This window comes from Devosia faecipullorum, from assembly GCF_015158295.1.
Lineage (GTDB): Bacteria > Pseudomonadota > Alphaproteobacteria > Rhizobiales > Devosiaceae > Devosia > Devosia faecipullorum.
Map to the genome: position 1 here is coordinate 1 of NZ_JACDXV010000010.1, position 57,355 is coordinate 57,355.

Here is a 57,355-nt window from a genome sequence, read left to right on the forward strand (position 1 = left end):
GCTCGGCAGGCTTTTTGGTGCTCGGGGATTTAGCAGTCATCTTGGTTCCTTCGTCAGACGACGAGACCAAAACACTCCTTAAAGCTCAACCCTCAATCTGTGCCATGGGCGCTGACGGGGAACAGGGGAAAAGATTGCACCATCAAAACCCGGGATCAAACAGCTAGCGGCTTTCATGACCAAGCGCACCCACATGCTTCTGTCCGTCCTCTATCCCGACCATGTGTTCGGGTAACACCATCTGGAGGGTTGTTTATAACAGTCGTGTCGGTTATTTATAAGGCGTGCGCCACGGTATCGCCGGGCACGGAAACCCGGAACGACTATCATGCCTATACAAGAACCCAGCCCGTTGGGGGGCGAACGACAAAAAGCACTGCCTGCGCCAACCTTGGCGCTGAACCTCATGGCCGACGAGTTCGATGCGTTGAACGCGAGCAGCGGGCCGCAAATCGCTTATCGCGACCTGTTCTGCCCACACATGGACCTGCCGCGCGCCTTGCGGAACTGGTCAGAGGCTCGGGGCGTCCAGTTGCGGAGCCTTCGCAAAATCACGCATGAGCGCGGCGGTCGGTCGCAGAAGGTGCTTTTCGGCCTTCATGACGGTTATGCCGTTGAAAGCGTTCTGATCCGTCGTCACGACGGACACACCGCCTGTATTTCGTCACAGGTTGGATGTGCCTTCGCCTGCCAGTTCTGCGCTTCCGGCCAAGCCGGCCTCAAGCGCAACCTTTCGGCGGGCGAGATTGTCGAACAGGTCGTTCAACTCGGGCCGAAGGTCAACCGGATCGTGTTCATGGGCATCGGCGAGCCTTTGAACAACTACGAGCAGGTGATGAAGGCGATTCGTATCCTGCGCGACCGGCGAGGGATGAATTTTCCCACCACGGGAATCACGCTTTCGACCATCGGCATACCGAAGGCTCTAGCGCAATTGCGAGAAGAGCATCTGGCGATCAATCTGACTATATCGCTGCATGCGACGACGCAGGAAGTTCGCGACCGTCTCATCCCCGGATCGCGTAAGCACGACATCAAGGAAGTCATCGCGCGCGCTTCGTCATGGGCGGAACGGCACAACCGGATCGTCACCTTTGTCTATCTGGTCCTCCCCGGCATCAACGACACGCTTGCTGATGCGAAACGGCTTGCCGGTCTCATGAACAAGCGAAGGGCGCGTGTGAACCTTATGCGCTGGAATCCTGTCGATGGCATCGCGCTTGATCGAACCGGCGACCGCAGCCTCGGACTTTTCCGTGAAGTGCTGGATCGCGCCGGTGTGCCGGTCGTGGTGCGGGATACACAGGGGCGGGATATTTCGGCGGCATGCGGTCAGCTCTGGTTGCGCGATCTGCGCGGAATCCCGGTCGAAAAACGCGGAGCCACAAAAAAGGCCGCCTAGCGGGAGCTTAGGATGCGGCGTTCGAAAAGACATGCGAACGATGCCTTCCGATCAAGTGAAACGCTGCTCGGGTCGCGCATACCTCTCTTGTCGCTGATCCAGACGCTTGCGGTCGCTGAATATCTCAACTTCCGCCACGCAGCGAACGCACTCGGGGTTGCACAATCCAGCGTCAGCGCCCGCGTGAAGGCGCTGGAAGAAGACCTTGGCATCCTCCTGTTCGAGCGTCGTGCGCGTGGCGTTCGGTTGACCGAAGCCGGACGCCACTTCGTCGAGCGGATCGCAGCCGGCGTCGATCAACTCGACCATGCGGTGAAGACCGCAGGCATGGCGGCGACGGGGGAATGGGGCCGCCTGCGCATCGGCGTCCATGCCTTGATTCCGCGCAGCTTCCTCGCCGATCTGATCGGGCAGTATCGGGAAAACCATCCCGGCATCGAGGTCGAAATCACCGAAGGCACGGCCCGCGATGCGGTCATGCAGCTTCGTGCCGACCGGCTGGACGTGGCGTTCGTCGCTGGCACACCAGAGCTGCCCGACTGCCATACACGGCCGGTCTGGACTGAATCGCTGGTAGCGGTGCTACCGGATAGGCATCGTCTTGCCGGGCAGCCGGCAATCACTTGGGCCGATCTGGTCGGCGAAACCTTCCTTGTCCGCTATGGTGGCACTGGCCCGCAGGTTCATGACCATATCGTGCTGCGCCTTGCCGGGCGCTGGCCCGCGCCTTCGATACTGCGCTTCGACGTAGGACGTGGCACGCTACTATCCATGGTCGGACAGGGATTCGGCATTACCATCGTCGGGGCAGCGACGGCACTGCTGCCGACTGCCGGCATCACCTTCCTGCCTTTCGCCGATGAGCCAGAGCCGGTTGCCTTTACCGCCGTCTGGTCGCCGTTCAATCGAAGCGCCGCGCTCCGTGATCTGCTCTCTCTCGCAAAAGAAATGGGTCGGCTGATCCGCGTCGACTGAACCTCTGCCCGTTCCAGCCAACCGCCAAAGCAAGGCATAGGGGTTTCATACGGCCAAGAATGACGGGAACGTCAACAGCGGGGGATTGGGTGGCTACGAGCCAGCGATACGGCATTGCGAGGCAACAGCTGATCGTATAAGTGATAGCTAGTCAAATTTGTGATCGTGGAGTGGTCAGCATGGGAAATCCAAAGTCAGCAGACAAGTAAGCCGCAACAGCAAAATTGTTGTTGCGGCGCTCTGTGAGACCAATCCCATGTGATTGCTGATGTGCAGACGCCGCCCGAGATTTCTTAATCGAGCGGTTGACTTATCATGACCATCACACGCCCTGCATGGGCCTATACGCTGCCGGCAGCCCTACTGCTGATGGCTCCCTTCGACATCCTCGCTTCACTGGCGATGGATATTTATCTCCCCGTCGTTCCAGCGATGCCCGGCATCCTGAACACGACGCCCGCCATGATCCAACTCACGTTGAGCCTCTATATTGTGATGCTCGGTGTGGGCCAGGTGATTTTTGGTCCGCTCTCAGACCGCATCGGGCGACGGCCAATTCTACTTGCGGGCGCAACGGCTTTCGTCATTGCGTCTCTGGGAGCAGCTTGGTCTTCAACTGCACCAGCCTTTGTCGCTTTCCGTCTGCTTCAAGCAGTCGGCGCGTCGGCCATGCTGGTGGCGACGTTCGCGACGGTTCGCGACGTTTATGCCAGTCGTCCTGAGGGTGTCGTCATCTACGGCCTTTTCAGTTCGATGCTGGCGTTCGTACCTGCGCTCGGCCCTATCGCCGGAGCGTTGATCGGCGAGTTCTTGGGATGGCAGGCGATATTCATTGCTTTGGCTATACTGGCGATGCTCGCACTCCTAAATGCGGGTTTCAGGTGGCACGAAACCCGCCCTCTGGATCAAGCGAAGACGCGCCGATCTGTTTTGCCGATCTTCGCGAGTCCGGCTTTTTGGGTTTACACCATCGGCTTTAGCGCCGGTATGGGCACCTTCTTCGTCTTCTTCTCGACGGCTCCCCGTGTGCTCATAGGCCAAGCGGAATATTCCGAGATCGGATTCAGCTTTGCCTTCGCCACTGTCGCGCTTGTAATGATCGTGACAACTCGTTTCGCGAAGTCCTTTGTCACCAGATGGGGCATCGCGGGATGCGTAGCGCGTGGAATGGCGTTGCTCGTTTTCGGGGCGGTCCTGTTGGGGATCGGCGAACTCTTCGGTTCGCCGTCATTCCTCACCTTCATCGTGCCGATGTGGGTCATGGCGGTCGCCATTGTCTTCACTGTGTCCGTTACCGCGAACGGCGCTTTGGCAGAGTTCGACGACATCGCAGGATCAGCGGTCGCGTTCTACTTCTGCGTTCAAAGCCTGATAGTCAGCATTGTCGGGACATTGGCGGTGACGCTGTTAAACGGTGACACAGCGTGGCCGGTGATCTGTTACGCCACGGCGATGGCAGTGCTGGTGTCGTTGGGGCTGGCGCTCCTTCGGCTCCGTGGGACTGCCACCGAGAAGTCGCCAGTCGTCTAACCGACGACTGGTGGCAGGCCCGCTCCGATGCGGCGCACTAACCATCGAAACCTCGTGAATGGCGGTATCCTGTCTGGCAGGATACCGCTCATTTCCCTTGTTCAGTTCATCGCCGTCGCCGAGCATCTGAATTTTCGGCATGCGGCCAAGGCACTCGGCGTCAGCCAGTCGAGCGTCAGCGCGCGTGTGAAAGCGCTGGAGGATAACCTTGGTATCCTGCTGTTTGAGCGCCATGCGCGGGGCGTTCGGCTAACAGACGCAGGCAGGCACTTCATGGAGCGTGTCACGGCGGGTGTCGATCAACTCGATCACGCGGTGAAGACCGCCGGCATGACAGCTCAAGGAGAATGTGGCCGGCTTCGCATCGGCATCCATGCCTTGATCCCACGCAGCTTTCTCACGGAGCTGATCCGTCATTATCGGGAAGCCCATACCGGCATTGAGGTCGAGATAACCGAAGGCACGGCCCGCGATGCGGTGATGCAGCTTCGTGCTGACCAGCTCGACGTGGCGTTCGTCGCGGGCAAGCCCGAGATGCCCGACTGCCATACCCGACCGATCTGGACCGAACCGCTGGTGGTGGTGCTATCGGATGGGCATCGCCTCGCCGGGCAGTCCGCAATCACTTGGTCCGATCTGGTCGGCGAGACTTTCATTGTTCGCTATGGTGGCACCGGCCCGCAGGTCCATGACCATATCGTGCTGCGCCTTGCCGGGCGTTGGCCCGCACCGTCGATCCTGCGCTTTGATGTGGGGCGCGGCACGCTGCTATCTATGGTCGGACAAGGCTTCGGCATCACTATCGTCGGCGAGGCCACGTCATTATTGCCGACGACCGGCATCGTCTTCCTGCCCTTCCTCGATGAACCGGAGCCGGTTGCCTTTACAGCCGTCTGGTCGCCGTTCAATCGCAGCTCCGCACTGAAAAATCTACTCAACCTCGCAGGCAAAATGAAGCGTGACGGCGATTCGCCCAATCGTTTCCTCGATGGCACTCGACCGGCACGATAACGGCAAAGGCGACCCGTCCTATTTGCCGCCGATAGTATCCGGCAGCCCTCCGGCATCCTCTTTCCTGTTGCCCGTCCCGATTTTGCCTACTCTCTGATCGGCTCCGTCTTTTTTTGCCGACTGGAGCCTGTATGCGCGGAGGCCGAATCCTTTGGGGGCAGATTGGTGCCGTCTTCACCATCGTTCTGGTGATGGTGTGGGCAGCGACGCAATGGACGGCGTTCCGCCTCGGCTTCCAGCCGCAGCTTGGAGCACCATGGTTCGAGCTGGCGGGCCTGCCGGTCTATTATCCGCCCGCCTTCTTCTGGTGGTGGTTTTCGTTCGACGCCTACGCGCCCGCGATCTTCGTCGAGGGCGGCATCATCGCGGTATCGGGCGGCTTCCTCGCCATCGCCGCCGCCATCTTCATGTCGATCATCCGGGCGCGGGAGGCGCGCAACGTCGCCACCTACGGATCGGCGCGATGGGCTGAGGACCGGGAAATCCGTGCGGCCGGATTGCTCGGCCCCGATGGCGTCTTGCTCGGCCGATACGACCGGGACTATCTGCGCCATGACGGTCCCGAGCATGTCCTATGCTTTGCCCCGACGCGTAGCGGCAAAGGCGTCGGGCTGGTGGTGCCGACGCTGCTGACATGGCCGGCATCCGCCATCGTTCACGACATAAAAGGCGAGAACTGGACGCTGACAGCGGGCTTCCGCGCGAAGCATGGCCGCGTGCTGCTGTTCGATCCGACCAACGCCAGATCGTCGGCCTACAACCCGCTGCTGGAGGTCCGGCAAGGGGAATGGGAAGTCCGCGACGTGCAGAATATCGCGGATATTCTGGTCGATCCCGAAGGCAGTCTCGACAAGCGCAACCATTGGGAAAAGACCAGCCATAGCTTGCTGGTCGGCGCGATCCTGCATGTTCTCTATGCGGAGAAGGACAAGACCTTGGCGGGCGTCGCCAACTTCCTGTCCGATCCCCGCCGCCCGGTCGAGGCAACCTTGCGCGCGATGATGGACACGCCGCATCTCGGCGAAGCAGGCGCTCATCCCGTCATCGCGTCGTCCGCCCGCGAACTGTTGAACAAATCCGAGAACGAGCGGTCGGGCGTGCTCTCCACCGCCATGTCGTTTCTCGGCCTCTACCGCGATCCCGTGGTGGCGCGGGTGACGGCGCGGTGCGACTGGCGCATTGCCGACCTGGTCGGCAGCCGCCAGCCCGTCACGCTCTATCTGGTCGTGCCGCCATCCGACATAAACCGCACCAAGCCGCTCATTCGCCTGATCCTCAACCAGATCGGCAGGCGGTTGACCGAGGAACTGACCACCTCCGGCAAGCGCCATCGGCTGCTGTTGATGCTGGACGAGTTTCCGGCGCTCGGCCGGCTCGACTTCTTTGAATCGGCGCTCGCCTTCATGGCGGGGTATGGAATCAAAGGCTTCCTGATCGCGCAGAGCCTCAACCAGATCGAGCGCGCCTATGGCCCGAACAACGCGATCCTCGACAACTGCCATGTGCGCGTCAGCTTCGCCACGAACGACGAAAGGACGGCCAAGCGGGTGAGCGACGCACTCGGCACCGCGACCGAACTGCGCGACTCCACCAACTACGCCGGGCACAGATTGGCCCCGTGGCTTGGGCATCTCATGGTTTCACGGCAGGAGACGGCCCGCCCGCTACTCACGCCGGGCGAAATCATGCAGCTTCCGCCCACCGATGAAATCGTGATGGTCGCGGGCACACCGCCGATCCGCGCGACCAAGGCCCGCTATTTCGAGGACGCGCGGTTGCAGGAACGCATCCTGACCCCGCCCGATCTGGTCGCCGCTCCGCTGGCGCCCAGTCCATCCGCCGATGATTGGTCCGGCCGTGTGGTCGCGGCGGAAAGCCATTCCGCGACCGACGCCGCACACGGGGCCGAGGGCGATCCGGCCAATGCTGGCATCCGCCGCGAGCCGGAGCTGCCTGAGCATGAGGAAATCGTCGCCCCGCCGCCATCACCCGAACAGGAGTTCGAGTTTGTGGACGACGAGCCGGACGTTGACGCGGCCAAGGCCCGCGCCATGCGCCAACGTATGAGGATGGTCGCGCGGCAGGTCGCATTGAACCCCGATGACGGAATCGACCTTTGAGGACACGACCATGGCAACCAGAACCCGCCTGAATCTCTATTTCGACCCCGCGCTCATTCCGCAGATCGAAGCGATGGCGCTGCGCCGCTCGGTGGCGCTGCGCCGTAATGTCTCAAAATCCGCCATCGTGGAGGCGGCGGTCATATCTTACCTGTCCGGCGATGCCGACGACCAGCTTGAAGCCGCCATGTCGCGCCGCATGGACAAGCTCGGCCGCCAGATCGACACGCTCGACCTGGATCTCGCCGTCCTCGGCGAGACGGTCGCGCAGTTCATCCATTTCTGGATGACCATCACACCGCCGCTTACGGGAGCCGCACAATCCGCTGCCCGAGCGAAAGGCGCGGAGCGGTTCGAGGGCTTCATGCAAAATCTCGGCCGGCGTCTGGCGACGGGCGACAGGTTCCTCAAGGAGCTGTCGCGTGACCTCGACTCACTTCCCGACGATCAGTTGCCGGACGAGTCCGAGAGCAACGGCGATCAAGAATGAGTATTCGGACCCATCCTATTTACCGCCGTTCGCCGCCGATCACCGCCGCCTCATAGATACTTGTTGAACCGGCCGCATTTCGGTCTCTCTTAATCGACCCCGATCTGGGGATTGCCTGTCGCGCCCCATGAAGAAACGGGGCCGACATGACCACCAACCACCAAAAACCGGAATCCATCGCGCGCGGCGCGCGCATGTTGCGCACCGCGCTCGGCCCCGCCATTGCCCGGCTGCTCGAAGACCCGGCCGTCGTCGAGGTGATGCTGAACCCGGATGGTCGCCTTTGGGTGGACCGGCTATCCGAAGGGCTTTCCGACACGGGCGAGCGACTGTCCGCCGCCGATGGCGAACGCATCGTTCGGCTAGTCGCGCATCATGTCGGCGCGGAGGTTCATGCCCGCAGCCCCCGCGTCTCGGCCGAACTGCCCGAGAGCGGGGAGCGGTTTGAAGGGCTATTGCCGCCCGTGGTCGCTGCCCCGACCTTCGCCATCCGCAAGCCCGCCGTCGCGGTGTTCACGCTCGACGACTATGTGGCGGCGGGCATCATGTCCACCGATCAGGCGGAAACGCTGCGCGAAGCCGTCGCATCCCGCGCCAATATCTTGGTAGCGGGCGGCACCAGCACCGGCAAAACCACGCTGACCAATGCGCTGCTCGCCGAGGTGGCGAAGACGGCGGATCGCGTCGTCATCATCGAGGACACGCGCGAGCTGCAATGCGCCGCGCCCAACCTTGTCGCCATGCGGACGAAAGACGGCGTGGCGACGCTTTCCGATCTGGTCCGGTCCTCGCTGCGCCTGCGCCCCGACCGCATCCCTATCGGCGAGGTGCGCGGATCGGAAGCCCTCGACCTGCTCAAAGCATGGGGCACGGGCCATCCGGGCGGGATCGGCACCATTCATGCAGGCACCGGCATCGGCGCGCTGCGCCGCCTTGAACAGCTCATCCAAGAGGCTGTCGTCACCGTCCCGCGCGCCCTGATCGCCGAGACAATCGACCTCGTTGCCGTCCTTTCCGGGCGCGGTTCCGCGCGCCGGCTGGCCGAACTCGCCCGCGTCGAAGGGCTGGGACCGGACGGCGACTACCGCATCACGCATCCCATCCCTTTGGCAATCCCCACCAGCACAGGAGAATCTTCATGATCCGCACGATTTCGCGCGGCTATCGCTTCGCCGCGACCGCCGCATCCACCCTTGTCATCAGCTTCATGCTCGCCCCGGCCGCCCATGCGTCCGGTTCGTCGATGCCGTGGGAAGCACCGCTCCAAAGCATCCTCCAGTCCATCGAAGGGCCGGTCGCCAAGATCATCGCCGTCATCATCATCATCGTGACCGGCCTGACTTTGGCCTTCGGCGATACGGGCGGCGGCTTTCGCAAGCTGATCCAGATCGTGTTCGGCCTGTCCATCGCCTTCGCGGCGTCGAGCTTCTTCCTGTCGTTCTTCTCGTTCGGCGGCGGGGCGCTCATCTGATGGCGGGCGGCCTCGAACAGCTCGACGCGGTGCCGGGGTTCACGGTCCCGGTCCATCGGGCGCTGACCGAGCATATTTTGCTCGGCGGCGCACCGCGCTCCATCGCGATTCTGAACGGCACGCTGGCCGGGGCCGTGGGCCTCGGCCTGCGCCTCTGGCTGGTCGGCATCGCCATCTGGGCCATCGGTCATTTCGCGGCCGTGTGGGCGGCAAAGCGCGATCCCCTCTTTGTCGAGGTCGGGCGGCGGCATCTGCGCATCCCCGGCCATCTGGCGGTGTGAGGGAGGCGCGTCGATGATGAACCTTGCCGAATACCGCAGCACCGCCACCCGACTCGCCGACTATCTGCCATGGGCGGCACTGGTCGGCTCCGGCGTCGTCTTGAACAAGGATGGGAGTTTTCAGAGGACCGCGAAGTTTCGCGGCCCCGATCTGGATTCCGCCGTCGCGGCCGAGCTGGTCGCCGTCGCCGGCCGCATCAACAACGCCGTGCGCCGTCTCGGCTCCGGCTGGAGCATCTTCGTCGAGGCACAGCGCAGCGAGGCGGCGACCTATCCCGATAGTCGCTTTCCCGATGCCGCGTCGGCGCTGGTCGATGCGGAACGGAAGGCTGGTTTCGAGGAAGCGGACGCGCATTTCGTGTCCGGCTACTTCCTCACCTTCCTCTGGCTGCCCCCGGCCGAGGAAGCCGCCCGCACTGAGGCATGGCTCTATGAGGGCCGCGAGAAAACCGGCGTGGACCCGTGGGAGCTGATGCGCGGCTTCATCGACCGCACCGACCGCGTGCTGGCGCTGCTCGACGGCTTCATGCCCGAGTGCCGTTGGATGGATGACGGCGCAACGCTGACCTACCTCCATTCCACCATCTCAACCAACCGCCATCGCGTGCGCGTGCCCGAGGTGCCGATGCACCTCGACGCGCTGCTCGCCGACCAGCCGTTGACTGGCGGGCTGGAGCCGCGCCTTGGCGACACACATCTGCGCGTCCTGACCATCGTGGGATTCCCGACCGCAACGATGCCGGGCCTGCTCGACGAGATGAACCGGCTGCCGTTCCCCTACAGGTGGGGCACGCGCGCGATCCTGCTCGACAAGACCGATGCGACCCGGTTGCTGACCCGCATCCGTCGCCAATGGTTCGCTAAGCGCAAGAGCATCGCGGCGATCTTGAAAGAGGTGATGACCAACGAGGCGTCCGCCCTTGTGGACACCGACGCGGCGAACAAGGCGCTCGACGCCGACATGGCGTTGCAGGAGCTTGGGGCAGACGTGGCGGGCATGGCCTACGTCACGGCGACCGTCACCGTATGGGATGCCGACCCGCGCGTGGCGCAAGAGAAGCTGCGCCTGGTCGAGAAGATCGTTCAGGGCCGTGACTTCACCGTCATGCCCGAGAGCGTCAACGCGGTTGACGCATGGCTCGGCAGTCTGCCCGGACACGCCTACGCCAATGTCCGCCAGCCGCCCATCAGCACTTTGAATCTCGCCCACATGATCCCGCTTTCAGCGGTGTGGGCGGGGCCGGAACGGGACGAGCATTTCGGTGCACCCCCTTTGCTCTTTGGAAAGACTGAAGGCTCAACCCCGTTCCGGCTAAGTCTCCATGTCGGCGACGTAGGACACACCCTTGTCGTTGGCCCGACCGGCGCGGGCAAATCCGTGCTGCTGGCGCTCATGGCCTTGCAGTTCCGGCGCTATGCGGGATCGCAGGTTTTCGCCTTCGACTTCGGCGGCAGCATCCGCGCCGCCGCGCTCGCCATGGGCGGGGATTGGCACGATTTGGGCGGTGGCCTCACGGAAGGAGATGAGGCGTCCGTTTCGCTCCAGCCACTTGCCCGCATCCACGACACCTATGAACGCGCATGGGCGGCGGACTGGATTGCGGCCATCCTCATGCGCGAGGGGCTGGCGATCACGCCCGAGGTCAAGGAACACCTTTGGACGGCGCTGACTTCGCTCGCTTCCGCGCCGGTCGAGGAACGGACCATCACCGGCCTTGCGGTGCTGTTGCAATCCAACGATCTGAAACAGGCGCTCCGTCCGTTCTGCGTCGGCGGTGCCTATGGCCGGCTGCTCGACGCCGAGACAGAGCATTTGGGATCGGCGGACGTGCAAGCCTTCGAGATCGAGGGCCTTGTCGGGACCGGCGCGGCCCCTGCCGTGCTTGCTTATCTGTTCCATCGTATCGGCGACCGGCTCGATGGCCGCCCCACGCTGCTCATCATAGATGAAGGCTGGCTTGCCCTGGACGACGAGGGTTTCGCCGGCCAGCTCCGTGAGTGGCTGAAAACGCTGCGCAAGAAGAACGCCAGCGTCATCTTCGCCACACAAAGCCTGTCCGACATTGACGGCAGCAACATCGCGCCCGCGATTATCGAGAGCTGCCCGACGCGACTCTTGCTGCCGAACGAGCGCGCCATCGAGCCGCAGATCACGGCCATCTATCGCCGCTTCGGCCTCAATGACAGGCAGATCGAAATCCTCGCACGGGCCACGCCCAAGCGGGATTATTACTGCCAGTCACGGCGCGGCAATCGCCTGTTCGAGCTTGGCCTGTCCGAAGTCGGCCTCGCCCTCTGCGCCGCATCCGCCAAATCCGACCAGACCCTCATTGCGCAGATCGTCGCCGAACGCGGCCGCGACGGCTTCCTCGCCGCATGGCTGCGCGAGCGCGGCGTCGATTGGGCGGCCGACCTGATCCCGAACCTCACCAATCTTGCCGACCGGCCGGAATCCGCCGCGCCGGCCCCGCTCGATAGCCACCCCACACAGGAGATTCTTCCATGACCTATCCCAAGATCGTTGGGGCCTCGGCCCTCGCGCTGGCGCTCGCCATGCCCGTCGCGCTTTCGCCCATGCTGGCAAGCCCGGCCCATGCACAATTCGGCTTCGGCCGGATCGTCTATGACCCGACCAACTATGCGCAAAACCTGCTTACCGCCGCGCGCACGCTGGAGCAGATCAACAACCAGATTCAGAGCCTCCAGAACGAGGCGCAGATGCTCATCAATCAGGCCCGCAATCTGGCGAGCCTGCCATATTCCTCGCTCCAGCAGCTCCAGCAGAGCGTCCAGCGCACGCAGCAGCTTCTCGGGCAGGCACAGAACATCGCCTTCGAGGTCGGCCAGATCGACCAAGCGTTCCAGAAGCAATATGGCAATGTCTCGCTTTCGGCGACCGACGCCCAGCTTGTCGCCGATGCGCGCAGCCGGTGGGAGAACACGGTCGGCAGCTTGCAGGACGCCATGCGCGTGCAGGCGGGAGCGGTCGGCAATATCGACAGCAACCGCGCCGAAATGGCCGCGCTGGTCGGCCAGAGCCAAGGCGCGACCGGCGCGCTGCAAGCCACGCAGGCCGGCAACCAGCTTCTCGCCCTCCAGTCGCAGCAGCTTTCCGACCTGATCGCGGTCATCTCGGCCAATGGCCGGGCCGACGCGCTGACCGAGGCCGAGCGCGCGACCGCTGCTGAACAGGGCCGCATCCAGCGCGAGCGGTTCCTGACACCCGGCACCGGCTACCTGCCGGGCAACGCGCAGATGTTCAACAACGGCAACAACTGACCGGGAGGCTCGCCATGGACGGCAAGATGCTGGCCCGGCTCGGGGCCGTGGTGTTCGTTGCGATTGCCTTGACAGTGACCGCAATCGACATGGCGCGGAAGGATGAACCTTCCGCGCCGCTCCCGGCCTCGGCCCTCCAGCCGCCGCCCGATCCCCTGCGCGCCAGCCTGCGCCGTTGCCAGCAGCTCGGCGAGGCCGCCGCAAGCGATGCCGACTGCCTCGCCGCTTGGGCTGAATCCCGCGACCGCTTCCTCGGCCGTGACCGCAGCGAGGCGCGCTGACCATGGGCAACACGGGCGTCATCGACAATTTCCTCGGAGTCTTCACCTCCTACATCGACAGTGGTTTTGGGCTGCTCGGCGGCGAGGTCGCCTTCATCGCCACAACGCTGATCGTCATCGACGTGACGCTCGCCGCGCTCTTTTGGGCATGGGGCGCGGATGACGACATTATCGCGCGGCTGGTCAAAAAGACGCTGTTCATCGGCGTCTTCGCCTACATCATCGGCAATTGGAACAACCTCGCCCGCATCGTCTTCGAGAGTTTCGCCGGCCTCGGCCTCATGGCCTCGGGCACCGGCTTTTCCGTCACCGATCTGATGCGGCCGGGCCGCGTGGCGCAGACCGGCCTCGACGCCGGCCGTCCGCTTCTCGATTCCATTTCCGACCTGATGGGCTGGATCAGCTTCTTCGAGAACTTCATCCAGATCGCGTGCCTGCTGTTTGCATGGGCGCTGGTGGTGCTGGCCTTCTTCATCCTCGCCATCCAGCTTTTCGTGACGCTGATCGAGTTCAAGCTGACCACGCTCGCCGGCTTCGTCCTGATCCCCTTCGGCCTGTTCGGCAAGACCGCCTTCATGGCCGAGAAGGTCTTGGGCAATGTGGTGTCGTCCGGCATCAAGGTCTTGGTGCTCGCCGTCATCATCGGCATCGGCAGCACCTTATTTTCGCAATTCACGGCCGGTTTCGGCGGGGCAACCCCGACCATCGACGACGCCATGGCGATTGTGCTGGCAGCCCTGTCGCTGCTCGGCCTCGGCATCTTCGGCCCCGGCATCGCCAACGGCATCGTCTCTGGCGGCCCGCAGCTCGGCGCGGGCGCGGCCGTGGGAACCGGCCTTGCGGTCGCAGGTGCAGGTGTCGCCGCTGGCGGCGGGGCTATGCTTGCGGCCAAGGGCGGTGCTGCCGCCCTCTCCGGTGGGGCCGCGGCCGTCCGCGGCGGTGCGACCGCCGCGGGCGCGGCAACCGCAGCCTATAGCGTCGGCGCGCTCGGCCAGTCCGGCGCGGTCGGTGTTGCTTCCGGCCTTGGTGGTGTTGCCCGCGCCGCAGGCTCGGCCGCCGTCTCTCCCTTGAAGCGCGCCGTCTCGAAAGCCACCGAGAGCGTCAAGTCCAGCTTTTCCGGTGGCGCACGCGCCGCCTTCGGTGTGACCGGCGGCTCATCCACCGCAGGCACGGTCGGCGGCGCGAGCGCCGATCCCACCGCAGCAGCATCCGGCCCGGCCGGCAGCCCGCCCGCATGGGCGCAACGGATGCGGCGCTCGCAGGCCATGAACCACGGCACGACCATGGCCGCCCATGCGGTGCGCTCCGGCGACAGCCACGGCTCCGGTTCCTCCATCAACCTTTCCGAAAGTGACCGCTCATGAGCATCTTCAAACGACCAGCAACCCACTACGGCAAATCGCCGGAACCCGAGACGCCCTATCAGAAGGCCGCGCAGGCATGGGACGAGCGTATCGGCTCGGCCCGCGTGCAGGCGAGGAACTGGCGTTATATGGCCTTCGGTTCCCTGATCCTGTCGGCCGGCTTCGCCTCGGCGCTGGTCTGGCAATCCGCGCGCGGGACCGTGGTGCCGTGGGTGGTGCAGGTGGACAATCTTGGACAGGCGCAGACCGTCGCGCCGGCCGCCGCCGATTATCGCCCGACCGACCCGCAGATCGCTTTCCATCTCGGCCGATTCATCGAGCAGGTCCGCGCGATCCCGGCCGACGCGATCATTGTCCGCCAGAACTGGCTTCGCGCCTACGAATGGACCACGGATCGCGGGGCGGCGGCGCTCAACGACTACGCCCGCGCCAATGATCCTTTCGCCAAGGTCGGCCGTCAACAGGTCGCCGTCGAGGTGTCTAGCGTCATCCGGGCGTCCCCCAACAGCTTCCGCGTCGCGTGGACCGAACGCCATTTCGAGAACGGCCAGCTTTCCAGCACGGAACGATGGACCGCGATCCTGACCATCGCCATCCAGCCGCCGCGCGATGCCGAACGGCTGCGCGCCAATCCGCTCGGCATCTACGTCAACGCAATTTCGTGGTCGCGGGAGATGAGCCAATGAGGACGATCACCCGCACCCCCACAATCGCGGCCGTGCTGCTTTCTGCCACCATGCTCGCAGGCTGCGCCACCAACCGGACGCCGCAATTCAGCTATGACGCCAGCGTACCCCCGCTGCCAACCGTGCAGGCGGCGGCAACCGATAACACGCCCCGGCCTTTGCGTGTGCCCCCTGCATGGACCGTCGCGCGTGGAGGAACCGCCGCAGGGACGCCGGCCGGCCGCGTCGAGAACGCCAATGCAGCCGCCCGCGTCGAGCCGCGCCGGGAAGGCTACTACAATGCAATCCAGATTTATCCGTGGTCGGAAGGCGCGCTCTATCAGGTCTATGCCGCAGTCGGGCAGATCACGACCATTGCGCTGGAGCCGGGCGAGAGCCTGACAGGCGCGGGGCCGATTGCGGCCGGCGACACCGCCCGCTGGATCATAGGCGACACCGAGAGCGGCAGCGGTGCGAACCGCCGCGTCCATATCCTCGTGAAACCGACGCGACCTGACATTTCCACCAACCTTGTCGTCACCACCGACCGGCGCACCTACATGATCGAGTTGCGCGCGCGGGAATCACTCTACATGCCGGCCGTCGCATGGGCCTATCCCGCACCGCCTGCCGGCCAGCGTCACACCGTTCCAGCCGCACCGATCATCCCGGCCGAGGCTGCGCGGAACTACCGCTATGCATTGCACGTGCAGGGCGACAACCCGCCATGGCGGCCGGCTTCCGTGTTCGACGATGGCCGGCGCGTCTATGTCGTCTTCCCGGCCGGGATCGTGCAGGGCGAAATGCCGCCGATTTTCGTGCTCGGCACGAATGGCGAACCGCAGATCGTCAACAGCCGAGTCCACCAGAACGTCCTGATCGTGGACCGCCTGTTCGGCGCGGCCGAGCTGCGCCTTGGCAACGGCAACCGCCAGCAGGTCGTCAGGATCGTTCGCATCAACCCGACGCAGGCCGCTGCCGCACAGCCCGCCAGCGCGACCGGAGGCTCCCCGTCATGACCGACAACACCATCAGCGACACCATCGCGCCCATGCGCCTGCGCGCCGAACCGCCGCGCGTCACCCGCCTGTCTCGCAAGATGCTGGCAGGCGTCGGCGCGGTCGCCTTGCTCGGCATCGGCGGCGCACTGATCTACGCGCTCCAGATCCGCGATGCAGGGCCGGGAGGCGAAGAACTCTATTCGACCGAGAACCGCCCAACGGCGGACGGCCTGTCCGGCTTGCCGCGCGACTATACGGGGCCGGTGCTCGGCCCGGCGCTGCCCGGCGACCTCGGCCGTCCGATCCTCGACGCGCAGAACAGGGGACAGCCGGTCGCGCCGCCCGTCATGACGACGCCCGCCGTCGATCCCGAAGAAGAACGCCGCCGCGCCGAGGAAGAAGCCGCGCGCTTGAGCAACGTGTTTTTCCAGTCCGGCCCACGCACGGGAGCGCCGGCAGGAACGTCCATGCCCGGCCTTGCAGGACTCGGCCTCGGCGGACAGCCCGCGACGCAAGACCGGCACGCGGCTTTCCTCAACGGACCCGTGGACCGGCAGACCATCGCGCCGGATCGCGTCGCGCCGCCGGCATCGCCCTACATCCTTCAGGCCGGGGCCGTGATCCCCGCCGCGCTCATCACCGGCATCCGCTCGGACCTGCCGGGCCAGATCACGGCGCAAGTGACCGAGAACGTCTATGACAGCCCGACCGGCAGCCTGCTCCTGATCCCGCAAGGGACGCGCATCATCGGTCAATACGATGACGGCGTGACCTTCGGCCAGCGCAGGGTGCTCTTGGTGTGGAATCGCCTGATCCTGCCCGGTGGCCGTTCCATCGTCCTTGAGCGCCTGCCGGGCGCGGACGCCAGCGGCTATGCCGGGCTGGAAGACGGGGTTGATTACCATTGGTGGGATCTGATGAAGGCCGCAGGGCTGTCCACGCTGCTCGCAGTCGGCACGGAGCTGGCGACCAGCGACGAGGACCGGCTTGTTCGAGCTATCCGCGACGGGGCGCAGGATACCGTCAATCAGGCGGGCCAGCAGATCGTGCAGCGCCAGTTGCAGGTTGCGCCGACTCTCACCATCCGGCCCGGCTTCCCGGTCAGGATCATCGTCACCCGCGACCTTGTATTTGAGCCGGCAGGAGGTTGACCATGACCAAGCTGAAACTCGGCCCGCTTCCCGACGACAAGCCCGTGAAGGTGACGGTGGAGCTACCCGCGCCGCTTCACCGCGATCTGACCGCCTATGCCGAGGTGCTGGCCCGCGAGAGCGGCCAGCCCGTCGCCGATCCCGTCAGGCTCATCGTGCCCATGCTGGAGCGGTTCATCGCCACGGATCGCGGCTTCGCCAAGGCACGGCGAGCCGCCAACTGAGTCCCATCCCGGCAGGGGTGCCGCCAGCGCATAGACGCAAATGCGGCACGCTACAGCCCGCCGACTGCCCTCCATGGTTCGCCCAATTCCGGGGCCTACAGCGCCCCGGAATCCACCAGAACCAAGGAGGATTCCATGTGTGCAGAGCGCCGTCGCGCCCGCAAAGGGCGACCGCGACAGCCGGTCCCCGAGACACTTCCCGACGATCTTTTCGACTATGCCGACGAACCTACGCCGGACGGCCGGGAGCGCCGCAGGTCGCCGCTTCGCATCGTCGATGTGGTGTCGTTGCCTGTCTTCGACGACTGGCCCGAGAAGGTGCCGATCACCGAGGAAGAACTGCAAATCTTCGAGCGGTATTTCGGTGACGTGCTCGACCGACTGTTCGGCCCAATCGACGATCCTGGCAATCAGGACTTGCAACGGTTATCCTCCGATGATAACACTAAGCCATGAGCGAGGATCGTGACCCGAGCCTCGACACGCTTCTGGACCTCGACGGACAGGTGCTCGTTGTCGATCCCGAGGGCGGCCATTGGGTGAAGTTCGTCGTCACCCGCGTTCCGGCCTCGCCGGAAAAGCCGCACGGCCTCGATTATTCGCTCACGCTTCACGGGCCTTCGGGCGAACGGTTGGTCGGATTCGATAACGCCCATCCGGTCGGCCGAGGAAGGCGGGGCGAGCCGATGGACCACCGGCATCGCCTCCAGACCGTGAAGCCCTACGCCTACGAGGATGCGGCCACGCTGCTGGCCGACTTCTGGCAGGCGGCGGACGCGGTGTTGAAGGAACGAGGCGTAACATGACCACATTGAAAGTCGGGATTGCCGACTACGACGAGATGAAGGCGCGCACCATGCGGATCGCCAAAGGCGAGGAAAAGCCCGCACCCGACGATCCGAAGGTGTGGTTCACATCCATGGAATCCTTCGCGCAGCTCCTTTCGAGCGGGAACCGCGAGTTGCTGCGCGTCATCGACGAGCAGTCACCCGGTTCGCTGGAGGAACTGTCGCGGATCACGGGACGGGCGAAGCCTAACCTGTCCCGAACCCTCAAGAAGATGGCGAGCTACGGCCTGATCCGTATGGACCCCGGCGAGGGCCAGAAGCTCGTCCCTAAGGTGCTGCATGACCGCGTGGAGCTGGAATTGCCGCTGATAGAACGTCGCACGGCGGAAGGAGTCCGGTCATGAATATGCAAAGTCCCCATGTTGCGCTGCGCGCCGCGCTCTACCTGCGCGTTTCCACCACGCGGCAGGCCGAGCATGACGTGTCGATCCCCGACCAGCGCAAGCAGGGCGAGGCTTATTGTGTCTCGCGCGGCTACCAGCTTGTCGAAACCTTCGTGGAAGCCGGCGCTTCGGCCACCAATGACCGCCGCCCCGAGTTCCAACGGATGATCGAGGCCGGCACGTCCAAGCCCGCGCCCTTCGATGTCGTCGTGGTCCATTCGTTCAGCCGGTTCTTCCGCGATCACTTCGAGCTGGAGTTCAACGTCAGGAAGCTCGCCAAGAACGGCGTCAAGCTGGTGTCCATCACGCAGGAGATGGGCGACGACCCCATGCACGTCATGATGCGGCAGATCATGGCGCTGTTCGACGAATACCAGTCGAAGGAGAACGGCAAGCACGTCATGCGCGCCTTGAAGGAGAACGCCCGGCAAGGCTTCTGGAACGGCTCCCTGCCGCCCATCGGCTACCGTGTCGTCGATGCCGAGCAGCGCGGCGCGAAGATGAAGAAGAAGCTGGAGATCGACCCGCTCCATGCCGACACCGTGCGGCTGATTTTCCGCCTTGCATCGGAAGGCGACGGCACGTCCGGCCCCATGGGCGTCAAGAACATCGTCAATCACCTGAACAAGCACCGCATGTTTACCCGCAACGGCGGGCGTTGGGGCATCGGCCAGCTTCACCGTGTCCTGACCCGGCGCACCTATATCGGCGAGCATCGCTTCAATCGCCGCTCCAATAAGGGCGTGGTGAAGCCGGAGGAGGAAATCGTCACCGTCGCCGTGCCGCCGCTGATCGACCTTGAGATATTCGAGGCCGTGCAGAATCGCTTGAAGGTCAACAATCCGAAGGTGACGCCGCCGCGCGTCGTCAGCGGCCCGAACCTGCTGACCGGCATCTGCCATTGCGGCAATTGCGGAGGCGCAATGACGCTGCGCACCGGCAAGAACGGCCGGTATCGCTACTATGCTTGCTCGATTCGGGCACGGCAGGGCGACACAGGCTGCAAGGGCCGCGCGATCCCGATGGATAAGCTCGACCGCATGGTGGTGACGCATATCGAGGAAAGGCTTCTCGACCCCGAGCGGATCGAAGACGTTCTCGCCTCGCTTCTGGATCGCCGGCAGGAAGGCGTCGAGCGGCGCAGCCAGCATATTGCCGAGTTGAACCATCGCGCGGCCGAGGCCGACAACCGCCTCAAGCGCCTCTACGATGCCATTGAAGCCGGTTCGCTCGACCCGGCCGAGTCTTCCCTTGGCGAGCGCATCGCGGGCCTCACGGCGCTTCGGGATCAGGCGCGGGCCGATGCCACGCGGATCGAAGCCATGCTCGCAAGCTCTACCCACCAGCGCCTCACCGGGGCAGCCGTGCGGGAACTGGCGAGCGAAGCACGCACCCGACTGCGGCTTGGAAAGGGCGGCTATCGGCGGGAACACGTCCGGGCCTTCGCCCAACACGTCGAGGTCGCAGACGACGCGATCTACATCAAAGGAAGCAAAAACGTCCTGTTGAGGACGCTGGTAGCCGCCAAGGGAGGGAAATCGGCGGGAATCGGCGTTCCCGGTTTTGTTCCGAAGTGGCGGAACGGGAGGGATTCGAACGCAAGGGATCGCTCCTCTTTTTTCGCAAGCGAAGAAAACTCATGAACAGGAAGTTCACATCCAGAGCCTCGACCTCAGGCATCCCCACTAAAGCGCGCCTTAGAGGGCTATAGAGTAGATGTAGTTGTCATCTTCACCCGGTGCGGCGCGCCAACGCTTATCCTAAGTACTTGATGTAACACATTAAGTTTGGGACAGGTTTTGGGACAACGCCCCCGAATCAAAATTCGCGCTGGCCATTGCGAATCCTCGGAATGTCGAAGACCCTTTTTCCACTAAACGTGAGAAGAAGACGTCATGCCGACCTATAAACTCCGTGGGACGGACTACATCTATGAGCGGATTTCCACAGACGGACGCCTGACCAGCTACCAGGTCAAAATCCGTCGCAAGGGCTTTCCCAATCACACCGGCTCCTTCGACGATCTCGAAGAAGCCAAGCGTTTCGTGCGCCAAGTGATGGGTGACCAGGATCGTGGCCACAAGATAGATCGTTTGATCGGCCATCGTACCAGCGTGGGCGACGTCATCGATGACGCAATCACCGCTTTGGAGACTGGTCGCCGCCGAGTGAAGGGCAAGGAGACCGAGCTTTACCGCTTGCGTGCCTTCAAACGCGACTTTGTGCTGCTCTGCTCCACGGCCCTTGCGGATGCAAGCGAAGACATGTTCGAGGATTGGATCGCCGAGCGACTGGAAGAGGTCAAACCCAATTCGATTGGTCGCGATGTGCGACTGCTCAAGCCAATATTCGAGGCGGCGGCACGCAAATACGATCTGGCGCGATCACCGCTCGCCTATATCAAGCCGCCACGGTCGATCGACGAACGCATTCGCCGCATTCAGCCTGAAGAGGAGGAATTGCTGTTTGCCGAATTAATCGCGGCGCAGGACCCGATTGTGCCGCTGGCGGCGCAATTTGCCCTCGAAACGGGGTGCCGGCGCAGCAAGATGCTGCGCCTGGAATGGCCGGACTACGACGCGCAGGGCGGCACCATCTGGCTGGCCGATGCCAAGAATGGCCGCGGCCGCTTTTTACTCCTCACCGAGACGGCACAAAAAATCGTCGAATCCTTGCCGGCGCGCGCCCAGGGCGGCAAGGTGTTCAAGGCGAGCGGCAATCAGCTCAAGAAAGCCTTTGAACAGGCCCGCGCCCGCGCCGCCAAACGGGCGGAAGCTCTTGGGCGGCCGGATCTGGTCAGCGTGGGCACGCTGCGCTGGCACGATTTCCGCCATGAAGCGGTTTCACGCTGCTTCGACGCCGGCTGGACTTCCGAACAGGTCATGGATTTTTCCGGACATGTCGACGTCAAAAGCCTGCTGCGCTATCGCCATTCCAAGGTGGACGAAAGCGTAGCCCGCCTGCGTGCTTTGAAAAAGCCTCGTGCGACCTCCGTCACCGTTCTGCCTGGTACGCTGGACGGCAGGGTGGTGGAGGATCATGCCAGCATCGATTCCTAGTCTGTTCGGCGCAGCCAGGAATTCGCCGAGGGCAGCAGAGACTTTCTTCCGTTCTTGGATCGGGTTGATGGAATCGGTGTGGGTTTAGCCTTGCCACGCCCATTCTGCGCGGTGGTTGGGCTTTGACTCCGGGCCTTACCCGTTTCCATCGTGGCCACCGCACTCGGCAGAATGGCAGTAGCTTCGATCCACGCTTCGATATCTTCGGGGCGATAGAGGCACTTGTCTGTGGGCTTGAAATAACGGGGGCCTTTGCCCTGCGACGCAAGCTTGGCCAGCGTGTGGGTCGAAATGGGATAGCGTTCTGCCACGTCGGACCGTGTCAGATAGACCCTGGGCGTCGCGGAGACGCTGTCGCCGCTTTCTTGACACGCGGGCCGGGCTTGATCTCGGGTGAAGTTATGGGGGACGTCGATGCCCTGATGGCCGGGCGATGACGCGCGCCTAGAGCTCATGGTTGAGCTCCTTCGTCCGTTCGCGCTTTTGGAGGTAATCAAGGGCGAGCGTTTTTACATTTTGTCGAGACAATCGTTGTGCGAGGTAGCTCAGCCGGACCTTCTCAAGGCTCTCGCTGGTCTCTGAGATGAAGCTTGTCTCGATCTCGCGATCGAGCGTCCGAGTGTCGAGGAAAAGCTCTGATCTTTCTCGGGCGCGGGAGCTGGCGACATAGGCATCGTGCCGATCGAAACGCGCAGACAATAGGACCAGCGCGTGATCGACGGTGAGGCCTTGGGCCTGGAAAAGGGTGGTGGCATAACCATGCGCGAGGCGGGCACGGCCCTTGTTGTCGGCAACGTCTTCGGGCGTAAAGAGGACGTGCTGACCGTCCCGCTCGACTTGGATAGCAATGGCGCCGGTCTTGTCCCGATTGATGGAGACGATTTGGGCATGGCTGCCGTTAGTCACCGCGAGTTCGTCATTTCGACGCAGGAACCTGATCCGGTCGCCGACGGCAAGGCGCAGGCTGTATCGATTGCCGGATGAATCGACCGCTTCGATGGCGATGTCGGGGCCGGTCGGCACGCCGCGTTCTCGCAGCCGGGTGCGGATCGCGGCGGAGAGAGCGCGCACTTCCGCGTTGGTCTTGGCCGTGACCAGAATGTCTTTGGTCGGATCGGCGCGTGTGGTCTGATCCCAGCGAGCTGCAAGTGCTTCTACGGTCGCTCGCGGCCCGTCCCGCATTTCGATCCGGCGGTGATCGGCGAAGGCATCGAGCGCCTTTTGAGCCTTGCCTCGAGCAAAATCCTTGGGCGCCTGCCGTGCCCAGGCCTCATGCTGTCGAACGACAGTCTCGATGCGGGTGGCGCCAATGGTCTGCCTGATCAGGCGCATGGCGTGACCTGCCCCGATGGGCGTGAGCTGGTTTTCGTCGCCGACCATGAGGACGACACCACCAGTGCTGTCGACGGCTTCAAGGAGTTTGAGGGTCTGGAGTGTCGACTGCAGGCCCGCCTCCTCGACAATCAGACAGGTCTTGTCAACGAAAGGCGTGTTTCCTGGTCGATAGACTTGAGCCAGGCATCGATGGCGCGGGCTTCTATTCCAAGATCAGCGCCGAGAGTAATTGCGGCCCGCCATGCAACGGAGGCACCGGCAACTTCATAACCAGCCGATCGCCATGCACTGGCGACCGCCTTGAGAGTCGTCGATTTCCCGGTCCCGGCGCTGCCCTGAACCAAGACCAAACGGGCACCTCGCGTCGCGAACGACATGCTCTTGCTCTGCGTTGAGGCCCGATACCGCCAGGATCTGATCGGTCGTTGCTGCCTCGGGCGCTGCAATCAATGTCGTCGCATTGCGCGCGACCAAGGCCACCAGTGCGCGCTCGGCAGCGAGCATTTCGGGGGTGGTGAAGATGGCACCCTCAGACGTCTGGGCGCATTCGAGAACAGTGTTGCCGGCGATGAAGTCAGTGGCTCCATCAATGACCTCTTCGAGCCCAGCTCCGGTTCCGACCAAAGCATTGGCGCTGGCTTCAATGAGTTCTCGACGCGAAAACGTTGCCTGGAACTCGGTCAGCTTCGCCGGCACCGCCGCCAGCCTTTGTGGACGCTCAGTAGAGAAATCGAGCGGCGCGCGCGCCTGCTCGCGACCGGCTGCAAAAACGGTGCCAACGATCTTTTCGGGGGAGTAGCCGTGACGTTCGATTGCCTCGTGCCATTGCGCGGTGAGTTGACCGATGCTCGTATGATCCTTGGCCCGGCGATCCGTCGCATTGATGGCAGATGATAGGGCAGGGGCTTGCCCGGAGGTCAGTCCGGCGTCGGCAAGTTCCTCTTCTAGGGACGCGCGGCGGGCACCGAAATAATCGGTCAAGGTTTGCGGTATGCCGGCGATTGACCAGGACCAGCCATCATCGGCCTGTTCTATCGCAAAGCCGCGCTCTTGCAGCGCAGAAGCGAGCTGTAATCTGAACAGAGCTCCAAGAGCTTTTTTCCAAATCCGCAGTTGGCGGCTATCAATGCCACCCCAAGTGCCATCCGAACGCTCGGCTATGGATGGCAGGCAGACATGATGGTGCCGTCGGCAATCTGCGAAGACCTCATCATCGGCATGACGTTCGGGGCGCGCTTCAGAATGTGTAAACACTGCCGCCGCGAACTTTGAGTGTTCCCGACGCTCGCCATTGCGGCCGCGGCGCGAGAGCGGAATTTCTCGTTCGATGAGTTGGAGCGTGGCTTCAAGGGCGCTGCGCTCGGCCTCTGCCAGGCTCAGCCGGAGGTCGTTGGGCGCAGCGGCATAAAGCACGGAAAAGGATTTGGGGGCGGACAAGGTGATGTCGACGCCCAGCATATGCGGTTTCGTGCTCGCCTTGATGAGCGGCTTTCCGACGCGATCGAGCCCTGCGCAGATGCGGTCAAATTCAGTCGCATCCACCCGATCACCAGCGGCAATCCCCAAAGCATCGTGACCCCGCAGCCAGATACCAGCGGACTCGTTATCTGCATAGTACGACACCATCTGGGATTGACGGGTGTAGTAGGCGGACGATTTCATAACGGCGAAACTGGCGACCAAAAGAAAAGCCTCCGAGGGGAGGCCTTTCAACTATGCTTGTTACAGGGCAGGGTCTTTGGGATTAACTCTGATCTGTCCCCCCGGTCATCGATCTGACGTCGGGCCTTCGGCTTGCGAACAGACTGCTCAAGCTGGTCGACCCAGACTGCCGGAACGTGCCCAGGGCGGCGTTCTGACCACCCGGTAATCGGAATGTCGAGGATTGCTGGATTGCCAAGGCCCATGATCAGCGTCCTCGAAACCAATGTACCTCTGTGGTTTCGCACGCCAAGCTCGGTTTCAAACATGTAGGGATCGAGCACCCGCTCCTTCTCGCGCACGAGTACAGGCTTGTCGGTCTTGGCATTGAACTCAGAGGGGCTTGGACGCAGCACCGTGCGGTCGCCGATGAGCGCGCTGATCCGGTCCGCGGTGTCGCCTGCGTCAAGCTGATGGATGACCTTGATACGGAACCGGGCGAGTAGCACCTGGGCGAGTTCGGTGCCGTAAACTTTGGCCAGATGCGCGATATCCTGCACACCGCCGATGGTGACAAGGCCGAGTTCTCGACCAATGTTCAAGGCATTGGGGAGGCGGGTGATGACGCCCTGCTCCGGACGCTCATCCAAGCAAAGCACGAGTTTGCCGCCACGATTGCGATTCCGGTCCGGACTCATGGCAAGGCCTAGCAATCGATCGATCAGAAACCCGCCGAGTGCCGTGGATAGATAGGCGTATTCGGAGGACCGCTGCAGGATGATGGTGCTGGGCAGCTTTCCTTTCCTATTCACCCAAAGACGCAAGCTGAACCGACGGCCCGGCGGCACCTGCGCCCAGGCCTGGGCTAGCGGCAGGATGATGGTTGTCGCCGCGATCCAGATCGTGATCAGCAGGCTCATGGTGGTACGGTTTTCTTCGGGATCCTCGCTACCAAAAATCAGCCGGCTGGCATTGATCGAGCCCAGTTCTTCGGGCCTCGTTTTCATTCCCCCCCCGGGTACGAGCAGGGTGTTGGCCAGCTCGCCCCAACCCCATTTCCCCTCTTGGTCCTTTGCCAGGCCCCAGGTCAGATCGCCCGCGATCGATCCGCCACCCTTGCCCCACATGCGGTCGTCGCCATCCTCATCTACCATTCGCTTGCCGAATTCGTAGGCGTGATGGTGGTTCCTGATGTCGGCAGCAATGTCGTAAGCCCAACTGCGTGCGTCGTGCGGCGCGACAAGAATATAGTCGTCAACGGGCAACCCGGCTGTCATGTCGCCCTTAACGTCATGAATGAAAACCCTGTCGCCACGGCCGACAAACTGCTCGATCAGGGCGCGGAAGAGGGAAGTCTTGCCCGATCCCTGCGTACCGAGCCCGAGGAGATTGTAGCTTTCAAGTGCAGGCGTCAGCTGCACATGGGGTGCGATCCACAATCCGCCTTCGGCCGTTCTGCCCGTTTTCCTTATCTCTGAGCGCAGGCCGTTGCGCGCGTCTAGGTCGTATACCGGGCGTCGGCCCTTGACTGTGCGATCCAGTTCTCGCTTTGGCGTCGTTGCATCAATAGAGCGCATCGCCACCGCGAAAGCGATGATCCCGCCCGCGGCCAAAGCGGCAAAGTAATAGCTCATCCTTGGAGCGTTGAGGGCCGCTTCCAGCAGGTCAGCCACGGGGACGAGACGGCAATCAATCCATTCTATGCCGGTCAATTCCTCAACCGCTGCTTGCAAGAGCCGCCCGACATTGCGCCGATGACCTTGGTGGAGATTGTGGCGCGATCGAAGGGAATGAGCTGATTGTTGAGCTCAATCATCGTGGGGTTTGGGTGCAAAAGCAGCGTCAGCAAGGACAGGGCCAGGGCAATCACCATGGCTGAGAAGGCGCCGAGAAGAGCCGGAGCCGAGGACTTAGAGGTGTACATATCAGTCTCCTGAATGCGGTTACGACAGAATGCCGATAGCCATGAATAGGACGAGGGCTGTAGCCAGCCCCAAAAACGAAGCAACAGACACTTCGCCAATCCAATGCCAGGGTTCGGGACGGCGGCGATCGGCCCACCCCTTGATGGTCCCGGGCAATGCCATGGCGCCGCCTCCCTCTTCCGTGAGCTCAAGTGCCTGCAGCAATCCCCGCAAGCCCTGGGGGCCCAGGTCCGCAAGGCGTGTAGGGTCAAAGCCGGCGAGATCACGTTTGATCTCACTGGCCAAATGCCCCACCAAAGCCGTTTCGGCTTTGGTACGCTCGATCCGGGCGGCCGCGGAATCGGCCTCGAACTGGTTGCGGCGCTTAGGCATCGTCGCCCCCCTGGTTCCAGGGCAAGACACGATCCAGTTCTGCAAAGAAGGTGCCCGCCCAGGCGGCGACATCACCGCGGGAGATCTTGGCTTTCGGCTGAGGCAAGCCGGTGAGCGCCATGACTTTTCCGATCGGCATGCCCGCCACGTGAATAAGGCGGGAATTGCCAGCCTCGAACAGGCGCCACGACCCAGCCTCGACGGCTGGCATGGTTAGAACCGAGGCCGACGATTTGAGCGGCTCGATGACTTCGCGATAGGCTAGGGCCGTATCGGAAGCGGGATGAAGCGCTTCGAAGGAGCCGTCACGCCCGTTTTCGATCAGGACCAGATGGGCATTGGTGAAAGCCTTGCCCAAAAGTTCGGCGGTCTTGCCGGCCTGGCGAATACCTTCGGCTTCCGCCACGAACGGCACGACGATGACCGTCTTAAATCCCCAGGCAGCAAGGTCTTCCTCAAGGTCGACAAGACCGCTCCAATGCGCCAGACGCAGCGCCTGGTTGGCGCCGACATCGATGAGGATGCTGGCATTGGCTTTCACGTCCTTCTGGAGGAAGCCGTAAAGCGGGGTGAAGCTGCGCGCCTCTGCAGCCGGGTCGCGGCGGGCATTGCCGGGCACCGCATCGATGGTCAGAACCTTGCGGTCGAGAGCCTTGCTCAGGCGAGCCTGATTGTCGATCTGGGCCACGCCGAGCTGAATCTGGCAGAGATGCGCGTAGTCAGCGACCGCCAAGCCGGTCAACGACTTGCCCTGACCGCCCTTTTCGTTGGCGATGATAATGACGAGCGGCGCTGTGCCGCTCATCATGTCGTTGATGAGGTGTTTCATTCGATTTCTCCTTTGGGGGCACCACGACCCCGATGGGAAAAATCCTGCGGCAAAATACCGGTGCTCGGCTTTGGGATTAACCCGGATTATGCAAAGGGGTGACGATTTCCGTCATCTTCGAACTGTGCACACGCGTCGCGACTTTGGAGAGGCCCAATGTTTTCTCGCATTTGGCAAGAGCGTCAGCGAGGTAAGAGTAGGCGCCATCCTCATCGGTCTCGGCCGGACCGCGCTGAACCGCTGCGATCGCTTTCTCGATCTCGATGGCGTCTTCCACAGTCACCGTGATCGGATGACCCCGCAGCAGCAAGCCGACCTTGCAGCCCGTGTCGAACGCCTGACGCATGGTCAACATGTGACCCTGGACCTGCGCGGGGTTCAATCCACCCGCAATGGCCACCTGCATCAAGTCGAGCGCCGACTGACGGTCCAGATGCGCATTGGCAATGTCGCGTCCATCCGCCTCGGAGACGGGCGTGTCTTCGCCGCTGGTGCTCCAGCGATACATAGCCGTTTCGCGCACCACAGCCCGGTCTGCGTGCTTTTGGAAAGCCTGCATCTGGGCCAGATTGTGTTTGCTGATGGTTTCGCCGCTCATGCCCGTGTCGAGTTTGTCCTGCGTCTGGATCTCTGCAGCCCGCTTCACATCACGAGGATTCTTGACGTTGAAGAATTCGCGCAACTTGCGGCGGCCGCGATCGATCAAGCCATCGAGCGCGCTCAGCTTCTTGTCCACCATCGCTTGGCCATGGTGCGGTTTCATACCGGCCAGCGTCATTGAAGCTGCAGCTTCAGCGCTGGTGCCCTTTTGAGAGTGCTGTTCAGGGCGCTCTCAGCGCTCGAGCTTGGTTTGAGACGCCAGTAGCCTGAAGGCGTTGACCTCCAAAGCCAGCTTGGCCACTTTGATGGTGATCGTGTCATCGGGACGGTGACGATTGCTCTTTTGCCGGTCGTCCCTTGGAATCAACTCAATGGCATTGGGCTGACCCGCGCGGAAAGCCCGCTCGACATCGGGCGGCACATAGATATGGAGCTGCGCAAAATAGTCGACGTCGATCTTCATCATGGCCACGGCCTTGCCAGGCTGTTTGATGACGTTGGCGAGGTCCTTGGCCGCTTCGAGTCCCACCCACTGCGTGTGCCAGTCGTAAAGAACGAACGGGCCGCGGTGTGCATAGCCGGCAATGGCGTCAGCACACATTTCGACGCTCGGGCGTTCGGGTATGCGCCGGGCGCATTGTTGGCTTCGAGGTTGATCTTGTCAGGCATATGCCATCTCCGTTTTGACGACAGGCAGGGGGGCTGTCTGCTTGCACCCTTTGCCCCGACCACAGGCGTAGTCTTTGGGATTAACTCGCATTCTCTTTCACCATGGGGCTGACCCGGGAAAAGCGGATTGCTGATCTCAAGGATGGTGGCCTCACAGTTGGCGCCGCCGGATCGGTGACCCAGACCGGGCGGAGGCCAATATCAATGTCGTGTGCCAGGACCTTCAGGCGAAATGCCTTTTGCGACAACGCTGCGAATTGCGGCGGTATTGAAGGCGGCCAGGGGATCAGGCAGGCCATCGGTCAGCGATCTGATGGTGCGGCGGTGCCGAACTTCGAAATCGGACCGGGAAATATCGGCGAGCTGGTGCTGACGCAATTTCACCAAAGCTGAGGTCACCTCAGGCCCGATGGCGCCATGGCGCATGCTCACACACCGCCCTTTATAGTCCTGAACCACGAGCACAAGCGGAATACGGCCGTCATCGGTCAGGGGGAAGTAGCGGTGCGGCGGATCTTCGAGCCCGATATGGAAGGGCGATTCGACCGCGAGGATATCCTCCTTGGCTTCCCCCAGCTTCCACCGCCAGGCCAAAAGGGCCGATACGCCCTCCGTTAGCGAAGCTACCTCGACCGCGCCGTGTTCGAGGATCCTGCGATCACCGTACACCTCGCGACGTGGCAGCTGAGTGACCAGCATTGCCACTGAATGCCCGTCAAGTACGAAGCTGGAGCCGGAGGTCGGAGAGGCTCCAAATGGCGTTCTGCGGCCCACCGAGAGGACGGTGGCATATTCGTTGGTACGCATAACTCAACTCCAATCACCACGGTGCTGGCCCCGATGGATATCCGGCTGCGTGGTGTTGGGTTCGGTCTAATCATTGTCGTATAAATAATCAATCCGACATCGGAGACCGTGCGTGCGAACTGGTCGTGTTCGTAAAGTCATCCTCAACAAAAGGTTAAAAATCCGCTCCGCCGATAACCTCGCCTGCCAGGATGATCCGGTCGATACTGAGAACCGCGGCTTGCGGAATAACGGTTTCCACACTCGGAGAAAGCTGGCGCACGACAACTTCGTCCGGCGTGCGACGCAGCAATTGGCGAACATAGGCAAGCTGTACCGGCGTTCGGCCGACGCGGCTCGCGACGCGCACGACAACATAGTCCTTCACCCGCACGTCATTGCCTTGAGCGGCATAAACGTAGTCGCCAGCTTCATAACGGGGTGCCATTGTCGTATCGGTTATGGCGAGCGCATACCAGTCCCGCGCCGCGAAGTGCGGCCCCCGCACCATTTGGGCTGCAGGGTTCCTGATGAGGGCTGCGCCATCTGCTCGGCCTTCTGAACGAAACAGCGGGATTGTTGGAGTTTTGGCCCAACCCGGGGGGCGTCTCGCCTCGGCTATCGGTTCGATCCAGCTTGACCGCTCAAAGCTGAAATTATCGAATGCTCGCGCAAGCGCCTCTGCATCCTCGAGTGATTGCTCAGATCCTTCCTCACTCGATGGAGGAGGCAAGCCATCGGCGCCGAGTAGCGCCAATTCCTCTGTGGTCGGCGGTATGCCAAAGCGCAGATATTGAGGCGTGGTCAGGAGTGCCTGGGCCAACCGAACATAGTTCTTGTCCCGGAGTTTGACCTTCCTGCCGACAATGATGTCGGAGACAAAAGCCCTGTTGAACCGTCCCCGGCGAGCCACCTCGGCCTGGGATATCCCCAAGTCTTCCATGCGCTGCTCGACCCGTTGGGCGATCGCAGTCTTCTCTAACTTCGGTTGATCCGACATCGGCGCGCTCCTTTTAAACGACAATATACGACATCGTAATCAGACTCAACTTTGTCGGATGCTGCGTGGGGTCTCTCCGATTTAAATTAAGGAGAAGGAAGGGAGGTTGGCAGGTGGTGTGGTGACGGTTGCAGCACCGCAAATCGTCGCCATGATCAGGAAGGCCGCAGCGCGTTCCTGCGCAAGGGCGGATGCTCAAGAGCCCAAACCATGAAAATCGTCGAAACCGTCCTCGCAAGGGAAGGCGACCCGCTTTCGTCTGTCTTCTATTTCTCACAGCATCACCGCCGAGGCTCGGTGCCGGCAGAACCTGGACGTCCGGCTCGATCTCGAAGGCAAGGCCAAGAGGCTGGCCGACTGGTGCTGAGCCATCCTGCCCCATCCTATCGGCCAGGTTTGTGACGCCGTCCTCGAGTGAGAGGGCGGCGCTTTCGCCGTGACGGGTTGAGAGGCCGGGAGAGGTTGCCCGCTTCCGGTCGCGGAGAAATTTCATGTCCAAGTCTGCGAAGAAAAACCTGCGGATCGGCCGGAAAGAGCGGGGCGGCCCGACCCGAAGTCACAATTATGATCCGGCCAACAATTCGAGTGGCTGATGGTGCTCGCACTTTCGTCATCAGTCCTAGTATCGGCTTCTTGCCGCAACCGAGGGACTGTCGCCCCTCATTCGTCTCGCCGAACCCTTGCCGAGCGGCGCATGAAAGCAATGAGCTTGTCGCGATCAGACGATTTGCCATCGGCATCGACCGGCTTAGTCTTGTTCTGCTTGGCAGGTTTCAGGGTGAGGGCTGGCGATGCCGTCACGACCGACTTGCTCACAGCTTCTTCGGGCTTGGTCATCCCTGCCACTGTGCTACGTTTCCGGCCAAGTTCTTGCGGCTCGGCCAGACGAGCTTGCTCCGTGGCCTGCGCCGGGGCACCAACATCCGACGACTGTAGCTTGCGCCACACAAGGGAGGACAGGTGCCCCCGCGAGAGGGGGCGCCCATCTGGCCTTGTGATGCCGGCCTGGAACAGGAGGTCGATGATGTCTGTCCACTCCAGGCCGCGTGCCCGAGCTAGGACGAACCAGGCAAGGTGGTCGTCGATGACCTTGGCCAGCTTCAGTCGGCGGGTTTCGCCAATGCGCAGGTCGTCCGCAAGGGCCTTGGCGCCTGTCGCCAGCTCTTCGTCGCTTAAGATCGTACGCCTCGCCACCTTTTACTATCCTCTCAGCCCGCCTAATCAGCCTTTCATCCCCATTGTAGCACGCTGAAGCAAAATGAAGCACCTTGACGCAATACAAATCACATCGAAGCAAATTGAAGAACGAGCACCTGTGCACCTGACAATGCCGACGAAAGTCCATACTCCAGATCGTGGACATTCGGTCTCCAAGTAGGTTTAGCCGATTGAACAATTTGAAGCGTTATTGGATGGTTCCCAGGGAATGACATTTGCCGGGGGCAGATGGGATTTGGCGGGATTAGCTGAAAACCAGCTAGGCAGGGCCGGACGTCGGCGAGAGCACCTGAAATCCCGCAAACCTTGTTGAACCCGCGCACATTCGGATTATGTTTTAACTAAGCTTTAAGCGTTAAGGCTTCCGTGTCTCGACGATGGATCTGAAACCGGTCGCCACCGCTGCTGGGGTTGTTGCGACCGCGACTTGGCCAAATCCACGATCCCGAAGGAGCAGGGCGCATAGCGCACCTAACCGCGGGTGCATTGGAAGCCTAATGCGATGGATCGAAGCTGCGCGGATCGAGGGAGGTCCACTGCTCCGCCCGGTCTATGGAAAGTTCGACACTAACTGGTTCATGAACCCGATGGCATTGACGCGGATACTCAAGAAGCTGGCAACGCGGGCAGGATTCACGGCGGAGGAGGTGTTCGGGATATCCGGCCACTCACTACGTCGGAGTGGCTCAGCAACTAAGGATCAACGGAGTGCAACTGCTGCCGATCATGCGGGCAGGGGCTGGCAATCGATCAGCGTGGTGGAGCGGTATGTAGAGACTGTGGATATCAATGTGTGGGCATGACGTTTTATACGTGAATAGTGCAACGTGATCATACAGCGATTGTCGCGGATCTGGGTGACGATTCGCTTCTTCATCCGGAAAGTGGACGCTATTCTACGCTTCCCCCAACGACGCACAGGTGCACCAAGTGTCTGAGACCGAGCGCAGCTATGATCTTTTGGACATCCTGCGCGTCGTCAAGGGCGTCTGGTGCTGGCTCTCGTTTGTACCGGTCATGGCTGCCCTGCTGGTGGGTATAGGAACATTTGTTACTCAGGCGCCTAGCCCGGCCAACCGAACACAGGCGACGGTGCGTTTTCCGGCTGCTGCCTTCACGTCCGACCCAGCCGAAAGACTTATCCGTTCAGTTGTCGACACACCAAGCGGCGACAACAAGTTTCTTGTTTCCGGCGAAGATATTCCAGACTTGTCTGCGCCGGTCTATCGGACCCTCAGGATCATGGTAGATGCCGCTCCCGGAACAGACGGGCAGAAATTTGCGCAAACGGCGCTCGTTGACTTTGCCGAGGCGGTAGAAGAGTTCGACCAGCAAACCGCGCTGGCGGCCCAACAAATTGCCGAGCAGCGGGATTTGCTCATGAGCTACCTTGCAGATTTTGACCAATCACCCCCCGCTGGTCCGAGCGACGCGGTGGCCAGGGCCAATTCGGCCGCCGCGCTCGTTTCGGCACTTGCAAGTCTAGATGAGCAAGCGCAAGACCTGCGCCAACGCGGAAGCGGGCCACTTGTGGTAGTCAGTCCGCCGGAAACGCCGTCGGGCAGGTCGAACCTGCGATGGGTGCGGTATCCAATCGTTGCGGCGATCGGCGGGTTGCTGGCGGTGCTGTTTGTTGCCTTCACCCAAGACGGTCTGCGCCTGGCTGCTGAACGGCGGCGAGACCGCGTATGATTGTCTGGTCTGCGGAGGCGGTTCGAGACGTGCCGCGTTCCAATCTGCGGATTGGACACTTGTCTTCGACTGCAGCCTTTCTTCTGGCTCTTGTGGCTTTTGGCCTCTCGGCCTTCCCTGCTTTGCTGCTTAAGACGCAGTGGGCTCAGATGGCGGGTCTTGGCTTCTCGGGATTCACAGTTCCGGACGCCATAAGTCTAGAAACGTCAGTGCATCTGGCTTGGACCATCGGCTGGCAGCACATTCCCAATATCCGTACTTTCCTCGGGACGGTTCTCGTCTATTTTCCCGTTACGGTCTGGGGCAGCGTCTATGCCGTCACGGCAAATGTAGTGATGCTGGCCGTTGCAGCCACGCTCTTCCACTCCATTCTAAAGCGGGTCGTGCATGAAGAGCGGCAGACAGGAGCCTGGTTTATCGCGCTATCCATTGTCGCGACCAATGTCTACCTGATCGCATGTTTGTTCTATCCGAATAAAGAGATTCCACTGATTCTGCTGACGACTGCAGGATTGTGGGGCTTGCTCCACGGCAAGTGGCTGCTTGTCATGAGCGCGATTTTTCTTAGTTACTGGTTTCGCGACGGCTATGCGCTGATCCTAGGCATGGTGCTGATCGTTGCGCTATCGCGTCGCTTCGCTTTTGTTTCGGGCGGCGTCATCTCCACCTTCTTTCTCCTGCTGTTGTTTCTAGCTTTTCCCATTACAGACATGTCAGCAGTGGATGCGTCGCTGCAGCGCAATGTGCAGATCGGTTCAGTAATTGCAGGAGATAAATTCAGCGCGCTTGGCGATATCGCGGCTTATGCTGCTCGCCTCGTTGGAAATGCGGTGAACCTAGCATTGCGTCCGCAAATGGCAGACGTGCGCGGCGGTTGGTACCTGCTAGGCTTCGGTTATTGGCAGTTCGGTGCTGTATTGTTGTGTGGGCTGATGTGGAGCGTTCGGAACGCTCTAAGCAATGATGTATCGAGGAGCATGCTGGCGCTCATCACGATTGTCGTGGTGCTGGGCGTCACCTACGGCACCTTCGTCCAGCCGCGCTATATGATGCCGCTGATCTTCCCATTGACGCTCGGATTGTCGGATAGCTTGCTTGGCCGGTATGTCGGCGTTCCTGCCGCGATCTTTCTGCCAATAGTCTTTGCCTGGGGCGGGATGTTGCCGCCACTTGCGGAGATTTAGGCCATACCCATGGCTGCAAGAATGCGGTCATTGGCCCGCTCGATATCGAAGCGTTTCTCTGCAACTTCACGGCTCTTTCGTCCCATCATGTCGATGAGCTCCGGTCGCTCTAGGAAATGTCGCATTGCGGTAGCCAGCGCGACGGCGTCCCGTGGTGGTACGAGGAAGCCGTTGTTGTCCTCGATGACTGTCTCCCTGCAGCCGGGCACGTCAGTCGTGATAACAGCGCGTCCCATTGCCATGGCTTCCTGCGTGGCTCGTGGAAAGCCTTCGCGGTAGGATGGCAGAACGAACACGCTCGACCGGGCGATCCACGGCCTGACGTCGGTATGGCCTGGCCAATCCAGCAAACCTGACGCGACCCAATCCAGCACGGTCTCCCGGTCAATGCTGCTGGGATTGGTGTCAACATCGCCGACGAGGACGAAACGTGTAGCGGGGAAGTCGCGGCGAACTTGCCGCGCCGCTTCCACAAATTCGGCAACGCCTTTCTCAAAAAGCAATCGTCCGATGAAAAGGAAGGTGACGGGGTCGGATACCGGCGGCGCGGCACGCCATTGCCTGAGGTCGACACCGATCGTGCCCACGACCACGGACCGACCGGGAGGAACTATGCTGCGCCGAGTGAATTCGGTCTCGTCATCCCGGTTGAGAAACAGCGTCCGGTCGGCACGCCCCAGTGCGACCCGATAAAGCGACGAAACAAATCCCTGCAGCAGGCGCTGCTTGAGGGTTTCGCTGTGGATGAACGCGTGGCCTAGTCCTTCGATCAGCGCAAAACGGCGCTTGGCACCGGCGAGCCAAGCTGCCAACGTGCCAAAGACCACGGGTTTGACCGTGTAGGACAGGACGACATCGGGCGCGATGCGACGGAGCGTTTGTCTGAGTTGCCAGGTTGCTCGGAAGTCCCGCAGCGGGTTCACGCCGTTACGGCTGATGCTGTGATCCATTGGCGTCGCGCCAAGGGCCACAACTGCAGCCCGGCTCGACGCCGTATAGTCCGGCACCAGCGCTGTAACCTCATGGCCATCCCGCACCAGGCGCTGAATCAGCGCAGCGCGGAAGTTGAGGAGGCCAAAGGCCTGGTTACCAACCAGAGCGACCTTCACCGGCTGATGCCCGAAGTCTGTAGGAGGGCGAGCCAGTCGCGCCACCGGCGGCGTTCACTTTCACTGACTCCACCGGCAACTTCGGATTTGACGCCAGTCGAGCCAGGAAGGCAAATGTCCTTTGCCATGCGCAGCGCCGTCACGACAGAGGCCGCTGTCAAACCGCACCAGTCCTTGCGCGTGACGAAGTAGCGCCATTGTGTACCTGCCAAGGCCAGTCTCGTACGCAGGATCGTCCGGAGGCACACCTTGTCTCGCAGGCGATAGGCCAAAAGTGAGCTGTCCAGACCATGATAAGTGCTGTCTGCATGGGCCCGGAGGAGGAGCTCCTGGTCCTCGCACCGGAAAGGGGCGGGTTCGGCGTATCGATGCTCCCGGAACCAGTCCGTGCGCCCCATCCAGCTAGGATGGGGCAGGTAGAAGCCCAGCCAGGGTCTTGCGCAGATGCTGGCATGGCTGGAACGGAAGGGGAATTCGCCCAAAATGCGGTCGTTTTCCGATATGGCAACGCATTTGGTGCCGAGCAGGTCGGTGCGTGGATTCGCCTCGAGATAGGCTACCTGCTGAGCGAGACGTTCGGGATGGGACACGTCGTCATGATCCATGCGGGCAAAATAGCGACCACGGGCGAGATCGATCGCTTGGTTGAGGCGTGACGCTAGACCGAGATTGCGACCATCACTAAAAACGCGGATACGTGGATCAAGATCGGCCGGCAGTGCGTTTACGGCCCCATCTGTGGAGCCGTCATCGATCAGGAGGAGTTCCCAGTCCTGAAAAGTTTGCAGCAGTATGGAATCAAGCGCGATACGCAACAAGTGCCCACCATTAAAAACGGGCATGGCAATGGTAATCAAAGAGCACACGGAATTAACATATAGTAGATGTCACGACGCGCGGCGCCAAGCTCTATCGAGGCGCCTCAGTAGCCCTAAAAAACCACGCCAAGGAATTGTCAGTATAGAAATTAAATAACTAGCGTAGCTTGGAAACATTTTGGATCCGACGATGCCGCCCTCGTTGCGAACTCGTCTGGGTAGATCGATAAACAGCTTGTACGGATCCATGATCGCTGACAACTGGGGCCCCAGAAGGTATCTGCGTGCATAATCAGTGGCCTTACGTACAAATACGTCATCAGCAGACCATCTGTCGTAAACGTTAAGCCACATTATGTATTTGTCAATTTTGGAACGCGTTCTGGAATACGTTTGGAGTACACGGATATTGGCAAGAGGCTCAACGTTTTGTGCGAACCTAGTCACGCCGGCTATTCTAGCCCACATGTCCCAATCGCCGCCGAAACTGAGATGTTCCGGGAAATCCCCTGCGACATCAAAAATGCGGCGTCGCACAATAACCGCTGATGGGCAACCTACCCAATAACGTTCAAGTCGTACTTCATCGAATTGATTGTCTGGTTCCGGCAGTGGTCCAGGAATCATGTCAAATTTCTTCTGCTCCGTGATGCCGTCAACTATTCTGCCTGAGCAATGGACAAGGCCGATCTCATCTGTGGTAAAAAATGACACTTGAGATTGCAGGTAGTTCGGCTCCCACCAATCATCAGCATCGATGAATGCCACGAACTCTGACTGGCCGGCATGCAGGGCGCGATTACGTGTTGCACACTCGCCACTTGCTACGCCCGTAGGAGATGGAATCAATTTGACACGTGGATCCTCCATCGCGATGCGAGCAACAATTTCTGCCCCATCATCGGTAGATGCGTCATCGGCAACATATACTGCTTGAACTCGTAATGACTGGCTTAGTGCCGACCGAATGGTCTTTTCTATGAATGGTCCTTTATTGTGCAGTGGAATGGCGACATCTATCCACCAAGTCGTTCTATCTGTCGGATTGTTCATAACAGGCACCAATCGGCAGGATATAAATCACATGTATTATTACGACGCATTGCGCCTTCAGAGAACCACTGGCGGGGAGCTATTACTTTCTTATCCTGCTTGGCATTTAACCATGCGCCCCACCAGCTGAAACTAGAGTTGGCAATGATGTGGTGATTGCAGAGAGACATCAAAGCCATGTCTGCCCAAGGTTTGTTGTTGTTTCCCACTACGGCAACCGCTGGGTAATTTGGCACGATGTTTTGGGCCGCCCAATCCATGTCGTCGGAAAACACGAAGAACGTCGCGTTTGGTACAAAGGCTTTGATATAACCTACCGCCCGTCTGTAATATTCTATAGACAAGACGCCATGGGTCCCAGCATGGGCAGGCTTGAGGTAGTCTCCTCTACGAACATGTAGCGAAATTGCGTTTGATGTGCCCTGGATGCGCTCGGCCAATAACGCATTCATACCATCAAGTTTTTCTTTGATCGAGAAATGGTTTCTCACTTCAGAGTCAACGCCATCGAAGTATCTCCAGCTTTGAAAATAGCCTTCGATAGTAGTTCCGTCAGGAATCCTATTGAATTTTTCGTCATAGAAAAACGACGGTTCACGATAAGTCCGTCGGTCTAGGAGGCGCGAAATTCGGCGAGAGAACCTACCGCGTGCGAAAGCTGGTGATACAAAATTCTGCGGAACTTGCAACTTGTCGAGTAAGTAAGGTCTATCAGGCACATTTCTTTCGCGGATGATTCCGAGATCAGTCCTTAATCTGGTGGCGGCGCTGAGGGCGGCGGCGTAGGAAAACATTTGGTTTCCCAAGCCGCCCGTTAGTTGCACTGATATCATGGTTTGTGTCCGCCGTAACTATACCTATTTATTGAATGCGCTTATCGGTGCATTCACCCATCTGTTGTGAATACATCCTCGTAGCGCCCCATGCGCTTTACGCGACCGCCTTCGATCTCAACCAAGGTGTCACAGTTCTTAAGAGTGGTCAGGCGGTGTGCTACCATGATAACGGTGATATCCGAGCCGAGCGCCTCAATCGCCTCGATCAGCGCGCTCTCGGTCTGGTTGTCGAGGGCACTCGTGGCCTCATCTAGGATAATGAGATCGGCCTGCTTGTAGAGGGCGCGCGCGACGCCGATACGCTGTCGCTGCCCTCCTGATATACGCAGGCCGCGTTCGCCAACAAGCGTATCATAGCCGTCGGGCCAACTTTCGATTGTATCAGCGATCTGCGCGGACCGTGCCGCCGCCCGAAGCCGATCCATATCGATTTCGTCACGCTTGCTGCTAAAGGCAATGTTTTCAGCAATGGTGCTATCGGAAAGATAGATAGCTTGGGGAACATGTGCGATATGCGCGCGCCAAGCCTTGTGGTGCTGTCCGGTGATGCTTAGGCCATCGACTTGGATCTGGCCGCTGCTCGGTTCTAGAAGGCCCATGATTATGTCGAGCGTCGTGCTTTTCCCCCCTCCTGTTGGGCCATAAAACCCGTACCGGCATCCTTTGGGGATTGTCAGGGTCATGTTATGAAGTACCGCTGCGCTGGCGGTGGGATATTGAAATCCAACAGCTGAAAGTCGGATTTCTTTATCGAACAGCACGCTTGTTATAGACTGTGCTGGGCCATCGGGCTGATCTAGCAACTCGATGACGTTCCAAATTGATGTCTCATTGCCTCTGATTGTGGCGATGGCAGCGTAACTTTGCTGAAGCATGGGCAGAAGACGTTGAGCACCCAGTGCCAGTACACCCAATGTCGGAATGGCAGAACCCATGCCGCCATCGGCACGCGTCAGAAAAAAAGCAAGCGTAGCGATAAGGATCATGCCGAGCGTTTCGACTATGAACCTGGGCGAGCCTGCAATGATGGCATTACGACTCATGGCTGTCTTGAGAGAGCGGTCGGAGCTTCGAAAAATATGGGTAAAGGTCTCTTGAGAGCCATCAATCAGAACGTCACGAATACTGCCTAGCCCCTCCTGCAATGCACGAATGGCGCGCCCCGATTCGCGGGCAATCGTCTCTGCATTGTTTCGGAGCCTACTACGCACGGCAATGGTAATTGATGTGTAGATGGTGGCAAAAGTGATACCGGTGATTGCTGCTACAGTTGGGTCCGTGATCAGTAGAGTTACAAGAATGCTCATCCCAACTACAACAGAGGTCATGAGTGTAAGGATTTGAGCGATCACGTTGCTAGCAACGGCCATCGTCTTGTTCATGACACCATCGATGATAGTGCTGGAGTTTCGTTGCAGTTGGACGGAGTACGGCTGCAGCAGACTTTTGCGATAAGTTCGCTCGCTTAACTCAGCGGCAAGACCGAACGAATAGTTGTTATTAAACGCCATAACGATCCACCGGATGCTGCCAGCGGCAAGCGCGGCAGCTACAAAGGTGAAGAGGGCCGCGAGCACCAAGTGCTCAGTTTCTGTGATCCCTAGAACAGTGGCTACGGACCGGAGAAGGTCACTATCCATTGCCTTATGTGGAGACGAGAGGAGAAGCAGCAATGGAAACAACATCGCGAGGCTTGTGACTTCAGCCACGGACGCAATGAGCGACAGGCCGATCAGCCCATAAAATTGGCGGCGACGCCGCTGCGGCAACCGCAGCCAGAAGGCGGCAACGGCGTTCATAGCGCCTTGCCTCGATTCGCGAAGTTGATCTGAGCCGTTCATCGTCATCGAAAATACATCAACTGCGCATCGATCCTTCGCAATCCCTGACAGTTCGGTACACTCTAGTCGCGGTCTAGCTGCCATGGAACGTGTCGTCTAGTAGAAATGCCGCCTAGCCGTTGGACCTTTCGGACGCGGCGCTGATTACACCAAAGAGGCACTTGCGGGCACACCGATCGTCTTGTGTGTCGACATACCTTAGGAGCTCAGTAAGAGGGTCCGCGATCGCAATCGAAATTTCCTTCGGCGAACGGCGGATCTTAGGGTGATCGGTCGATTCCACAACATCATCGTCGTAGAACAGTTCTTCGAACATCTTTTCGCCGGGGCGTTTGCCCGTAATGACGATTTCGATATCGCCATCAGGATTGTCGGTACTCCGTACGGCAAATCCAGCGAGCTGGATCATGTTCTCGGCCAGTTCGCGAATCAGCACCGGTTCGCCCATGTCGAGCAGGAAGATGTCGCCCCCTTGTGATAGTGCGCCCGCCTGGACGATCAGCTCTGATGCTTCATGGATGGACATGAAGTAGCGGGTCATGGTCGGGTCAGTTAGGGTCACTGGTCCGCCCTTGGCGATCTGCTCCTTGAACAAGGGTACCACCGAGCCGTTGGAGCCGAGCACGTTACCAAAGCGTACAGCGGTGAATCGTTGGCCCGTTCCCGCGGACGCGGCCTTCGCTGCCGTTTCGGCGACGATTAGTTCTGCCCAGCGTTTGGTTGCACCCATGACATTGGTAGGACGCACGGCCTTATCGGAGGAAATAAGTACAAAGGTCGAGACGCCATGGGCATAAGCCGCATTGACTACGATACTCGTCCCCATGACATTATTGCGGATTCCTTCGAGCGCATTTGCCTCGATCAACGGTACATGCTTGTGTGCCGCGGCGTGGAACACGACATCGGGATTGTAGAGCGCCATTGACATATCGATGCGTTGCCGGTCGACAATCGATCCCAAAACTGGAACCACTTTGGGCAGCGGATCACCGCGCAACTCTCTTTCGATATTGTAGAGCGCGAACTCGTTGGCTTCGAAGAGAATGAGCTTTTCTGGATCGAGCTTGACGATCAGGCGGCAGAGTTCAGAGCCAATCGAGCCGCCGGCGCCGGTAACCATGATGGTCTTGCCGGTGATCATCGCGCGAAGAAGCTCAGGGGCGGGGGGCACCGAGGAGCGGCCAAGCAAATCGTCGATGTCGATTTCGCGTATCTGGCTGACCAGATAGCGACCGTCCACCAGGTCGGTGACCGGTGGCACCGTCCGGATTTTCACGCCCTGGCCGCCGATGGAGGCCACAATTTCACGCTGGCGCGCGGCCTTTAGCGTCGGGATCGAGAGGATAATCTCTTCCACACCATATTGCGCAGCAAGCATAGGCACGGCCGAGGGCGGGAACACCCGGATGCTGGCGACATCGCGACCATGCAGCGCTTGGCTATCATCAAGGAAAGCCACGATGCGATACGTTCCCTGTCGACGAAGCGCGCTTGCTAGCTGAGCGCCTGCTTCGCCGGCCCCATAGATGGCAATGGGCTTGCTCTGCTTCCGGCTCGCGCTGTTGGGCCAGAGCAGTCTTTTGGCGATGAAGCGGCTGCCGCCGATTGTGATGGTGGCCAGAGCCCAATAAAGGATCGGCACCGAGCGAGGAACGACATAGTTCAACGAAATCTGCGACAGGAAAATCACCAGGATCCAGCAGAGTGTAGCGAGTGTGGTTGCCTGGATCGTGGTCCACAAAGCGCGTTCGGGCAGATATCTGATAACAGCGCGGTAAAGCCCCAAGCGTACGAAGATCGGAATGGCGACCATCGGTGCCGACAGGATCAACATGAAGTCAAACCACGTTGTCGGCGGCGTCCACTGTCCGTAGCGCAGGGCAAAGCTCGCCCACAAAGCTGCTGCGAGGGCGAAGGCATCATACGACAGAATGATGACGCGTTTCCAGAGCCGGGGCAGGCTGGTGATTGCAGATACGGCTCTCAACATGCCTAACAGTCTCGAAACTGGCTGCTGACACCCGGAGGGGCACCAAAGCTGACTTGTGATCTCGACAGGTTGGTGCCAAGACCTCCTTCAGTCGATAGACAGAAATACTGCGGACGACGCAACTTCAAAACGTCGCTCGGACAGGAAGCCTGTGCAATGCTTGACGTCTGCGGTAAAGCGGTGACACAAGCAGGCTACGCCAAATGACCGAGATTGATAGGCACCCTGGTGCTTTTCACGATCTCGCAAAAAAACTTGCTCGGGACGACTATGACAAAAAAGGCCTTGATCACCGGCATTACCGGTCAGGATGGTTCGTATCTGACCGAGCTTTTGCTGGAAAAGGGCTACGAGGTACACGGCATCAAACGCCGAGCCTCCTTGTTCAATACGCAGCGTATCGACCACCTCTACGAAGACCAACACGTCGGCAATGCGCCGATGAAGCTGCATTATGGCGATCTGTCCGACACGTCAAACCTCACGCGCCTGATCCGCGATATCGAGCCGGACGAGGTCTATAACCTTGGCGCCCAGTCGCATGTGGCGGTGTCGTTCGAAGCGCCGGAATATACGGCCGATGTGGATGCGACAGGCGCGTTGCGGCTGCTTGAAGCTATCCGTTTTATGGGTTTGGAAAAGAAGACCCGGTTCTACCAGGCGTCGACGTCCGAGCTTTATGGCCTCGTGCAGGAAACCCCGCAGTCCGAGACCACCCCGTTCCATCCGCGCTCGCCCTATGCGGTTGCAAAGCTCTATGCCTATTGGATTACGGTCAACTATCGCGAAGCATATGGCATGTACGCCTGCAATGGCATCCTGTTCAACCACGAGAGCCCGCGTCGCGGCGAGACCTTCGTGACTCGCAAGATCACGCGCGGTCTCGCCAATATCGCCTTGGGCCTTGAGAGCTGCCTCTACATGGGCAACATCGACTCGCTGCGCGATTGGGGGCACGCCAAGGACTATGTGCGCATGCAGTGGATGATGCTACAGCAGGAAGTGGCGGAGGACTTCGTCATCGCGACCGGTAAGCAATATTCCGTGCGCGAGTTCATCACCTGGGCCGCATCCGACCTCGGCATCACGGTCGAGTTTTTCGGCTCTGGTGTGGATGAGATCGGTAAGGCCGTAGCGATCGAGGGTGACCTGGCGCCCAATGTCAAGGTTGGCGACGTCGTTGTGCGGATTGACCCCAAATACTTCCGCCCCGCGGAAGTTGAGACCCTTTTGGGCGATCCGAGCAAGGCCAAGCAAAAGCTTGGCTGGGCGCCGGAGATCACAGCGCGCGACATGTGCCGGGAAATGGTCGAGGCTGACCATCGGGCAGCCCGGCGCGTTGCGCTGCTCAGATCGCATGGCCTTGATCTGCCTGTTAGCTTTGAGGGCTAAGAACAACCATGACCTATGATCTGAACGGAAAGCGCGTCTGGGTTGCCGGCCATCGCGGCATGGTTGGCAGCGCCGTGGTGCGGCGCCTGGCCTCGGAGGGCTGCGAGGTCATCACTGCTGGTCGCGAGACAGCGGACCTGATGCGGCAAAGCGAAGTCGAAGCCTTCATGGCCGATGCAAAGCCTGATGCCATCGTCATGGCTGCAGCCAAGGTGGGTGGCATCCTCGCCAATGACACGCGCCCGGCCGAGTTCCTCTACGAGAACCTGATGATTGAGGCCAACATCGTTGCGGCAGCCCATGCCAACGATGTCGAAAAGTTTCTGTTTCTCGGCTCGTCCTGCATCTACCCAAAGCTTGCCGATCAACCGATCGCCGAGGGCAGCCTGCTCACTGGACCGCTGGAGCCCACCAACGAGTGGTATGCCATCGCCAAGATCGCCGGCATCAAGCTGGCGCAGGCTTATCGCAAGCAGTATGGCCGCGACTACATTTCGGCCATGCCGACCAATCTCTACGGCCCCGGCGACAATTTCGATCTGACCTCGAGCCACGTCATGCCGGCAATCATCCGCAAGGCGCACGAGGCCAAGGTGAGCGGAGCATCATCGATCACGGTCTGGGGCACTGGCACGCCACGCCGCGAATTCCTCCATGCCGACGACTGCGCCGACGCTCTGGTCTTCCTCCTCAAGACCTATTCGGGCCATGAACACGTCAATGTCGGCTCGGGCGACGACCTCACCATCCTCGATCTGACGAAACTGGTTTGCAAAGTCGTCGGTTTCGAAGGTGAAATCGTGCACGATCTCAGCAAGCCTGACGGCACACCGCGCAAGCTGATGAGCGCCGATAATCTGCGCGGTATGGGATGGGGTCCGCGTATTGCGCTCGGGGAAGGTATTGCTGAGACGTATCAGTGGTTTTTACAGCGCGAGGCTGCCCGCGAGGCTTGAGGCGACCTACGGCGTCATGGCGTCCCCGCCACCGCGTCCCTTGAGAGTCTCCACGATGATTGACAGGTCGAGGCGCAGCGATCTCAGCTGTATATATTGTGCGTCCCATTTCGCCAGCGTTGCCGGCTGGCTCATGTCGATCTTGTTCACTTGCGCAAGGCCGGTGATGCCCGGCTTGACTGCAAGCACGCCACGCTTGCGGCGCTCTTCGATCACCTCGGCCTGATTGGGCAGCGAGGGCCTTGGCCCGACCAGACTCATCTGGTTGAGCAGGATGTTGATTGCTTGCGGAAGTTCGTCCAACTTGGTGCGGCGTAGCCATTTGCCCAGCGGCGTTACTAAGGAGACAGAGACCTCATGGGTCCCAACGTTTGGCGAGCCCTGCGCCATGGTTCTGAACTTATAACAAGTGAAGATGCGGCCATCTTGCCCTACCCTTTTCTGAGTAAAGAGGCCGGGTCCGCGTGACTGTAGCCTAACTCCCAGCCAGACGGTCAGGAGAAGCCAAGAAAAAGGCACGAGGATCGTAAGAGCAACGAGTACGTCGATGCATCGCTTGACCCATCGGAAAACAGGGTTGCGTGTTTGATCGCTTGTCACCACGGTCTTTGCTGGAAAATCACCGGCATTAAGCGCGTTCCAGCAAGCGTCGACTACTGCTGCGTGAGAGACTACAGGGGTGATCGCGCCGTAAGAGCAAAGGAGATAGTGGCGGAGTGGCGGAGCCACCCAATTCAGCACTGCTAGTCTGCCAGTGAGCTGATCGCCGATGATGGCCGAGGGGTAGAGCACTCGAGTTTCCATGCCACCAGCGGCCAGCACATGCTCGGAAGCTGTCCTTTTGCTGGAGGCGTAGTACGAATGATTCCGGCCATCTAGGGCAAGGGTCGTAGACACATAGACGAATCGCTTGATTCCTGCACCCTTTGCCGTCTCCATGAGCGACTTGGTGAGGTCCACATTCACCTGAACGAAGTTGTTCGCGGACGCGCCAACGTTGTTGTTGAGAACGGCAAGGTGCAACAGTCCATCGTAGCCCGCAGCACGCTTGGCCAAGTCTGCATAGCTTGAGCATTGCACTCCGGGGAAGAGCTTCTGGAGACGTGAAGGATCGCGGCCGACAAGGAGCAATTGTGCACCTCTGGACATAAATTTAGCGACTAGGCCGCGACCAACGGCGCCTGACGCACCGGTTATAATGAACTTCAATACGTACCTCCGTCATGACCGCCACGGATAGGCGTGAATATTGTCTGCGGCAAGTGGGCACTGCCCGAGTCGCTATATCTGAAAAGGATATGCAGCCTTGCAGTCGCGGCGGTGACGACACGCCTACAGGTGATACCTCCAGCGGCTAGTCGGTGCTCATCAAAAGCTTGAAGTGTAGCCGAGCAAGCTGAGCGCAACTGCCACCTGCTCAATCAGATTGAAATTCTTCGGTGGCCTACAGGGGGGCAAACATAGCGTAAACTGCGAGGGACCATAATTTGTCAGTGCAGCTTTAACAACCGCAATGTGATGAATATACAGGACGCTTACATCATTCTGTCGGCCCGCATATGGTATCTAGAGGCTTCAGGATTCTTCGAGCGCATAATTGTCTATGGAAAACAAAGCATTTCGATTGAATTGGGTTCAAGGTCGTATCGCTGAACTTCCCGGCGGCAGCAGCTTGCTTGATGTGGGTGCCGGCGAAGGGATTTATCGTCCCTATGCCGCGCACCTGGAATATCTAGCTCAGGACCTTGCGGAGTACGATGGAAAAGGTAACGGGAAAGGCCTTCAGACAGACAGTTGGGATACGTCCTCAATCGACATAAAGTGCGATCTTTTGGACATCCCAGAGGATCGGCGGTTTGACGCTGTACTTTGTTCGGAAGTGCTCGAACACGTGCCGGACCCCGTGGCTGCATTGACAAAGATTTCGCGTCTGGTGAAGCCCGGTGGAGTGTTGATTTTATCGGCTCCGTTTATCAGTATGACGCACTTTGCGCCATATCACTATGCCACGGGTTTTAGTCGGTACTTTTATGAGTTCCATCTCAATAAACTTGGATATGAGATTGTCAGGATCGATCCAAACGGTAATTATTTTGACTTGGTAGGTCAGGAAGTCTTTACTGCTGTCGATGTTGCAAAAAACTACCGCTCTTCCCCACGCTCCATCGTCACTAAGATAGTCGACCGCGTCCTGCTTGCGACGTCCCAGTTGATCCGCAAGTGGATGCAGCGCCAAGGCCGCAAGTTCCCTGCGTCGACAGAGCTTGGTTGTTTCGGTTGGAATGTGGTCGCTAGACGTGTCAGCTCCGACCGATGAGACCACGGCCTTGGACGAACTCGGTGAACTTTGGATTTAAGCAGTGAAGTGTTAGTGCGATAACTATGGGCGGGATGGTAAGCTTAGGACGGCGTGTAATAGGGCGCTTAAGGCGCATCTTAAGTATTGATGGGCATCATCGACTCTATCTCGTTAACTCGGCTCCGCTTCCAGAGCGATATTTCACAGGCCCCAATGGTCAAGAACTCTACTCCTCGGCGTTTAACCCGGCCTGGTTCTCAGAATTAGGTGTGGTTGCATCGACTATTGTAGATATCGGCAGTTTTGATGGGGGGGATGCGCAACGATTTCGAAACGCTTTCCCAACGGCGAGGGTAATAACGGTTGAAGCTGATCCTGGCCGGGCGAAGTTAGTGAGAGAGGCCTTGGCTGGTACTGCTGTCGAGGTGTTGGAGTGTGCAATCCATGCTAAAGACGAAAATGCGCAGCTTTATCGGACCGAAATCGACGGAATACCTTCTTCGCAAGGGTCGCTGTACCAGTTTGACGAGAGGTCCAAAGTAGACCTTAGCTATATTAAACAGGCGGAGACGCCGCTCACTGTCATTGGTCGCTCCCTTGAGAGCGTGGCCACCGAACTCGGTATCGGAAGCATCAGTCTATTACATATGGACATACAAGGTGCTGAGTACGAAGCGTTGTTGGGGCTGGGAGAATTGCGTCCCACACTGATCTATTTAGAGGTCGATGCGCCTTACGTTGGCATTAGGAATGCGAAAGATCTGCACTATCTGTTGAAATCGATGGGTTACGAACTGGCTGCTGACTTTGTTTCTGACAGGCTTTATGCACTAAGAACTCGCGGTCGAAATTGACCTCAGACTTTTACAGCGAGTCCGGCAGTCGGTAGGGCGGGTTCTTAAATCTCACTAATCCAAGCAATTTGATCGGTGCACTCGATCGGGCACAATTGTGCTATTTGCGCTCGCCAATATCGTATTTGATACGACTGCACCGCTTATCGGGACCAAAACACAGAGTTGCTTGGAGTTCGAGATAGAAGCGTATAACCGGCATTGTTTAGCAGTGCCAGTGACTCCGCTGTGACGGTTTCTATACAGATAGACCATGGCCTGAACGTGGTAAAATCAATGGATGCGAGGATCTTTCCATCCACTCCTTCAGCGTCGATCGACAAGATGTGACAGTCCTGCGATTTAAAATACTTGTCAGCAATTTCAGATATAGGAAGCAATGCAACAGAACGTTTCCCAATGATTTTTTCAGTGGGCATGTTGGCCATTGTATCCCGCGCTGCCTGCTCGTCGAATGTGTTAAAAACAGATGATGTAAACTCAAACAGCGTGGCGTCGCGTCGGTCGTCAAATGCCACACCACCGGCCAACAGCGTGTCGCGTGGGCGCGTCTGAGAAATTAGATGTCCTTCATGTCTATTTGGCTCGACCAGAACGCCGCTCGCCCCGCTTCGATAGAAGAGGTATGTATTGCTAAGGATACGCGGATGAGAGGCGCCGACGTCAAGATATCGAACATCTCGCCTTGGAACGCCTGCCATTTGTAGCCATGCTGCCAGCAGCAGATCTTCGCCAGAAGCTGAGTAAGAAATCAGCGCCCCGGCGCGCGATGCTGCAAGCGCCTGCGCTACGGGCGCTCGAACCGAAACGGGTAGACGTCTATAGGTCGCTAGAATGAGGCTCAGATTGTTGAGTTGCGCTTTACCCATGCTGCGCACCTAATAGCACCATTCCGGCCCCATGGTCGTTCCGATTGCAATGGGCCCTCTATTACGCGATCCTATTTCGCAATCAAATGGTTTTATGTGCCGCAAGCTTTGCGGCGTTACACTAGCCACACTTTTTGGGTGGTAATCGAAGGTTGGCGCTGACCTGTGCCCCAAGTCGCCTCCGGTTTTACGGATAAAAGATACTAACTGTAGGGTGCACTTGCCATTCGGAGCTAGGGGCGACGGTTCGTGGTGAACCTAGAAGGTTTCTTGCCCAAACATCTAATAACGCCGGCCATTGTGCCACCGCGCTTTTACGCACGATTGGCCACGATAGCAAGGCGTCATCTACTTCTGCGCACGTTGGATCGTGGAATTCTACATGCGCTCAATGGTCGTGCCCATTGCCACACCTGCCAACAGAAGGGTCGCGCATCACCGCCGGGACAGCGGCATCCAGTTTATCCAGCAAAATCACTGCCGGGAAGGCAGAAGTCGCATTTTGGGACGGTTTTGGGACAAAACAGCGTACCAAGAGAGGCGAAATCGTCTTCCGTTATATAATAACATCTGTTATATTTCATGATGTTGAAAAACATAACCAAGTGGTAAAATAACGTCTTTTGCGCTCCGAAGGCAGAGGCCGAACGTTTGAACCGCGTCAGGGTGCGCTAAGAAAATCAATATCTTGCTGGCAATCTCCTTTGGCCAACCTTTCGAAAAGCAGCACGCTTCCCTGCAAACGAAGCTTGCGGTCAGGAAACACGACTGCTGAAAGGGAATTTCTGATTGAGATCAAAGACGGAGAGACAAATGCACAACAAACAAAAAACGCGCCCCGGAGGACGCGCCTTATTTGGTGCTGTCGAAGCTTGTTAACAGCCAGACCGCTTTTTCTGAACTGCTAGGCAGCTAAGGCGAGTATTGTGCTGTTTCTGCAAAAGATCAAGTTCGGAAGTCACCTGAGCCCCTGGATCTCCTCCGGATTTTGGTAGAGTCCGCCGACAGAGGGTCGACGCGGGGCGTGACGTCTCTTCAATGAAGAGCAGACCATCGCGATATTGAAAGGGCAGGAGGCCGGGCTTGGGACAGCGGGCCTGTGTCGCAAGCAAAGCATCAGCAATGCGACCTTTTGCAAGAGGAAGGCCAAATACGGCGGTTCGGAGGTGTCGGACGCAAGGCGGCCGAAGACGCTTGAGGGCGAGAACATGCGGCGCAAGAAGCTCCTGGAAGAGGCTATGCTGGACAATGCCATCCTCAAGGATGTCGCAGCAAAAAATGGCAACGCCTGACGCAAAGCGGGACGCGGTGGTCTTTTTCCCCACCATCCTCCTGCATCATCCGCACCGCTCGGGTTCCGACCTCAGCTGAAAACATGTTCGCCAACTGGCCTGCGTGCTCCACGCTACTCTGGAGTTAGCGCCCCGACAGGCCCAGCGCGGTTGAATACGGAGCCGTGGTCTGGCCTGCGAGGGGGAGTTAGCGAAAGTACCTAGTCCAGTATAGAGTTCCTACGGAATTTACGGGCGTTTGGCGTGAAAGCAGAATGAAGATCTTCACGATATGTGGAGTGGCTCCGTGAGCGGGAGCACTGCCTAGGACTTCATCCAGTGAAAGGTGAGTTCCTAATTGCCGCTGGACTGCAACTTCGAACTGCTGGGCGGTAGCGGCAAGATCAATTTGCCATTGATCTTGCCGGCAGTGTCTCGCAAACTACTTTGGGGGGCGCGAAATGCAGAAATCTTTCGCTTTTGATATCGGCACCAATTCTATTGGTTGGTGCGTTCTCGAACTCGACACGCTCAACGATCCCACCCGCATCATCGACGCGGGCGTCCGCATCTTCTCCGACGGCCGCGAGCCCAAATCCGGCACCTCGCTTGCCGAGGGGCGCCGCCTCGCCCGCAGCATGTCGCGCGGCAATGATCGCTACAAGCGCCGCCGCAAGGCGGTCATTCGTACTCTGGTCGAATTCGGCTTGATACCCGCCGACAAGGCGGGTCAAAAAGCTCTCGTTGCCGAAACCAATGACAAGCGCGCCGACCAGGTCGCCACCGACGTTTATGCCCTGCGCGCCCGGGCACTGGACGAAAAGTTACCCCTTCGCCATATCGGCCGAGTCCTCTTTCACCTGAACCAGCGCCGCGGTTTCAAATCCAACCGCAAGACCGACAAACGCGACAACGACCAGGGCAAGATCGCGTCAGGCATCGCTGCGCTGGAAACCAAATTGGCTGGCCAGTCCCTAGGCCAGTATCTCCACCAGCAGCGTCTGGACGGCAAATGGGTTCGCGTTCGTCCCTCCCGGGTGCCCGGAAAGGACGGTCGCGACGAAGATGGCTACGGCTTCTACCCCGAGCGCCGAATGCTGCAGGACGAATTCAACGCCATCTGGACCGCGCAGGCTGCGCATTATCCCGACATACTCACCGAGGAGCGCCGCGCCCACCTCGAAACCATCATTTTTTACCAGCGCCCCCTCAAAGCGCCAAAAATCGGCAAGTGCAGCTTCAACCCGCATGAAGAGCGCCTGCCTCGCGCCCATCCGCTGTTTCAGGAGTTCCGACTCTATAAGGAGGTCAACGAACTCGCCCTCGTCGATCGCTTCCAGCGATCGCAGAAACTGACGCTTGAGCAGCGCGATGGCCTTGTCACCCAATTGAAGGCACAGCGCGAGGCGAATTTCTCGGCTCTGCGCAAGACCGCCCGCGCGCCCACAGGCACCCGTTTCAACAAGGAAACCGAAAGCCGCATCAAAATGAAGGGTGACGAGGTCGCAGCCGAACTCTCGTCCAAGACCCGCTTCGGCCAGTCCTGGTTCTCGATGCCGCTCGAAGAGCGCTGGGCCATTATCAACACCCTGCGCACGATCGAGGACCCCCTAGAACTGACCGCCTGGCTCGAACAGAACTATGCGATGCCACCTGAGCGCATAGACGCCATTCTGGGCGCCCGCCTCCCCGAAGGATATGGGCGCCTCGGTGAGACAGCCCTGACCGAGATGCTTGCTTACCTAAAGCACGAGGTCATTCCCGAAGCAGAAGCGGCCGAACGCGCCGGCTACGACCATGCGCTACTCGCCCGCGGCGAAGGTTTCGATTCCCTGCCCAAATATCAAGAGGTGATCGCCCGCCGCATCCCGCCCGGCTCCGAGGCGCCGGACGATCCATACGATGTGCGCAAGGGCCGCATCACCAATCCCACCGTCCATATCGGTCTTAATCAGCTGCGCCGCGTGCTAAACGCCCTGATCCGCCGCTATGGAAAGCCACATCAGATCGCCATAGAGCTGGCCCGCGACTTGAAACTCAACGAGGAGCAGAAGCGCGAAAAGAACATCGAGATCGCCCGCAACACTCGCGCGGCCGAGCAGCGTTCTGCCAAACTGGTGGAATTGGGCGTGCCCGACACCGGATACAATCGCGTGCTGCTCAAGCTCTGGGAAGACCTCGACCAGCGTGCACCTGAAAATCGTGTCTGCACCTATTGCGGCAGGCCCATCAATATCGAGACCCTGTTTTCCAGTAAAGTCGATATCGATCATATCCTGCCCTGGTCGAAATCCCTTGACGACAGCCAGGCCAATCGCATCGTCTGCCACGTCGCCTGCAACCGCCAGAAGGGCAACCACGCTCCCGCCGACGTGCCGCAATGGCAGGCCCGCTACGACGACATTCTCGAACGCGCCAATCGTCTGCCGCTCAACAAGCGTTGGCGCTTCGGACGAGAGGCGATGAAAAAATTTGCCGATGAGGAAACCTTCCTCGCCCGGCAATTGACCGACACTCAGTATCTTTCGCGCCTCGCCCACGAATATATGGCGGCGCTCTATCCCGACGAAGAGCCCGACGCCAGAGGCGAGTTGGCGCGGAGAAATCATGTCCGCGTCATCACCGGACGCATGACCGAAATGCTCCGCCGCCAGTGGGGTCTCAATTCTATCCTCGCCGACCACAACCAGAAGAACCGCAACGACCATCGCCACCACGCCATCGACGCTGCCGTCGTCGGCGTGACCACCCGCTCGCGGCTCCAACGTATTGCCACTGTTGCTGGCAGCCGCGAAGCCCTGGCGCTTGAGGAGACCATTGGCAAGATCGAGCCGCCCTGGTCGGGCTTCCGCGACGACCTCAAGACTGCCATCGATCGGATCGTCGTCAGCCACAAACCCGACCATGGCACCCTGCCGCGCCCAGGAAACATGGGTCAGACCGCCGGGCAATTGCACAATGACACCGCCTACGGCTTGACAGGGCAAACCGACGCCCGCGGCACGCCCGTCGTCGTGCGTCGCAAGCCTTTTATGTCATTGACCGAAAAGGACATTCCAGCCATTCGGGATATGCGGTTGGCAAGCGCCCTCCAGGGCGCCATTGCCGGTCTTTCCGGCAAGGATTTGGCCACCGCGCTTGATCGCTTCCGGGACCGCGACGACTACAAGGGCATCCGGCATGTCCGCGTCACCGAAGTGCTCAATGTCATCCCTGTCCGGGACTCAGAGGGCCGCGCCTATAAGGCCTATAAGGGCGATGCCAATTATCGCTACGACGTATGGGAATTGCCGAACGGCAAATGGGTCGAGGAAATCCTCTCCATGTTCGACGCCCACCAGCCTGGCTGGCGATCGAAAGTCCATGCCGAAAACCCAGCCGCCCGCCGCGTTCTAAGCCTGCACCAAAACGACATGGTTGCCTATGAGCATCCGCAGGATGGCCTGGTCATCGGTCGCGTGGTCAAATTCACCGCTGGCAAGGTGAGCTTTGCCGGCAATGGCCACGGCGGCGCCCTCAAGGCCCGCGACGCCGACCCAAATGACAGCTTCAAATACTTTGCCAAATCCGCCGGCGCCATGAAGGCAGCGAAAATTCGCCAGGTCCGCGTGGACGAAATCGGTCAGCTTTTCGATCCGGGTCCACAAGATCGGGAGAGTCGGGCGGAAAGAAGGGGAGGCTCTACCCACTAATGTCTTCGATACAAAGCCGCCAGGCACACCGACCTCATGAGCGGTAGAGAAGAAGGCCTGTAATAGCCCAAAAGGTTTTGCTGTCAGCGCCGCAATTAACACTAACCCAAGTCTTCCTTGGCAACAAATCCGCGGCTCAACTACGCTTGGCTCCATGGAACGCGTGGTCGACATCACAACCGACAATCTTTCTCTCGCGGTGCATCGTGGCTTCTTGACCGTGACTTTCGGGGCGGAAGAACGCGGCCGCATTCCGCTCGATGACATCTCCGCCCTCATCGTCCACGCGCATGGCACGCTCTGGTCCACCAGCGTCTTCACCCGCCTGAGCGATCGCGGCATTCCCGTCGTCATATGCGGCACCAATCACGCGCCCGCTGCCATGGTCTGGCCACTCGAAGGTCACCACCTGCAAGGCGCCCGCATGCGGGCCCAGCTCGCCGCCTCCCGCCCGCTCGCCAAGCAACTCTGGTCGCAGATCATCAAGTCCAAGATCCGCATGCAGGGCAACATTCTTGCCCGCAACGGCCAGGAGGCCGGCGCCTTCGACCTCCTCGCGCGAAAAGTCCGCTCCGGCGACCCCGACAATATCGAAGCCCAGGCCGCCCGCCGCTATTGGAAGCTGCTCTTCGGGCCGAACTTCAACCGCGATCAAGACGCCCCCGGCATAAACAGCCTTCTCAACTACGGCTACACCGTCCTGCGCGCCACCCTGTCCCGCGCGATCTGTGCCGCCGGCCTCCATCCTACCATCGGCGTCTTCCACGCCAATCGCGCCAATGCCTTCGCTCTCGCCGATGACCTGATGGAGCCTTATCGCCCTCTCGTGGACCAGATGGTCCTCGACCTTGTCCGCGGCGGCGAAACCGAGATCACCTCCGAGACCAAAACTATGCTCGCCGCCATCACCACGCTCGACCTGCCGGGCCCTGTCGGCCTCTCGCCCCTCTCGGTTCAGACCCAGCGTTTCGTCCACTCCCTGGCCCGGAGCTTTGAAACCGGCATCGCCGCGCTCGAGCTTCCAAACCCGCCGCCAACTCCCGCGAACGCGGTCCTCGATGCTAACAGTCTGCTAACGAACTCCCCAAATGCGTGACCTCAAAGCTACTTCAGGCAATACTCACCTCAGCGGATATCAGCTCATGTGGATGCTTGTTACTTTCGATCTTCCGGTAGAAACCAAGCCGCAGCGCCATGCCGCCACCAAGTTTCGCATGGCCCTGCTTGATCTTGGGTTTGAAATGAGCCAGTTTTCCAACTATCTTCGCTTCTGTAACGGCAAAGAACAGTTTGAATCCTATGTCCGAAAGATCGGGTCGCAATTACCCGAATTTGGTGAGGTATACGTATTTCAATTCACTGATCGCCAGTACGAAAACATTGTTCGTTTCTCCGACCAAGGTCGCCGCTCTCCAACGAAAAATCCGACTCAACTGGCCCTGTTTTAACTCAGCCCCATGCATTTCCAGACACCGACACCGCCGAATTTCCCTTTATTATTAGGAAGTTCGGACGGTATCGAGCCTAGCAGTTCAGAAAAAGCGGTCCAGCGGCAACGCAGGGGATGCGCGAGCACCGGGAGGCCGAGCCTAGCAGTTCAGAAAAAGCGGTCCAGCGGCAACCCAGTCCTTGCTTGGCGAAGAGGGAGACCAAGCCTAGCAGTTCAGAAAAAGCGGTCCAGCGGCAACGCCGCCAGCCAGGGGGCCGTTAGGCGCGGGAGCCTAGCAGTTCAGAAAAAGCGGTCCAGCGGCAACGGCGTCGGTGATCTTCTGCCAGGGTAGCGAAGCCTAGCAGTTCAGAAAAAGCGGTCCAGCGGCAACGAGCCTATGACCATGGCAACCGCTATATGAGCCTAGCAGTTCAGAAAAAGCGGTCCAGCGGCAACGCGGCTTTCAAGCGGTGCTCGGACCCTCACAGCCTAGCAGTTCAGAAAAAGCGGTCCAGCGGCAACGAAACTCTTGCGCCGTCACGGCTATCCCGTAGCCTAGCAGTTCAGAAAAAGCGGTCCAGCGGCAACGTTCTGGTTCTCGGCTTGTGATTGCTGCGCAGCCTAGCAGTTCAGAAAAAGCGGTCCAGCGGCAACGAGACGGGTATTGGTCGCCATGAAAAACGGAGCCTAGCAGTTCAGAAAAAGCGGTCCAGCGGCAACATGTTCGCCAATGAGGTTCTGCGCAGTGATAGCCTAGCAGTTCAGAAAAAGCGGTCCAGCGGCAACTGTTCGCCAATGAGGTTCTGCGCAGTGATAGCCTAGCAGTTCAGAAAAAGCGGTCCAGCGGCAACGGTCGGGGCGTGTGACCACTAACGGCCCCGAGCCTAGCAGTTCAGAAAAAGCGGTCCAGCGGCAACGGCTGGCTGTTCTACCCTACGCAGCAGGTGAGCCTAGCAGTTCAGAAAAAGCGGTCCAGCGGCAACGGAGGCTCTGCTATTGCTCAGGCGCTTCTTAGCCTAGCAGTTCAGAAAAAGCGGTCCAGCGGCAACCGACCATTACATAGCGGCGTGGGCCGAAATAGCCTAGCAGTTCAGAAAAAGCGGTCCAGCGGCAACGATCAGGCCCTGAAACAGCCGATCCTGCTGAGCCTAGCAGTTCAGAAAAAGCGGTCCAGCGGCAACCGGCGTTACCCGGCACAATAAGGCGAAGGGAGCCTAGCAGTTCAGAAAAAGCGGTCCAGCGGCAACATGCCGCGCAAGGGCGACAAGGTGCGAGCAGCCTAGCAGTTCAGAAAAAGCGGTCCAGCGGCAACGCAGATCATCATCGAATGCGAGACTTGCCAAGCCTAGCAGTTCAGAAAAAGCGGTCCAGCGGCAACTCCTATACCACCCCATCGGGAGTACCGAGGAGCCTAGCAGTTCAGAAAAAGCGGTCCAGCGGCAACCAGTTCCAGGGCCGCTCCAAATAATGATGCAGCCTAGCAGTTCAGAAAAAGCGGTCCAGCGGCAACTACCTTAGCCCATGGGAAAGCGCAGGAAGTAGCCTAGCAGTTCAGAAAAAGCGGTCCAGCGGCAACCATCGTCAAGGCAGATATGCCGGGCGTGAAGCCTAGCAGTTCAGAAAAAGCGGTCCAGCGGCAACAGTCGAGGCGACGGCCAGCCGGACCGCCCTAGCCTAGCAGTTCAGAAAAAGCGGTCCAGCGGCAACATTTGAATGCTACGGTCGAACGTTACACCAAGCCTAGCAGTTCAGAAAAAGCGGTCCAGCGGCAACATCTCAGTGAGGCCCACAAGTACGGCTACAAGCCTAGCAGTTCAGAAAAAGCGGTCCAGCGGCAACCAAATTCTCGGTAGTCGTTTGTGTCAAGCGAGCCTAGCAGTTCAGAAAAAGCGGTCCAGCGGCAACTGGCCGATCTGCTGATGCAGACGGATATGTAGCCTAGCAGTTCAGAAAAAGCGGTCCAGCGGCAACTCATCGTCGGCTGGTTCGCTCGCCGCGCCCAGCCTAGCAGTTCAGAAAAAGCGGTCCAGCGGCAACATCCACCGGGCGGTGTTGAAACAGACTGCTAGCCTAGCAGTTCAGAAAAAGCGGTCCAGCGGCAACAGCGCCCGCCGCACATCGGCGTAGAGATCTAGCCTAGCAGTTCAGAAAAAGCGG

Annotated in this window: 52 protein-coding genes, 1 pseudogene and 1 CRISPR repeat array (1 of these 54 cut by a window edge); of the genes and pseudogenes, 32 read left to right on the plus strand and 21 right to left on the minus strand. The window is 59.8% G+C overall.

Going from position 1 to position 57,355, the window contains the following annotated elements; translation table 11 throughout:
• Positions 1–328: 328 nt before the first annotated feature.
• From rlmN to H0482_RS15660, 22 genes are all read left to right on the plus strand, one after another.
• The gene (gene rlmN / locus H0482_RS15555) at positions 329–1,402 is read left to right on the plus strand and encodes a 23S rRNA (adenine(2503)-C(2))-methyltransferase RlmN (RefSeq protein WP_051231115.1); all 1,074 of its coding nucleotides are present in this window, start codon (positions 329–331) and stop codon (positions 1,400–1,402) included.
• Between the two features lie 12 nt (positions 1,403–1,414).
• Positions 1,415–2,377 carry a LysR family transcriptional regulator gene (locus H0482_RS15560; RefSeq protein WP_029074207.1) on the plus strand — a complete coding sequence of 321 codons (963 nt, stop codon included), beginning with the start codon at positions 1,415–1,417 and terminating at the stop codon, positions 2,375–2,377.
• A gap of 315 nt (positions 2,378–2,692) precedes the next feature.
• A complete protein-coding gene (floR, locus tag H0482_RS15565; RefSeq protein ID WP_029074208.1) occupies positions 2,693–3,907 on the plus strand; it encodes a chloramphenicol/florfenicol efflux MFS transporter FloR in 1,215 nt (404 codons plus the stop codon).
• A 54-nt stretch (positions 3,908–3,961) separates the two neighbouring features.
• Positions 3,962–4,918 carry a LysR family transcriptional regulator gene (locus tag H0482_RS15570; protein ID WP_035830405.1) on the plus strand — a complete coding sequence of 319 codons (957 nt, stop codon included), beginning with the start codon at positions 3,962–3,964 and terminating at the stop codon, positions 4,916–4,918.
• A 131-nt stretch (positions 4,919–5,049) separates the two neighbouring features.
• Positions 5,050–7,038, plus strand: a complete 1,989-nt coding sequence (locus H0482_RS15575; RefSeq protein WP_029074209.1) for a conjugal transfer protein TraG — start codon at positions 5,050–5,052, stop codon at positions 7,036–7,038.
• Between the two features lie 10 nt (positions 7,039–7,048).
• The gene (locus tag H0482_RS15580) at positions 7,049–7,528 is read left to right on the plus strand and encodes a hypothetical protein (RefSeq protein WP_029074210.1); all 480 of its coding nucleotides are present in this window, start codon (positions 7,049–7,051) and stop codon (positions 7,526–7,528) included.
• A gap of 146 nt (positions 7,529–7,674) precedes the next feature.
• Positions 7,675–8,670 carry a P-type conjugative transfer ATPase TrbB gene (gene trbB / locus H0482_RS15585; RefSeq protein WP_029074211.1) on the plus strand — a complete coding sequence of 332 codons (996 nt, stop codon included), beginning with the start codon at positions 7,675–7,677 and terminating at the stop codon, positions 8,668–8,670.
• Entirely contained in the window at positions 8,667–8,999 is a 333-nt protein-coding gene (locus H0482_RS15590; protein WP_029074212.1) for a TrbC/VirB2 family protein, read from the plus strand. The genes trbB and H0482_RS15590 overlap by 4 nt, the downstream gene beginning before the upstream one ends.
• The gene (locus tag H0482_RS15595) at positions 8,999–9,280 is read left to right on the plus strand and encodes a VirB3 family type IV secretion system protein (RefSeq protein WP_029074213.1); all 282 of its coding nucleotides are present in this window, start codon (positions 8,999–9,001) and stop codon (positions 9,278–9,280) included. Before H0482_RS15590 ends, H0482_RS15595 begins: the two co-directional genes overlap by 1 nt.
• 13 nt (positions 9,281–9,293) lie before the next feature.
• Positions 9,294–11,786, plus strand: coding sequence for a conjugal transfer protein TrbE (gene trbE / locus H0482_RS15600; protein ID WP_029074214.1), 2,493 nt, complete (start codon positions 9,294–9,296; stop codon positions 11,784–11,786).
• Entirely contained in the window at positions 11,783–12,559 is a 777-nt protein-coding gene (gene trbJ, locus H0482_RS15605) for a P-type conjugative transfer protein TrbJ (RefSeq protein WP_029074215.1), read from the plus strand. The genes trbE and trbJ overlap by 4 nt, the downstream gene beginning before the upstream one ends.
• A gap of 14 nt (positions 12,560–12,573) precedes the next feature.
• Positions 12,574–12,840 (plus strand): putative entry exclusion protein TrbK-alt, encoded by a 267-nt coding sequence (trbK-alt, locus tag H0482_RS15610; RefSeq protein WP_029074216.1) that lies wholly within the window; start codon positions 12,574–12,576, stop codon positions 12,838–12,840.
• Between the two features lie 2 nt (positions 12,841–12,842).
• Positions 12,843–14,204 (plus strand): P-type conjugative transfer protein TrbL, encoded by a 1,362-nt coding sequence (gene trbL, locus H0482_RS15615; protein WP_029074217.1) that lies wholly within the window; start codon positions 12,843–12,845, stop codon positions 14,202–14,204.
• Positions 14,201–14,890: a conjugal transfer protein TrbF gene (trbF, locus tag H0482_RS15620; RefSeq protein WP_029074218.1), complete on the plus strand. Its 690-nt coding sequence runs from the start codon at positions 14,201–14,203 to the stop codon at positions 14,888–14,890. The genes trbL and trbF overlap by 4 nt, the downstream gene beginning before the upstream one ends.
• Positions 14,887–15,888, plus strand: coding sequence for a P-type conjugative transfer protein TrbG (trbG, locus tag H0482_RS15625; protein WP_029074219.1), 1,002 nt, complete (start codon positions 14,887–14,889; stop codon positions 15,886–15,888). The genes trbF and trbG overlap by 4 nt, the downstream gene beginning before the upstream one ends.
• On the plus strand, positions 15,885–17,021 hold the full coding sequence (locus H0482_RS15630; protein WP_029074220.1) for a TrbI/VirB10 family protein: 1,137 nt from the start codon (positions 15,885–15,887) through the stop codon (positions 17,019–17,021). The genes trbG and H0482_RS15630 overlap by 4 nt, the downstream gene beginning before the upstream one ends.
• Positions 17,022–17,023: 2 nt before the next feature.
• Positions 17,024–17,245, plus strand: coding sequence for a DUF2274 domain-containing protein (locus H0482_RS15635; protein WP_029074221.1), 222 nt, complete (start codon positions 17,024–17,026; stop codon positions 17,243–17,245).
• A gap of 135 nt (positions 17,246–17,380) precedes the next feature.
• The gene (locus tag H0482_RS15640; RefSeq protein ID WP_029074222.1) at positions 17,381–17,701 is read left to right on the plus strand and encodes a hypothetical protein; all 321 of its coding nucleotides are present in this window, start codon (positions 17,381–17,383) and stop codon (positions 17,699–17,701) included.
• Positions 17,698–18,051: a toxin-antitoxin system TumE family protein gene (locus tag H0482_RS15645; RefSeq protein ID WP_029074223.1), complete on the plus strand. Its 354-nt coding sequence runs from the start codon at positions 17,698–17,700 to the stop codon at positions 18,049–18,051. Before H0482_RS15640 ends, H0482_RS15645 begins: the two co-directional genes overlap by 4 nt.
• A complete protein-coding gene (locus tag H0482_RS15650; RefSeq protein ID WP_051231117.1) occupies positions 18,048–18,437 on the plus strand; it encodes an HVO_A0114 family putative DNA-binding protein in 390 nt (129 codons plus the stop codon). The genes H0482_RS15645 and H0482_RS15650 overlap by 4 nt, the downstream gene beginning before the upstream one ends.
• Positions 18,434–20,119 carry a recombinase family protein gene (locus H0482_RS15655; RefSeq protein ID WP_193730988.1) on the plus strand — a complete coding sequence of 562 codons (1,686 nt, stop codon included), beginning with the start codon at positions 18,434–18,436 and terminating at the stop codon, positions 20,117–20,119. Before H0482_RS15650 ends, H0482_RS15655 begins: the two co-directional genes overlap by 4 nt.
• A gap of 252 nt (positions 20,120–20,371) precedes the next feature.
• Positions 20,372–21,535, plus strand: coding sequence for a tyrosine-type recombinase/integrase (locus tag H0482_RS15660; protein ID WP_193730989.1), 1,164 nt, complete (start codon positions 20,372–20,374; stop codon positions 21,533–21,535).
• Here the strand turns inward: H0482_RS15660 and H0482_RS15665 are convergent.
• The 13 genes from H0482_RS15665 to H0482_RS15725 all read right to left on the minus strand — a co-directional run bounded on the left by H0482_RS15665 (position 21,532) and on the right by H0482_RS15725 (position 31,886).
• Positions 21,532–21,990, minus strand: a complete 459-nt coding sequence (locus H0482_RS15665) for a helix-turn-helix transcriptional regulator (RefSeq protein ID WP_193730990.1) — start codon at positions 21,988–21,990, stop codon at positions 21,532–21,534. The two genes, H0482_RS15660 and H0482_RS15665, sit on opposite strands and share 4 nt — an antisense overlap.
• The gene (locus H0482_RS15670) at positions 21,980–23,053 is read right to left on the minus strand and encodes an AAA family ATPase (protein WP_193731025.1); all 1,074 of its coding nucleotides are present in this window, start codon (positions 23,051–23,053) and stop codon (positions 21,980–21,982) included. Before H0482_RS15670 ends, H0482_RS15665 begins: the two co-directional genes overlap by 11 nt.
• A complete protein-coding gene (locus H0482_RS17050) occupies positions 22,999–23,247 on the minus strand; it encodes an AAA family ATPase (protein WP_193730991.1) in 249 nt (82 codons plus the stop codon). Before H0482_RS17050 ends, H0482_RS15670 begins: the two co-directional genes overlap by 55 nt.
• Positions 23,135–24,553, minus strand: coding sequence for a MobF family relaxase (mobF, locus tag H0482_RS15680; protein WP_193730992.1), 1,419 nt, complete (start codon positions 24,551–24,553; stop codon positions 23,135–23,137). The genes H0482_RS17050 and mobF overlap by 113 nt, the downstream gene beginning before the upstream one ends.
• A 26-nt stretch (positions 24,554–24,579) precedes the next feature.
• Complete coding sequence (locus H0482_RS15685; protein ID WP_193730993.1) at positions 24,580–26,223, minus strand: type IV secretion system DNA-binding domain-containing protein; 1,644 nt, start codon at positions 26,221–26,223, stop codon at positions 24,580–24,582.
• Positions 26,220–26,435 carry a hypothetical protein gene (locus tag H0482_RS15690; protein ID WP_193730994.1) on the minus strand — a complete coding sequence of 72 codons (216 nt, stop codon included), beginning with the start codon at positions 26,433–26,435 and terminating at the stop codon, positions 26,220–26,222. Before H0482_RS15690 ends, H0482_RS15685 begins: the two co-directional genes overlap by 4 nt.
• A gap of 19 nt (positions 26,436–26,454) precedes the next feature.
• Positions 26,455–26,808: a hypothetical protein gene (locus H0482_RS15695; RefSeq protein WP_193730995.1), complete on the minus strand. Its 354-nt coding sequence runs from the start codon at positions 26,806–26,808 to the stop codon at positions 26,455–26,457.
• Positions 26,801–27,637: a P-loop NTPase family protein gene (locus H0482_RS15700; RefSeq protein ID WP_193730996.1), complete on the minus strand. Its 837-nt coding sequence runs from the start codon at positions 27,635–27,637 to the stop codon at positions 26,801–26,803. Before H0482_RS15700 ends, H0482_RS15695 begins: the two co-directional genes overlap by 8 nt.
• Before the next feature lie 76 nt (positions 27,638–27,713).
• Positions 27,714–28,415, minus strand: a complete 702-nt coding sequence (locus H0482_RS15705; RefSeq protein WP_193730997.1) for a hypothetical protein — start codon at positions 28,413–28,415, stop codon at positions 27,714–27,716.
• 54 nt (positions 28,416–28,469) lie between these two features.
• Entirely contained in the window at positions 28,470–28,838 is a 369-nt protein-coding gene (locus H0482_RS15710) for a hypothetical protein (protein ID WP_193730998.1), read from the minus strand.
• Between the two features lie 269 nt (positions 28,839–29,107).
• Positions 29,108–29,713 carry a hypothetical protein gene (locus H0482_RS15715; protein ID WP_193730999.1) on the minus strand — a complete coding sequence of 202 codons (606 nt, stop codon included), beginning with the start codon at positions 29,711–29,713 and terminating at the stop codon, positions 29,108–29,110.
• A gap of 154 nt (positions 29,714–29,867) precedes the next feature.
• The gene (locus H0482_RS15720) at positions 29,868–30,692 is read right to left on the minus strand and encodes a hypothetical protein (RefSeq protein WP_193731000.1); all 825 of its coding nucleotides are present in this window, start codon (positions 30,690–30,692) and stop codon (positions 29,868–29,870) included.
• Positions 30,693–31,352: 660 nt separating this feature from the next.
• Positions 31,353–31,886, minus strand: a complete 534-nt coding sequence (locus tag H0482_RS15725; RefSeq protein WP_193731001.1) for a hypothetical protein — start codon at positions 31,884–31,886, stop codon at positions 31,353–31,355.
• Between the two features lie 954 nt (positions 31,887–32,840).
• Between H0482_RS15725 and H0482_RS15730 the strand changes: the two genes are divergently transcribed.
• The gene (locus tag H0482_RS15730; protein ID WP_193731002.1) at positions 32,841–33,602 is read left to right on the plus strand and encodes a hypothetical protein; all 762 of its coding nucleotides are present in this window, start codon (positions 32,841–32,843) and stop codon (positions 33,600–33,602) included.
• The gene (locus H0482_RS15735; RefSeq protein ID WP_193731003.1) at positions 33,599–34,786 is read left to right on the plus strand and encodes a hypothetical protein; all 1,188 of its coding nucleotides are present in this window, start codon (positions 33,599–33,601) and stop codon (positions 34,784–34,786) included. Before H0482_RS15730 ends, H0482_RS15735 begins: the two co-directional genes overlap by 4 nt.
• Here H0482_RS15735 and H0482_RS15740 read toward each other — a convergent pair.
• The 6 genes from H0482_RS15740 to H0482_RS15765 form a co-directional block, all read right to left on the minus strand.
• Complete coding sequence (locus H0482_RS15740) at positions 34,783–35,895, minus strand: glycosyltransferase family 4 protein (protein WP_193731004.1); 1,113 nt, start codon at positions 35,893–35,895, stop codon at positions 34,783–34,785. The two genes, H0482_RS15735 and H0482_RS15740, sit on opposite strands and share 4 nt — an antisense overlap.
• Positions 35,892–36,752: a glycosyltransferase family 2 protein gene (locus tag H0482_RS15745; protein WP_193731005.1), complete on the minus strand. Its 861-nt coding sequence runs from the start codon at positions 36,750–36,752 to the stop codon at positions 35,892–35,894. The genes H0482_RS15740 and H0482_RS15745 overlap by 4 nt, the downstream gene beginning before the upstream one ends.
• A gap of 30 nt (positions 36,753–36,782) precedes the next feature.
• Positions 36,783–37,766 carry a glycosyltransferase family 2 protein gene (locus H0482_RS15750; RefSeq protein WP_193731006.1) on the minus strand — a complete coding sequence of 328 codons (984 nt, stop codon included), beginning with the start codon at positions 37,764–37,766 and terminating at the stop codon, positions 36,783–36,785.
• Positions 37,763–38,599, minus strand: a complete 837-nt coding sequence (locus tag H0482_RS15755) for an alpha-1,2-fucosyltransferase (RefSeq protein WP_193731007.1) — start codon at positions 38,597–38,599, stop codon at positions 37,763–37,765. Before H0482_RS15755 ends, H0482_RS15750 begins: the two co-directional genes overlap by 4 nt.
• 53 nt (positions 38,600–38,652) lie before the next feature.
• Positions 38,653–40,401, minus strand: a complete 1,749-nt coding sequence (locus H0482_RS15760) for an ABC transporter ATP-binding protein (RefSeq protein WP_193731008.1) — start codon at positions 40,399–40,401, stop codon at positions 38,653–38,655.
• Between the two features lie 154 nt (positions 40,402–40,555).
• Positions 40,556–42,436: a polysaccharide biosynthesis protein gene (locus tag H0482_RS15765; RefSeq protein WP_210319210.1), complete on the minus strand. Its 1,881-nt coding sequence runs from the start codon at positions 42,434–42,436 to the stop codon at positions 40,556–40,558.
• 270 nt (positions 42,437–42,706) lie between these two features.
• Here H0482_RS15765 and gmd point away from each other — a divergent pair, with 270 nt between their 5' ends.
• Both gmd and fcl read left to right on the plus strand, forming a co-directional pair.
• Positions 42,707–43,828 (plus strand): GDP-mannose 4,6-dehydratase, encoded by a 1,122-nt coding sequence (gmd, locus tag H0482_RS15770; RefSeq protein WP_193731027.1) that lies wholly within the window; start codon positions 42,707–42,709, stop codon positions 43,826–43,828.
• A gap of 8 nt (positions 43,829–43,836) precedes the next feature.
• Entirely contained in the window at positions 43,837–44,784 is a 948-nt protein-coding gene (gene fcl, locus H0482_RS15775; protein ID WP_193731009.1) for a GDP-L-fucose synthase, read from the plus strand.
• A 6-nt stretch (positions 44,785–44,790) separates the two neighbouring features.
• Here the strand turns inward: fcl and H0482_RS15780 are convergent, their stop codons facing one another.
• Positions 44,791–45,993: a sugar transferase gene (locus tag H0482_RS15780; RefSeq protein ID WP_230989689.1), complete on the minus strand. Its 1,203-nt coding sequence runs from the start codon at positions 45,991–45,993 to the stop codon at positions 44,791–44,793.
• A 394-nt stretch (positions 45,994–46,387) separates the two neighbouring features.
• Between H0482_RS15780 and H0482_RS15785 the strand changes: the two genes are divergently transcribed.
• Together H0482_RS15785 and H0482_RS15790 are read left to right on the plus strand one after the other, a co-directional pair.
• Positions 46,388–47,101 carry a class I SAM-dependent methyltransferase gene (locus H0482_RS15785; protein WP_193731010.1) on the plus strand — a complete coding sequence of 238 codons (714 nt, stop codon included), beginning with the start codon at positions 46,388–46,390 and terminating at the stop codon, positions 47,099–47,101.
• A 65-nt stretch (positions 47,102–47,166) separates the two neighbouring features.
• On the plus strand, positions 47,167–47,937 hold the full coding sequence (locus H0482_RS15790; protein ID WP_193731011.1) for an FkbM family methyltransferase: 771 nt from the start codon (positions 47,167–47,169) through the stop codon (positions 47,935–47,937).
• Between the two features lie 143 nt (positions 47,938–48,080).
• On the opposite strand, the gene H0482_RS15795 is transcribed toward H0482_RS15790, so the two are convergent.
• On the minus strand, positions 48,081–48,806 hold the full coding sequence (locus H0482_RS15795; protein ID WP_193731012.1) for an FkbM family methyltransferase: 726 nt from the start codon (positions 48,804–48,806) through the stop codon (positions 48,081–48,083).
• Between the two features lie 1,052 nt (positions 48,807–49,858).
• On the opposite strand from H0482_RS15795, the pseudogene H0482_RS15800 reads away from it, so the two are divergent.
• From H0482_RS15800 to cas2, 4 genes and pseudogenes are all read left to right on the plus strand, one after another.
• Positions 49,859–50,117 (plus strand): annotated as a pseudogene (locus H0482_RS15800) (transposase); the annotation flags it as partial.
• 421 nt (positions 50,118–50,538) lie between these two features.
• A complete protein-coding gene (cas9, locus tag H0482_RS15805) occupies positions 50,539–53,769 on the plus strand; it encodes a type II CRISPR RNA-guided endonuclease Cas9 (RefSeq protein WP_193731014.1) in 3,231 nt (1,076 codons plus the stop codon).
• 154 nt (positions 53,770–53,923) lie between these two features.
• Positions 53,924–54,865: a type II CRISPR-associated endonuclease Cas1 gene (gene cas1, locus H0482_RS15810; protein WP_193731015.1), complete on the plus strand. Its 942-nt coding sequence runs from the start codon at positions 53,924–53,926 to the stop codon at positions 54,863–54,865.
• Positions 54,858–55,217, plus strand: a complete 360-nt coding sequence (gene cas2 / locus H0482_RS15815) for a CRISPR-associated endonuclease Cas2 (RefSeq protein ID WP_230989690.1) — start codon at positions 54,858–54,860, stop codon at positions 55,215–55,217. The genes cas1 and cas2 overlap by 8 nt, the downstream gene beginning before the upstream one ends.
• A gap of 73 nt (positions 55,218–55,290) precedes the next feature.
• A CRISPR array of direct repeats spans positions 55,291–57,355; the repeat unit is 36 nt; unit sequence AGCCTAGCAGTTCAGAAAAAGCGGTCCAGCGGCAAC; it runs 144 nt beyond the window's last position.

What these genes read in the sequence shown, in the direction of transcription:
- cas2 (WP_230989690.1), top strand. Translation starts at nt 54,858, where the DNA reads ATGCGTGACCTCAAAGCTACTTCAGGCAATACTCACCTCAGCGGATAT.
- H0482_RS15640 (WP_029074222.1), top strand. Translation starts at nt 17,381, where the DNA reads ATGTGTGCAGAGCGCCGTCGCGCCCGCAAAGGGCGACCGCGACAGCCG.
- cas1 (WP_193731015.1), top strand. Translation starts at nt 53,924, where the DNA reads ATGGAACGCGTGGTCGACATCACAACCGACAATCTTTCTCTCGCGGTG.
- fcl (WP_193731009.1), top strand. Translation starts at nt 43,837, where the DNA reads ATGACCTATGATCTGAACGGAAAGCGCGTCTGGGTTGCCGGCCATCGC.
- H0482_RS15665 (WP_193730990.1), bottom strand. Translation starts at nt 21,990, where the DNA reads ATGAGCTCTAGGCGCGCGTCATCGCCCGGCCATCAGGGCATCGACGTC.
- H0482_RS15755 (WP_193731007.1), bottom strand. Translation starts at nt 38,599, where the DNA reads ATGATATCAGTGCAACTAACGGGCGGCTTGGGAAACCAAATGTTTTCC.
- cas9 (WP_193731014.1), top strand. Translation starts at nt 50,539, where the DNA reads ATGCAGAAATCTTTCGCTTTTGATATCGGCACCAATTCTATTGGTTGG.
- gmd (WP_193731027.1), top strand. Translation starts at nt 42,707, where the DNA reads ATGACAAAAAAGGCCTTGATCACCGGCATTACCGGTCAGGATGGTTCG.
- H0482_RS15790 (WP_193731011.1), top strand. Translation starts at nt 47,167, where the DNA reads ATGGGCGGGATGGTAAGCTTAGGACGGCGTGTAATAGGGCGCTTAAGG.
- H0482_RS15785 (WP_193731010.1), top strand. Translation starts at nt 46,388, where the DNA reads ATGGAAAACAAAGCATTTCGATTGAATTGGGTTCAAGGTCGTATCGCT.
- trbF (WP_029074218.1), top strand. Translation starts at nt 14,201, where the DNA reads ATGAGCATCTTCAAACGACCAGCAACCCACTACGGCAAATCGCCGGAA.
- H0482_RS15575 (WP_029074209.1), top strand. Translation starts at nt 5,050, where the DNA reads ATGCGCGGAGGCCGAATCCTTTGGGGGCAGATTGGTGCCGTCTTCACC.
- H0482_RS15560 (WP_029074207.1), top strand. Translation starts at nt 1,415, where the DNA reads ATGCGGCGTTCGAAAAGACATGCGAACGATGCCTTCCGATCAAGTGAA.
- H0482_RS15765 (WP_210319210.1), bottom strand. Translation starts at nt 42,436, where the DNA reads ATGTTGAGAGCCGTATCTGCAATCACCAGCCTGCCCCGGCTCTGGAAA.
- H0482_RS15795 (WP_193731012.1), bottom strand. Translation starts at nt 48,806, where the DNA reads ATGGGTAAAGCGCAACTCAACAATCTGAGCCTCATTCTAGCGACCTAT.
- trbL (WP_029074217.1), top strand. Translation starts at nt 12,843, where the DNA reads ATGGGCAACACGGGCGTCATCGACAATTTCCTCGGAGTCTTCACCTCC.
- trbG (WP_029074219.1), top strand. Translation starts at nt 14,887, where the DNA reads ATGAGGACGATCACCCGCACCCCCACAATCGCGGCCGTGCTGCTTTCT.
- H0482_RS15655 (WP_193730988.1), top strand. Translation starts at nt 18,434, where the DNA reads ATGAATATGCAAAGTCCCCATGTTGCGCTGCGCGCCGCGCTCTACCTG.
- H0482_RS15750 (WP_193731006.1), bottom strand. Translation starts at nt 37,766, where the DNA reads ATGAACAATCCGACAGATAGAACGACTTGGTGGATAGATGTCGCCATT.
- floR (WP_029074208.1), top strand. Translation starts at nt 2,693, where the DNA reads ATGACCATCACACGCCCTGCATGGGCCTATACGCTGCCGGCAGCCCTA.
- H0482_RS15635 (WP_029074221.1), top strand. Translation starts at nt 17,024, where the DNA reads ATGACCAAGCTGAAACTCGGCCCGCTTCCCGACGACAAGCCCGTGAAG.
- H0482_RS15700 (WP_193730996.1), bottom strand. Translation starts at nt 27,637, where the DNA reads ATGAAACACCTCATCAACGACATGATGAGCGGCACAGCGCCGCTCGTC.
- H0482_RS15630 (WP_029074220.1), top strand. Translation starts at nt 15,885, where the DNA reads ATGACCGACAACACCATCAGCGACACCATCGCGCCCATGCGCCTGCGC.
- H0482_RS15660 (WP_193730989.1), top strand. Translation starts at nt 20,372, where the DNA reads ATGCCGACCTATAAACTCCGTGGGACGGACTACATCTATGAGCGGATT.
- H0482_RS15595 (WP_029074213.1), top strand. Translation starts at nt 8,999, where the DNA reads ATGGCGGGCGGCCTCGAACAGCTCGACGCGGTGCCGGGGTTCACGGTC.
- H0482_RS15580 (WP_029074210.1), top strand. Translation starts at nt 7,049, where the DNA reads ATGGCAACCAGAACCCGCCTGAATCTCTATTTCGACCCCGCGCTCATT.
- H0482_RS15590 (WP_029074212.1), top strand. Translation starts at nt 8,667, where the DNA reads ATGATCCGCACGATTTCGCGCGGCTATCGCTTCGCCGCGACCGCCGCA.
- H0482_RS15650 (WP_051231117.1), top strand. Translation starts at nt 18,048, where the DNA reads ATGACCACATTGAAAGTCGGGATTGCCGACTACGACGAGATGAAGGCG.
- H0482_RS15690 (WP_193730994.1), bottom strand. Translation starts at nt 26,435, where the DNA reads ATGTACACCTCTAAGTCCTCGGCTCCGGCTCTTCTCGGCGCCTTCTCA.
- H0482_RS15735 (WP_193731003.1), top strand. Translation starts at nt 33,599, where the DNA reads ATGATTGTCTGGTCTGCGGAGGCGGTTCGAGACGTGCCGCGTTCCAAT.
- H0482_RS15720 (WP_193731000.1), bottom strand. Translation starts at nt 30,692, where the DNA reads ATGTCGGATCAACCGAAGTTAGAGAAGACTGCGATCGCCCAACGGGTC.
- trbK-alt (WP_029074216.1), top strand. Translation starts at nt 12,574, where the DNA reads ATGGACGGCAAGATGCTGGCCCGGCTCGGGGCCGTGGTGTTCGTTGCG.
- H0482_RS15695 (WP_193730995.1), bottom strand. Translation starts at nt 26,808, where the DNA reads ATGCCTAAGCGCCGCAACCAGTTCGAGGCCGATTCCGCGGCCGCCCGG.
- rlmN (WP_051231115.1), top strand. Translation starts at nt 329, where the DNA reads ATGCCTATACAAGAACCCAGCCCGTTGGGGGGCGAACGACAAAAAGCA.
- trbB (WP_029074211.1), top strand. Translation starts at nt 7,675, where the DNA reads ATGACCACCAACCACCAAAAACCGGAATCCATCGCGCGCGGCGCGCGC.
- H0482_RS15645 (WP_029074223.1), top strand. Translation starts at nt 17,698, where the DNA reads ATGAGCGAGGATCGTGACCCGAGCCTCGACACGCTTCTGGACCTCGAC.
- H0482_RS15760 (WP_193731008.1), bottom strand. Translation starts at nt 40,401, where the DNA reads ATGAACGCCGTTGCCGCCTTCTGGCTGCGGTTGCCGCAGCGGCGTCGC.
- H0482_RS15710 (WP_193730998.1), bottom strand. Translation starts at nt 28,838, where the DNA reads ATGTGTGCTGACGCCATTGCCGGCTATGCACACCGCGGCCCGTTCGTT.
- trbE (WP_029074214.1), top strand. Translation starts at nt 9,294, where the DNA reads ATGATGAACCTTGCCGAATACCGCAGCACCGCCACCCGACTCGCCGAC.
- H0482_RS17050 (WP_193730991.1), bottom strand. Translation starts at nt 23,247, where the DNA reads ATGTCGTTCGCGACGCGAGGTGCCCGTTTGGTCTTGGTTCAGGGCAGC.
- trbJ (WP_029074215.1), top strand. Translation starts at nt 11,783, where the DNA reads ATGACCTATCCCAAGATCGTTGGGGCCTCGGCCCTCGCGCTGGCGCTC.
- H0482_RS15705 (WP_193730997.1), bottom strand. Translation starts at nt 28,415, where the DNA reads ATGACGCTGGCCGGTATGAAACCGCACCATGGCCAAGCGATGGTGGAC.
- H0482_RS15715 (WP_193730999.1), bottom strand. Translation starts at nt 29,713, where the DNA reads ATGCGTACCAACGAATATGCCACCGTCCTCTCGGTGGGCCGCAGAACG.